Origin of the sequence: Undibacterium sp. Di27W, assembly GCF_049340345.1 — a bacterium.
Classification (GTDB): Bacteria; Pseudomonadota; Gammaproteobacteria; order Burkholderiales; family Burkholderiaceae_D; genus Undibacterium.
Genome location: NZ_JBMPOS010000002.1, coordinates 1 through 57,671 on the forward strand (window position 1 = coordinate 1; position 57,671 = coordinate 57,671).

At 51.2% G+C, this 57,671-nt stretch carries 45 protein-coding genes (1 of these 45 running past the window's edge); 25 read left to right on the plus strand and 20 right to left on the minus strand.

Translation table 11 applies throughout. The features are described 5' to 3' along the window. The first annotated feature begins 1,028 nt into the window (after positions 1 to 1,028). On the plus strand, positions 1,029 to 1,949 hold the full coding sequence (locus ACO0LF_RS04790) for a cation diffusion facilitator family transporter (protein ID WP_423012472.1): 921 nt from the start codon (positions 1,029 to 1,031) through the stop codon (positions 1,947 to 1,949). A 41-nt stretch (positions 1,950 to 1,990) separates the two neighbouring features. Here the strand turns inward: ACO0LF_RS04790 and ACO0LF_RS04795 are convergent, their stop codons facing one another. The 5 genes from ACO0LF_RS04795 to ACO0LF_RS04815 all read right to left on the minus strand — a co-directional run bounded on the left by ACO0LF_RS04795 (position 1,991) and on the right by ACO0LF_RS04815 (position 10,367). Next, positions 1,991 to 4,738, minus strand: coding sequence for a DUF1631 family protein (locus ACO0LF_RS04795; RefSeq protein ID WP_423012474.1), 2,748 nt, complete (start codon positions 4,736 to 4,738; stop codon positions 1,991 to 1,993). Between the two features lie 122 nt (positions 4,739 to 4,860). Then, the gene (locus tag ACO0LF_RS04800) at positions 4,861 to 7,455 is read right to left on the minus strand and encodes a DNA topoisomerase III (protein ID WP_423012476.1); all 2,595 of its coding nucleotides are present in this window, start codon (positions 7,453 to 7,455) and stop codon (positions 4,861 to 4,863) included. A gap of 167 nt (positions 7,456 to 7,622) precedes the next feature. After that, positions 7,623 to 8,087 carry a DUF494 family protein gene (locus ACO0LF_RS04805; protein WP_423012478.1) on the minus strand — a complete coding sequence of 155 codons (465 nt, stop codon included), beginning with the start codon at positions 8,085 to 8,087 and terminating at the stop codon, positions 7,623 to 7,625. 63 nt (positions 8,088 to 8,150) lie between these two features. After that, a complete protein-coding gene (gene dprA, locus ACO0LF_RS04810) occupies positions 8,151 to 9,248 on the minus strand; it encodes a DNA-processing protein DprA (protein WP_423012480.1) in 1,098 nt (365 codons plus the stop codon). Positions 9,249 to 9,269: 21 nt separating this feature from the next. Continuing rightward, positions 9,270 to 10,367, minus strand: a complete 1,098-nt coding sequence (locus ACO0LF_RS04815; RefSeq protein WP_423012482.1) for a LysM peptidoglycan-binding domain-containing protein — start codon at positions 10,365 to 10,367, stop codon at positions 9,270 to 9,272. A 161-nt stretch (positions 10,368 to 10,528) separates the two neighbouring features. On the opposite strand from ACO0LF_RS04815, the gene def reads away from it, so the two are divergent. From def to ACO0LF_RS04835, 4 genes are all read left to right on the plus strand, one after another. Then, the gene (gene def, locus ACO0LF_RS04820) at positions 10,529 to 11,053 is read left to right on the plus strand and encodes a peptide deformylase (protein WP_423012484.1); all 525 of its coding nucleotides are present in this window, start codon (positions 10,529 to 10,531) and stop codon (positions 11,051 to 11,053) included. Then, a complete protein-coding gene (gene fmt, locus ACO0LF_RS04825) occupies positions 11,053 to 12,009 on the plus strand; it encodes a methionyl-tRNA formyltransferase (protein ID WP_423012486.1) in 957 nt (318 codons plus the stop codon). Before def ends, fmt begins: the two co-directional genes overlap by 1 nt. Positions 12,010 to 12,227: 218 nt before the next feature. Further along, positions 12,228 to 12,905 (plus strand): hypothetical protein, encoded by a 678-nt coding sequence (locus tag ACO0LF_RS04830; protein WP_422999359.1) that lies wholly within the window; start codon positions 12,228 to 12,230, stop codon positions 12,903 to 12,905. Next, positions 12,905 to 13,477 carry a FlgO family outer membrane protein gene (locus tag ACO0LF_RS04835; RefSeq protein ID WP_422999361.1) on the plus strand — a complete coding sequence of 191 codons (573 nt, stop codon included), beginning with the start codon at positions 12,905 to 12,907 and terminating at the stop codon, positions 13,475 to 13,477. The genes ACO0LF_RS04830 and ACO0LF_RS04835 overlap by 1 nt, the downstream gene beginning before the upstream one ends. 107 nt (positions 13,478 to 13,584) lie before the next feature. On the opposite strand, the gene nhaR is transcribed toward ACO0LF_RS04835, so the two are convergent. Then, positions 13,585 to 14,496 carry a transcriptional activator NhaR gene (gene nhaR, locus ACO0LF_RS04840; RefSeq protein ID WP_423012488.1) on the minus strand — a complete coding sequence of 304 codons (912 nt, stop codon included), beginning with the start codon at positions 14,494 to 14,496 and terminating at the stop codon, positions 13,585 to 13,587. Positions 14,497 to 14,659: 163 nt separating this feature from the next. Between nhaR and ACO0LF_RS04845 the strand changes: the two genes are divergently transcribed. Together ACO0LF_RS04845 and ACO0LF_RS04850 are read left to right on the plus strand one after the other, a co-directional pair. Beyond that, positions 14,660 to 15,343, plus strand: a complete 684-nt coding sequence (locus tag ACO0LF_RS04845; RefSeq protein ID WP_423012490.1) for a Bax inhibitor-1/YccA family protein — start codon at positions 14,660 to 14,662, stop codon at positions 15,341 to 15,343. Between the two features lie 3 nt (positions 15,344 to 15,346). Next, positions 15,347 to 16,303, plus strand: coding sequence for a TerC family protein (locus ACO0LF_RS04850; protein ID WP_423012492.1), 957 nt, complete (start codon positions 15,347 to 15,349; stop codon positions 16,301 to 16,303). A 74-nt stretch (positions 16,304 to 16,377) separates the two neighbouring features. On the opposite strand, the gene ACO0LF_RS04855 is transcribed toward ACO0LF_RS04850, so the two are convergent. Continuing rightward, positions 16,378 to 18,717: a DUF4214 domain-containing protein gene (locus tag ACO0LF_RS04855; protein ID WP_423012494.1), complete on the minus strand. Its 2,340-nt coding sequence runs from the start codon at positions 18,715 to 18,717 to the stop codon at positions 16,378 to 16,380. 373 nt (positions 18,718 to 19,090) lie between these two features. Between ACO0LF_RS04855 and ACO0LF_RS04860 the strand changes: the two genes are divergently transcribed. Beyond that, a complete protein-coding gene (locus tag ACO0LF_RS04860) occupies positions 19,091 to 20,950 on the plus strand; it encodes a hybrid sensor histidine kinase/response regulator (RefSeq protein WP_423012496.1) in 1,860 nt (619 codons plus the stop codon). A gap of 12 nt (positions 20,951 to 20,962) precedes the next feature. On the opposite strand, the gene ACO0LF_RS04865 is transcribed toward ACO0LF_RS04860, so the two are convergent. Beyond that, positions 20,963 to 21,604, minus strand: a complete 642-nt coding sequence (locus ACO0LF_RS04865) for a response regulator (RefSeq protein ID WP_423012498.1) — start codon at positions 21,602 to 21,604, stop codon at positions 20,963 to 20,965. Between the two features lie 409 nt (positions 21,605 to 22,013). On the opposite strand from ACO0LF_RS04865, the gene metH reads away from it, so the two are divergent. Further along, complete coding sequence (gene metH, locus ACO0LF_RS04870) at positions 22,014 to 25,763, plus strand: methionine synthase (protein WP_423012500.1); 3,750 nt, start codon at positions 22,014 to 22,016, stop codon at positions 25,761 to 25,763. Positions 25,764 to 25,879: 116 nt separating this feature from the next. Here the strand turns inward: metH and ACO0LF_RS04875 are convergent, their stop codons facing one another. The 3 genes from ACO0LF_RS04875 to ACO0LF_RS04885 form a co-directional block, all read right to left on the minus strand. Further along, entirely contained in the window at positions 25,880 to 26,179 is a 300-nt protein-coding gene (locus tag ACO0LF_RS04875) for a hypothetical protein (protein WP_423012502.1), read from the minus strand. A 196-nt stretch (positions 26,180 to 26,375) separates the two neighbouring features. Continuing rightward, positions 26,376 to 26,969: a chalcone isomerase family protein gene (locus ACO0LF_RS04880; RefSeq protein WP_423012504.1), complete on the minus strand. Its 594-nt coding sequence runs from the start codon at positions 26,967 to 26,969 to the stop codon at positions 26,376 to 26,378. Positions 26,970 to 27,128: 159 nt separating this feature from the next. Next, positions 27,129 to 30,011 (minus strand): TonB-dependent receptor plug domain-containing protein, encoded by a 2,883-nt coding sequence (locus tag ACO0LF_RS04885; RefSeq protein ID WP_423012506.1) that lies wholly within the window; start codon positions 30,009 to 30,011, stop codon positions 27,129 to 27,131. Positions 30,012 to 30,275: 264 nt separating this feature from the next. Between ACO0LF_RS04885 and ACO0LF_RS04890 the strand changes: the two genes are divergently transcribed. From ACO0LF_RS04890 to ACO0LF_RS04915, 6 genes are all read left to right on the plus strand, one after another. Next, entirely contained in the window at positions 30,276 to 31,235 is a 960-nt protein-coding gene (locus ACO0LF_RS04890) for a LysR family transcriptional regulator (RefSeq protein WP_423012508.1), read from the plus strand. A 96-nt stretch (positions 31,236 to 31,331) separates the two neighbouring features. After that, positions 31,332 to 32,351 (plus strand): transporter, encoded by a 1,020-nt coding sequence (locus tag ACO0LF_RS04895; protein ID WP_423012510.1) that lies wholly within the window; start codon positions 31,332 to 31,334, stop codon positions 32,349 to 32,351. Between the two features lie 49 nt (positions 32,352 to 32,400). Then, entirely contained in the window at positions 32,401 to 33,090 is a 690-nt protein-coding gene (locus ACO0LF_RS04900; RefSeq protein WP_423012512.1) for a nitroreductase family protein, read from the plus strand. Between the two features lie 45 nt (positions 33,091 to 33,135). Continuing rightward, positions 33,136 to 33,600, plus strand: coding sequence for a YybH family protein (locus ACO0LF_RS04905; RefSeq protein WP_423012514.1), 465 nt, complete (start codon positions 33,136 to 33,138; stop codon positions 33,598 to 33,600). 228 nt (positions 33,601 to 33,828) lie between these two features. Continuing rightward, positions 33,829 to 35,112 (plus strand): HD-GYP domain-containing protein, encoded by a 1,284-nt coding sequence (locus tag ACO0LF_RS04910; RefSeq protein ID WP_423012516.1) that lies wholly within the window; start codon positions 33,829 to 33,831, stop codon positions 35,110 to 35,112. Next, complete coding sequence (locus ACO0LF_RS04915; RefSeq protein WP_423012518.1) at positions 35,109 to 37,505, plus strand: sensor domain-containing protein; 2,397 nt, start codon at positions 35,109 to 35,111, stop codon at positions 37,503 to 37,505. Before ACO0LF_RS04910 ends, ACO0LF_RS04915 begins: the two co-directional genes overlap by 4 nt. A 90-nt stretch (positions 37,506 to 37,595) precedes the next feature. On the opposite strand, the gene ACO0LF_RS04920 is transcribed toward ACO0LF_RS04915, so the two are convergent. Next, positions 37,596 to 38,357, minus strand: a complete 762-nt coding sequence (locus ACO0LF_RS04920) for a tetratricopeptide repeat protein (RefSeq protein ID WP_423012520.1) — start codon at positions 38,355 to 38,357, stop codon at positions 37,596 to 37,598. Positions 38,358 to 38,536: 179 nt separating this feature from the next. On the opposite strand from ACO0LF_RS04920, the gene ACO0LF_RS04925 reads away from it, so the two are divergent. Continuing rightward, positions 38,537 to 39,448 carry a methylglyoxal synthase gene (locus tag ACO0LF_RS04925; protein WP_423012522.1) on the plus strand — a complete coding sequence of 304 codons (912 nt, stop codon included), beginning with the start codon at positions 38,537 to 38,539 and terminating at the stop codon, positions 39,446 to 39,448. Here ACO0LF_RS04925 and ACO0LF_RS04930 read toward each other — a convergent pair. The 3 genes from ACO0LF_RS04930 to ACO0LF_RS04940 all read right to left on the minus strand — a co-directional run bounded on the left by ACO0LF_RS04930 (position 39,445) and on the right by ACO0LF_RS04940 (position 41,954). Continuing rightward, complete coding sequence (locus ACO0LF_RS04930) at positions 39,445 to 40,227, minus strand: hypothetical protein (RefSeq protein ID WP_423012524.1); 783 nt, start codon at positions 40,225 to 40,227, stop codon at positions 39,445 to 39,447. The genes ACO0LF_RS04925 and ACO0LF_RS04930 overlap by 4 nt on opposite strands. Before the next feature lie 70 nt (positions 40,228 to 40,297). Beyond that, entirely contained in the window at positions 40,298 to 41,110 is an 813-nt protein-coding gene (locus ACO0LF_RS04935) for a DUF2491 family protein (RefSeq protein WP_423012526.1), read from the minus strand. Positions 41,111 to 41,114: 4 nt separating this feature from the next. Continuing rightward, positions 41,115 to 41,954, minus strand: a complete 840-nt coding sequence (locus ACO0LF_RS04940; RefSeq protein ID WP_423012528.1) for a hypothetical protein — start codon at positions 41,952 to 41,954, stop codon at positions 41,115 to 41,117. A gap of 116 nt (positions 41,955 to 42,070) precedes the next feature. Here ACO0LF_RS04940 and ACO0LF_RS04945 point away from each other — a divergent pair, with 116 nt between their 5' ends. Further along, positions 42,071 to 42,562, plus strand: coding sequence for a phage regulatory CII family protein (locus ACO0LF_RS04945; protein ID WP_423012529.1), 492 nt, complete (start codon positions 42,071 to 42,073; stop codon positions 42,560 to 42,562). Between the two features lie 202 nt (positions 42,563 to 42,764). Here the strand turns inward: ACO0LF_RS04945 and ACO0LF_RS04950 are convergent, their stop codons facing one another. Continuing rightward, positions 42,765 to 43,586, minus strand: a complete 822-nt coding sequence (locus ACO0LF_RS04950; RefSeq protein WP_422999407.1) for a DUF2314 domain-containing protein — start codon at positions 43,584 to 43,586, stop codon at positions 42,765 to 42,767. 230 nt (positions 43,587 to 43,816) lie between these two features. On the opposite strand from ACO0LF_RS04950, the gene ACO0LF_RS04955 reads away from it, so the two are divergent. Both ACO0LF_RS04955 and ACO0LF_RS04960 read left to right on the plus strand, forming a co-directional pair. Then, positions 43,817 to 44,383, plus strand: coding sequence for a chromate transporter (locus tag ACO0LF_RS04955; RefSeq protein WP_423012531.1), 567 nt, complete (start codon positions 43,817 to 43,819; stop codon positions 44,381 to 44,383). Further along, the gene (locus tag ACO0LF_RS04960; RefSeq protein WP_423012533.1) at positions 44,383 to 44,979 is read left to right on the plus strand and encodes a chromate transporter; all 597 of its coding nucleotides are present in this window, start codon (positions 44,383 to 44,385) and stop codon (positions 44,977 to 44,979) included. Before ACO0LF_RS04955 ends, ACO0LF_RS04960 begins: the two co-directional genes overlap by 1 nt. Positions 44,980 to 44,986: 7 nt before the next feature. On the opposite strand, the gene ACO0LF_RS04965 is transcribed toward ACO0LF_RS04960, so the two are convergent. Both ACO0LF_RS04965 and ACO0LF_RS04970 read right to left on the minus strand, forming a co-directional pair. Next, a complete protein-coding gene (locus ACO0LF_RS04965) occupies positions 44,987 to 46,387 on the minus strand; it encodes a DUF1501 domain-containing protein (protein WP_423013461.1) in 1,401 nt (466 codons plus the stop codon). A gap of 50 nt (positions 46,388 to 46,437) precedes the next feature. Next, positions 46,438 to 48,198 (minus strand): DUF1800 domain-containing protein, encoded by a 1,761-nt coding sequence (locus ACO0LF_RS04970; protein WP_423012535.1) that lies wholly within the window; start codon positions 48,196 to 48,198, stop codon positions 46,438 to 46,440. Between the two features lie 298 nt (positions 48,199 to 48,496). Between ACO0LF_RS04970 and ACO0LF_RS04975 the strand changes: the two genes are divergently transcribed. Continuing rightward, positions 48,497 to 49,357 carry a hypothetical protein gene (locus ACO0LF_RS04975; RefSeq protein WP_423012537.1) on the plus strand — a complete coding sequence of 287 codons (861 nt, stop codon included), beginning with the start codon at positions 48,497 to 48,499 and terminating at the stop codon, positions 49,355 to 49,357. Between the two features lie 70 nt (positions 49,358 to 49,427). On the opposite strand, the gene ACO0LF_RS04980 is transcribed toward ACO0LF_RS04975, so the two are convergent. Next, the gene (locus ACO0LF_RS04980; RefSeq protein WP_423012539.1) at positions 49,428 to 49,739 is read right to left on the minus strand and encodes a hypothetical protein; all 312 of its coding nucleotides are present in this window, start codon (positions 49,737 to 49,739) and stop codon (positions 49,428 to 49,430) included. A 178-nt stretch (positions 49,740 to 49,917) separates the two neighbouring features. On the opposite strand from ACO0LF_RS04980, the gene ACO0LF_RS04985 reads away from it, so the two are divergent. Both ACO0LF_RS04985 and ACO0LF_RS04990 read left to right on the plus strand, forming a co-directional pair. Continuing rightward, entirely contained in the window at positions 49,918 to 51,375 is a 1,458-nt protein-coding gene (locus ACO0LF_RS04985; RefSeq protein ID WP_423012541.1) for a PLP-dependent aminotransferase family protein, read from the plus strand. Positions 51,376 to 51,521: 146 nt separating this feature from the next. Then, entirely contained in the window at positions 51,522 to 52,847 is a 1,326-nt protein-coding gene (locus ACO0LF_RS04990) for a dicarboxylate/amino acid:cation symporter (protein ID WP_423012543.1), read from the plus strand. 63 nt (positions 52,848 to 52,910) lie between these two features. On the opposite strand, the gene ACO0LF_RS04995 is transcribed toward ACO0LF_RS04990, so the two are convergent. After that, a complete protein-coding gene (locus ACO0LF_RS04995; protein ID WP_423012545.1) occupies positions 52,911 to 54,143 on the minus strand; it encodes a TCR/Tet family MFS transporter in 1,233 nt (410 codons plus the stop codon). Between the two features lie 78 nt (positions 54,144 to 54,221). Between ACO0LF_RS04995 and ACO0LF_RS05000 the strand changes: the two genes are divergently transcribed. The 3 genes from ACO0LF_RS05000 to ACO0LF_RS05010 all read left to right on the plus strand — a co-directional run. After that, complete coding sequence (locus ACO0LF_RS05000) at positions 54,222 to 55,535, plus strand: hemolysin family protein (protein ID WP_423012547.1); 1,314 nt, start codon at positions 54,222 to 54,224, stop codon at positions 55,533 to 55,535. A 128-nt stretch (positions 55,536 to 55,663) separates the two neighbouring features. After that, a complete protein-coding gene (locus ACO0LF_RS05005) occupies positions 55,664 to 56,938 on the plus strand; it encodes an Hsp70 family protein (RefSeq protein WP_423012549.1) in 1,275 nt (424 codons plus the stop codon). Between the two features lie 341 nt (positions 56,939 to 57,279). Then, a protein-coding gene (locus tag ACO0LF_RS05010; protein WP_423012551.1) for a bifunctional diguanylate cyclase/phosphodiesterase crosses the window boundary here: on the plus strand, positions 57,280 to 57,671 show its start. It continues 1,837 nt past the right edge of the window; 392 of the gene's 2,229 nt are visible here — the first part of the coding sequence; it begins with the start codon at positions 57,280 to 57,282; the stop codon falls past the right edge of the window.

The following is a 57,671-nucleotide window of genomic DNA, read 5'->3' on the forward strand; positions in this document are numbered from 1 at the left end:
GTAAGGCATGCCGCCAGCGTTCAATCTGAGCCAGGATCAAACTCTTCAGTTTAATCTCTGTTTTTCGACAATTTCTTGTCTATGTCACATACGTGACATGTCGCTCACTCAAAATACTGACAGTTCAGTGACTTATTTCTAAATCACCGTCTTGCTTTGTTATTTCTTGTGAACACTTGCTATATTATTTAAGCATTCCATTCAACCTAGATCGAATGGTGCGCTTCACCAAGTGCCCACATTTATTGACTGTTAATTGTTAAAGAACCGTATTCTTTTCTGCTCAACCGGACTACTTATTCATCCAGCTTTGCGTCGCAGCGTTGTGTGCGTCAGCAGCAGAGAAACGAGATTATGGAGCATTTCGCTTTTGCTGTCAACACCTTGATTTCACTTCGTTTTATTTCGCTCTTTCGAGCATATAAAACTGTTGTTCGGTGTTCACAGCTGCCCGTTTATTCCGCAATTTGTTCAATCGCTCATTTCTCGGGCCTGGCTACTTTTACTTCTCTTCTCGCCCGCCTTTCAGCGGGAGGCGAACTATAGCAAACTACTCGCCTTGTCCGCAAGGCTTTATCGGTAATTATTTACTCTGTTTGTTGAAAGGCACATAAAGAAAAGCAAAAGCAAAAACTAGAGGGTGCGCTGCGCGCACCCTTTGGCTTTTTGTTCTGTATATATGAGGGCTGGGATGGTGCGCGTGGCGCACCCTACTGTCTCGGGTATGTGTCGCATGATGCAGTAGCTTGCCGCACGGATTATCAACAGACGACACTGGGCTCCTGCCTGCGCAGGAGCGACGAATTTGAGGGCGACTATATTAATAGTATTTTTCGTTTATCGATTGAAACCCATCACAACGCCATGCCCACCCCGGCATTTCACTATGCTACATGCAAGTTGCTTAAGCACTTTTGAGTGTGACAGCTTTCTATACGACCTAACACCTGCTCCTATATAGAGTATCCATTTGATTATTTGCAGAGAAATCAAGTAAGGTTAGGTTTTTCTCACTTTCCATTATTTCCATGTCTGCGAATTCAGAAGGTTCTACCAAGGCGATTTTTTATGCGCTGGGTGCCAATGGTGGTATCGCTTTGGCCAAATTTGGCGCTGCCATTTTTACTGCTTCCGGTGCCATGCTGGCAGAAGCCATCCATTCCACTGCTGATTGTATTAATCAAATCTTTTTGCTGATAGGTTTAAAGGAAGCCAAGCGTGCGCCTGATGCGTCTCATCCTATGGGCTATGGAAGAGTGGTTTATTTCTGGGCCATGATGGTGGCCCTGTTGCTGTTTTTCCTGGGCGGTGCTTTTTCTGTCATGGAAGGTGTCGAACGTCTGAAACATCCTGAGCCTTTAAAGAACCCTATGGTGGCGCTGCTGGTACTGGGTATTTCTGTCGCCCTGGAAGCTTTTTCCTTGTATGGAGCGATGCAGGAGATACGCAAGATAGCCGGAGGCAAGTCTTTCTTTCGCTGGTTCCGCGAAACCCGTCAATCTGAATTAATGGTGGTGGCGGGTGAGGATATCGCTGCCCTGGCAGGTCTGGCGGTGGCTTTTGTTGCCGTGGTGTTGTCGGTAGTGACAGGTAACCCGGTCTGGGATGCAATAGGTTCCATCATCGTGGGCTGTCTGCTGATGGCGGTCGCATTTTTTGTCATCCGCGAAGTCAAGGCCATGATCACTGGTGAATCTGCAGCGCCGGAAGTCAATGAGGCGATACGTGCGCATATCGAAGGTCATCCGCAAGTCGAGCACGTCATCAATCTGATTACTTTGCAGTGGGGCGAGCAGTTAATGATAGCGGTACAGGCGAAAATGCGTCCGCAGGGGTCTGACCAGGCCTTGATTGCCGCCATCAATGAAGTCGAGGATGGCATACAGATCAATTGGCCACAGGCGAAATGGTGTTTCTTTGAACCGGATATTGATACGACTGATGATTAAGAAAGTATGCCGATAAGTTGGCTCATCTGTCAGGATACTTTTTAAACCCTGACATTGTCGACTTCATCGGCGGACTTGAGCAGGGTGTGGATGGCGCGCTCAAACAAGGGCTCGTCTTCTATGAAACGCAACTTGCCAAAGTCCAGCAGTTCATTGAGTACACGCATGCTGAGTACGGAGGGGTATTCTTCTCCCTTGATGCTCAGCACCACATGTTGCAAGTTAGGGTCTACCCAGCGCAGACAAGCCCGGGCTTTGATTTGCTCAGCCTTGATATCAACCAGCGCACCGCAGACTATGCGTTCAAGATAGGCGGGATTGAGTTCTGGTGCCGCCTTTGTTTCAGTGTGAATCGGGCTCTCTGTAGCGGTTAGCGGTTTGCGCACTTCTTTATCCAGCATCCTGGCTGGCAAACCCAGTTCAGCCAATACCGCAAGTTGATAATGCTCCCTGGCAAATTCATAGTGATGAATTTCGGAATGTTCTATGGTGTCAGCCTGATTGGTAAATTGCTCAAATCTTTCATGCATGGCAGGCAAGCTCAGTCCTTGCAGCTTTTTGCTATCTGCCGTCGGCCGCAGGGCTGTGGAATGGGCTTCTGCCAACCAGTTCAAGAGTTTCTGTTGCCTGGTCTTGTCTAATTCCATCAAATCCATACCATGGCGCAAAGTCCCTACCATGCCGGGCAACATGGATGACAACAGGGTTCTATCCTCGTTTTCAGTCTTGGGAAAGACACTCCAGAGCAAGTCCGGCACCAGCAGGCGATAACGGCGGGCGAGTATGGCATCTGTTCTTTCTGCCACTTCTATCGCCCTGACCCAATCTTTCCTGAGGAAGCTGCGGAAAGAGGCTTCCACATGCACTTTAGGCATGGCCTTATTGATGGCCACAGCGATACAGGCAAAGCGCATGAAGCGTATCTCAGCTTCATCCATGGCTTTCACGGTACGGCGTATGTGTTGGTCATTGGTGCGCAATTCACGGGCTATAAAGGTTTCAAACCTGTTTTGTATGCGCGAAAACAATTCTGGCACTTCGCTATCATGCCGCATGAGGGTCTTGATAATGCGGGCTATCTCTTCTGATACATGATTTTCCACATCGCCGATTTGCTCGGCGCTATAAGAGATAGAGCAAATCCGGTTCAACAAGAGACGAGCCGGGTGTTTGCCGTCGCTGAGCAGATTTTTATCTTTCAAGGCCAGTTGGAGTATCAGGAATTGCAAACGCCCCAGGTCTATGCGCGTCTTGAATGGCACCAGCTCGTCACAGAGCATGACTTCAAACAACATGGCGACCAGATCTATGCACATTTGCTCGTCAGTATCTGTGGCGAGGCTATACAGAGCGTCTTTGTGTTCACGTATCAGATTACGGATTTCGCCTTGCTCGTCTTTCATGGAAGCACTGTCCGGCACCATGACTTTGTGCATTTGACCCAGCACTTTGGCCAGGCCCATGCTCATTTCTGGAGGTAACTGCTGGGCTTCTGCCCTTTGTTTCAACTGGTTTTCTATATTCTGCAAATGCGAAGCAACCAGCGCCGCTGGCACTTGTATCAAATCGGCACTACTCTTGCCTACTGAACTTGGCAGACCGGTATGCGCAAACTGGCCAGTATTGACTTGATTGCCTGTGATGCCCGTTGGCGCAGGAGCACTCTCCCTGGCGGTAAAAGGGATGCTGCCTTCTACATGCTTATCTCTTTGTGGGCTGGCAGCAGTGGCAGTTTCACCAAAGGCCTGTCTTAATACGCCACCCAGCGCACTGGCACTGCTCAGCCAGGCTGGGCCGGCACTGGCTGGAGCAGCTGCAGGTGATGGCATGCCGGGATAAGACATGGCTGGCGCTGGCATATTGCCAGATGCTTGCGCCAGTACTGGTGTGGCAGGTGGCAGGCTCAATGGCTTGCCGCGCACAGTCTGGAATAATTGCTCCAGACGTACTCCAGGGCTGGCCATGGTGGTTTGTTGTGCAGCAGGAAATGCCCCGCCCTGCACCTGGCCTTGCCCCCCAGCTTGCCCACCGGGGAAAACTCCAGCCTGCATAGTGGAATACCCCTGAGAGCCTTGCCCGCCTTGCCCGCCAGAACCACCCTGAGGAGTAGTGGCCTGATTGCGGGGTGTTTGCGATTCTGGTGCCTTGCTGATCTTGAGTGAAAGATGGGCGCTGATGCCCTGTTTTTCCAGCGCTACATTGGCTTCCTGGTAAATGGCAGGCATGCTGCCAGCCAGGGTCTCGCCCAATTGTTCGATGAGGATGGCTTCTGTTTCGGCCTGCAATCGCTGCTCTTCTACGGCCAGGAACACGCAACGCGCCAGCAGATAAGGCCGGAAAGGGTTTTCCCTTTCGCGTATATCGTCTTGTCCGAACAGAATGGCAATGCGTATATTTAAATCCAGCAAAGCTTGCCCGGCCTTGTCGCGGAAATTTTGCGTCATCTCATTGAAACGCAAAGTGGTCTCAAAGGTAGATGAATCCAGCAAGCTAAGTTCGCTTGCCTTTGTCAGGGTCGAGGCAGGTCTGAATGTACTGTAAGCAGTGCTAATACTGCGGTCCAGTAACTGCACCAGATGCACTGGCATGGCACGGGATATGGCATCCCATTTTTCTGGCAAGAGGGCACGCGCGGCAACAATGCGGCTTTTTTCTGCCGATGAATTGCCATTGTAATTCGCCTTGGTCAGCAATGCTTCCATGGCCACAGGCAGAATGCCGGGTACTGCATGATTAAATGCATGAGTAAATTCAGCGCGAGCACTGGATAAGGACTCGTTTGCGACCATGTGTACCCTATATCTAGAAATTCATCCTTTAACAATACGCGAAAATGACACAGCTTGCAGGAAAAGTGGTGTTATACCTCCTCCCTGCTGCTGTTCTTTGCTAATTTGCATCAAAAACCCGATCAGGCAGCCTTCTTTTTCCTGACCACGGTCTTTTTAGCAGGCGCAGCCTTTGCAGTAGCTTTGGTTTCTTCCTCAGGTTCGGCTTTCGCTTTCGATTTTGCAGCAGCAGGAGCTTTTGCCTTGCGTTCTTCAAATTCAAAGCTCACCTTGCCATCCTTGCCACGCACCAGGAAAGCCTTGAACGGGCGACGGGTGCGTTGCGAGATAAAGCCAGGCAACAGGTCAGTTTTGCCATCATTCAACAATTTACCCATTTGCTCAGGCAGGATTTCTTGTTGCAGGATGATGCGACCACTGCGGAAATCACAAGCCTTGGGTTTGGCCATGGTTTTTTCGCAGACATAGGCCAGGCCCATTTCATACACGCCACTGCCACACTTGGGACAAGGTCCGAGTGAAGTTTGTTCTGAAAAATCGACGGCTTCGCCATCTTCGCCTTCATCCTGATTCTGGCCAAAGTCAAATTCCAGCTTCAGGTTATTGTGTTCAGTGTCTGGCACGATCTTCAGGATGGCGGCAAATGGCCGTCCCATCTTGGAACGGAAACCCTGCAAGGGGCCGATTTCACGTTTGGCCAGCAATTCTTCCACTTCAGCGACTTCAAACTGACGGCTACCTGGTGTTTTGCTCATGGAGAATTCACACTTGGTACAGGCAAATCTACGGTAATTCTCTTTAACGACACCGCCACAATGTGGGCAAGGTGTATGCAAGGTCGCATAGTCACCAGGTATAGTGTCATTATTGTATTCTTTGGCGCGTTTGACAATGATCTGGGTCATCTGGGCAATTTCGCGCATGAATTCTTCGCGGCTGATCTTGCCTTTTTCCATTTGTGAAAGCTTGTATTCCCACTCGCCCGTCAGTTCTGGCGAGGTCAATTCATCGACCCCCAGACCGCGCAACAAAGTCATCAACTGGAAGGCTTTGGCGGTAGGCATCATTTCACGGCCTTCGCGCAACAGGTATTTCTCGTTCAGCAAACCCTCGATGATGGCAGCACGGGTAGCTGGTGTGCCCAGACCCTTGCCTGCCATGGCTTCACGCAGGTCACCGTCATCGACCAGTTTGCCAGCACCTTCCATGGCAGACAACAGGGTCGCCTCGCTGTATCGCGCAGGTGGTTTGGTGACCAGGGCATTGGCGGTAATTTGCTCAGTCTGGACTTTCTCACCTTTGGCAACGGCAACCAGGGTGCCTTTGCTTTCGCCATCTTTTTCTTCCAGCGCATCCTTGCCATAAATCGCCAGCCAGCCCGCGCTGGTCATGACCTTGCCTTCAGTCTTGAACTGATGGCCGGATACTTCAGTAATACGGGTCGTCACCTGGAACTCTGCTGACGGGAAAAACACTGCCAGAAAGCGGCGTGTCACCAAGTCATACAGTTTTTGCTCAGGCTCAGATAAATTCTTTGGTGCCAGTCCAGTCGGGATGATGGCAAAGTGATCACTGATCTTGGTATTATCAAAAATACGCTTGTTCGGCTTGAGCCAGTTGTTTTTCAGGATTTGCGAAGCAAACTGGTGATAATTATTAGTCTCCGAGATAGTACTCAGAGTCTCTTTCACCGTAGGCAGATAATCTTCCGGTAAATGACGAGAGTCGGTACGCGGATAAGTCAGAACTTTGTGTTTTTCATACAGAGCCTGGGCCAGACCCAGGGTATTTTTGGCAGAAAAACCGAAACGGGCATTGGCCTCGCGCTGCAAACTGGTTAAGTCAAACAGGGGCGGCGCGATTTGCGTGGCTGGTTTGGATTCTTCAGTCACATTGCCCTGGCGATTACGGCAAGCGGCCACGATGGATTCGGCTGCTGCCTTGCTCCACAGGCGCTCAGCCTTTTTCTCAGGATCGTGTTCATCTTTTTTGAACTGATGATCTTGCCAGCGGCCTTCATAAATACCGGCGGCGCAAACAAATTCTGCCTTCACTTCCCAATAATCACGGGAAACGAATTTCTTGATCTTTTCTTCACGCTCAACCACGATAGACAGGGTAGGCGTTTGCACACGGCCTACCGTGGTCAGGTAAAAACCACCTTCTTTGGAATTGAAGGCAGTCATGGCGCGTGTACCATTGATACCAATCAGCCAGTCAGCCTCAGAACGGCAACGTGCTGCATCGGCCAGGGGCATCATTTCTGTATCGCTACGCAATTTCTGGAAGCCATCGCGTATCGCACCGGTCGTCATGGATTGCAGCCACAAGCGGCTGACCGGTTGCTTGGCTTTGGCGTGCTGGGCAATCAGACGGAAAATCAACTCACCTTCGCGGCCCGCGTCACATGCGTTAATCAGGCCGGTGACATCCTTGCGCTTGATCAGTTTATTCAACACCTTCAGGCGTGACTCGGTCTTGGCAATCGGGTTCAGGGCAAAATGCGGCGGTATCATCGGCAAATGGGTGAAACTCCATTTGCCGCGTTTCACATCGTATTCTTCAGGAACCGTGATTTCCAGCAAATGGCCTACTGCAGACGATAATACATAGTTGTCAGATTCAAAATAATCATCATGCTTGGTGAAGCCACCCAGCGCTTTCGCTATGTCATTAGCGACTGAGGGTTTTTCGGCAATGATGAGCGTTTTTGTCATTTCGGGGTTCTCGAATAGGGTAAAGCGTGGTCGCCAATGTCTAATAGGCAACATTTCGCAAAATAAGCGTAAGACTAACCTAAATTTGCGGGGAATGATAAACGCGATAGACGAAAAACCGCAATCTATGCGCGATTTTTGTCATAAAAATTCCATTTAGGAAATGATTAATGCAAAAGCCTGCCCGTGCTGTCGTCATCTGACAACAATAATTCATCAAACATGAGCATATCAGGCTCGGCACCCTGGCTCCATAGCATCATCAAGACAATAATGCGCAGTTTATCCAGGGGCAGGGGTGATTCATTGACAACTAATGCTCTTTCAATCACGATTTCGCGCTGATTGGCATTCAATAAACCGGCAGACTCCAGAAATTGTATGAAGCCCAGGGCTGGTGTACCCAGGGCGGCAATTTCCTGCTCTGCGTAAATCCTGAAACCCTGGGACATGGGGACAGCCGCTACCGGCTCGGCAGTATTAACCGCCAAACCTGTCAGCCAGTCCAGGGCTTCGGTAATTTCATCCTCGGGGAAACCGACTGCCGACAATTTTTTAGTCAAGGCTGCCGTGTCTGGACAGGCGTCCGGACGGTAATAAGTTTCGTAGAGGTAAACAAGAATATCAAACATGCTGCTACTGTAGCCTTTGCAGCGATTTCAAACAAGCCCCCAGGACTTGCCATATATTAACAATCAGGCAAGTCTGCGATAATAACCGCCTGGCAAAGACTCCAGTTGTCCGCCCAGTTCCAGCGTCAATAACTCTGTCGTCAGGCTGGCAATGCCTATGCCAGTGCGGCTCGCCAGCATATCCATGTGTACAGGATCAAAACTGATTTCTTTCAAGAGCGACGACTCTGAGACCTCAACAGACTCAGATTCTTGCTGCGTCTTTATCTGGGGAGAGTGTTTCTGCAATTGCAACTCTTCCAATATATCTTGAGCAGACTCCACTAGTTTGGCACCCTGGCGTATCAATTGATGGCAACCTTTGGACAAAGGGGAATGGATGGAGCCGGGGATGGCAAACACTTCCCTGCCCTGTTCCGCCGCCATCCGTGCCGTGATCAGGGAACCTGACTGCGCTGCCGCTTCCACCACCAGGACACCTTTGGCCAATCCAGAAATGATGCGGTTACGGCGCGGAAAATTAGGTGCCAACGCTGGTGTTCCCAGCGAATACTCGCTAACGATACAGCCAGCTTCAGCGATCTGGTGGGCCAGATGACGGTTACGCGCCGGATAAACGATATCGGCACCCGTGCCTATGACAGCAATCGTGGAACCTGGGCCACGCAAGGCACCTTGATGGGCTGCAGTATCGATGCCTGCCGCCTGACCAGAACTGATGCACAGACCTGCAAGGCTCAGCGCCTCGGAAAATTGTTCGGCATTGCGCACACCCTGTACCGTTGCATTCCTGCTGCCGACCACGGCCACCGTGGCAGCATCGAGCAAGCTGAGGCGGCCTTTGATATACAGCATCAGGGGTGGATCAGGAATTTCCAGCAAGGAGCGCGGATAAGCAGCATCCGCCAAAGTCAGGATTAAATTGCCCGGCTGTTCTTGCCAGGCCAGGGTTTTATCTACTTGCTGCTGGAAATCAGCTGGCATGGCCAATAAGGCATTGGCCAGCCTGGGAGTGACGACTTCACATAAGGCGGCATGACTGGCCGCAAAAATTTGCTCAGGCAAGCCGAATACGGATAACAAACGGCGTGCCGTTTCATTGCCCACGCCTGGCGTTTGCTCCAGCCTCAGCCAGGCGATTAAATCCGTCGACAATTCCACGCGCTTGCGGTCGTCAATAACTTATCTCGGCGATCTCGCCGCGTCACCGACCTTGACGATGTCCTTGACTTGCATGATGAGGCCGTAAGAGATATTGCTGAAAACACGGAAAATAAACAACTCACCGATAGGCTCATCTGGCAACTTGACTGAACGATTAGCGTCGGTTTTATCCTGTATCACTCTGCCATAGTTATACAAAGTCAATACTGTTCCCAAATTCAAGCCATCATTCTTGCCACGGTTGATGGTCACGATCTGATTTTGGCCAGCAGATGCCACGCCGCCATAGACTGACACTACACGAGCATCTACTTCATCGGCTGGCGGGTGTGGTACATAGCTCAGGATAGGTGAAGGTGGTATGGGCATTAACCTGTCGCCAACGGCCATTTCTTCTTTGGTCCTGACAACATTGAACGTATGCACATCGCTTTCGTCCGTGCCTTCGCGCTCAAGCTTGACTGTACCCAGGAAGACTGCCTCGTAAGCAATGATGGCCTTGGTTTCCGGATCACGTAAAGGCGTGCCAGGACGGAACACCTGGAAGGAAGTACCGCCTTCGAGCTCACCACGAACATAAGCTTGTTCATTCAGCCCCAGATGCACCCTGCCTTCTTTAGTAGCAATAATCCTGGGCGCAACGGCCAGGTCATTGTCTTCCAGAATCAAAGGCTGAGACAGGAAAGGTTCTATCACCGATGCCGGGATAGAGGGAATGGCATTCACCCCCAAACCCTGCACTCGTGAATGCGGGTTCAATTTGACGGTAGGTATGCCGCCGGGGTTGCCAAGGCGCAAACGACCATTGACGCGATCAAAATAGACGATCTGACCAGGATAAATCCAGTGCGGGTTCTTGATATCTTCTTGATTCATGCCCCACACTACTGGCCAGCACCATGGGTTTTTCAGGAACATGCTGGCAATACCCCAAAGCGTATCTCCTTTGACAACAACATGCTTGTCTGGTGCTTCCGGTAAGAAGTCGCACTTGGTTTTACTGGCAACTACTTGCGCCTGTGCGGTGGTGGCCTGTCCACCAGCAGCGAGCGCGCCTGAAGAAATCAGGGGAAGACTGACAGCGAAGATGGAAGCGATTGTGCTAAACTTTTTCATGAATAATATCCGATGCAAAATACTGCAATACCGCAAGTGAAGGCGCGCAGGCAGGCGCGAACTTGCAAAACTTGCCAAATTGAATCAAATTCTGCCCATAAATCCTTGAACTAGCAAGAAAAACTGCGCAATAAGCCTTAATGCTTGTTGTGAAATGTCTTATGACGATACTAAATATACTGCGCTATCCCGATGCGCGCCTCCATAAAGTGGCAAAACCGGTAACACAATTTGATGAACGCCTGAAAACCCTGGTGGCCGATATGGCAGCCACCATGTACGACGCACCCGGCGTCGGTCTGGCTGCTTCACAGGTTGATGTCCACGAGCAACTGGTGGTCATTGATGTCTCAGAAACCAATGACCAGTTACAAGTTTTCATCAACCCGGAGATACTCTGGGAGAGTGAAGAACGTAAAGTGTATGACGAGGGCTGCTTGTCCGTACCCGGCATTTATGACGGGGTGGAACGTCCGGCTGAAGTCAAGGTCCGTGCCCTGGACGCCGACGGCAAAGCCTTTGAAATCCATGCAACTGACTTGCTGGCCGTGTGCATACAACATGAAATGGACCACCTCAAGGGCAAGGTATTCGTAGAATACCTGTCCCCCATGAAGCGTAACCGCATCAAAACCAAGATGCTGAAAGAAGAACGCGAAGAACAACGCAGACGGGCTGAACGTTAATGCGCGTTATCTTCGCCGGCACTCCGGAATTTGCTGCTACCGCTCTGCAAGCCATCCATGCAGCAGGCTTTGAAGTCCCCCTGGTATTGACCCAGCCAGACCGCCCGGCAGGACGCGGCATGCAATTACACGCCTCTGCCGTCAAACAATTTGCATTGCAACATGGCATCACAGTAGCCCAGCCTCAGTCTTTACGTCTGGATGGTAAATATCCTGAGGTCGCCAGAGAAGCGCACGATTTACTCAATAACACAGCGCATGATGTCATGGTGGTGGCGGCCTATGGTCTGATCTTGCCGCTGTCTATCTTGAATATTCCGCGCCTGGGTTGTTTGAATATACATGGCTCTTTGCTGCCACGCTGGCGTGGCGCGGCCCCGATACACCGGGCGATAGAAGCAGGCGATACAGAAACCGGTATCACCATCATGCAAATGGAAGAGGGTCTCGATACTGGCCCTATGTTGCTCAAGCAAAGCGTGGCCATCACTGATCGCGATACCACCGGCAGTTTGCATGACAAGTTAGCCGCACTGGGTGGCGAAATGATTGTTGCAGCTTTACAACGCTTACAGAACGCTGATTTGCCTGCGACAGTCCAGCCAGAAGCTGGCGTCAACTATGCATCCAAAATCAGCAAGGATGAAGCTGGCCTGGACTTCCGCTTGCCAGCCGAGGTCCTGGCAAGAAAAATACGGGCCTTCAACCCCTTCCCCGCTACCCATGCGCAATATGCTGGCACCACCATTAAAATCTGGGGTGCAAAGCTGCTTGAAACAACTGGTAACTATAAACCTGGGCAAATACTATCGGCAAATCTGGAACAAGGTGTTATTGTTGCCTGTGGCCAAGGCTCGCTCAGCTTGACCGAATTGCAAAAACCCGGCGGTAAACGACTTTCAGCGACAGATTTCCTACAGGGCTTTGCTTTCAACGAGGGAGAATTTTTCAGTTAACAAGAAAAAACAGAAAGCGATGAAGCAAAAAAACTACAACTTTCTCTTGTAAAGTTGCTTCACGGTGTTATAAGTGCGGAAATAATCCATTTAATGCCTGGCTGCAAGCAAAATCTTTGTTGCTCGCCGCTACTTGTTGTATTCTCTTACACTGAATTATTGCCATTTTCGTTTTCGATAACAAAAACTCTGACTAAGACCTAAAAAAAGGTGAGCTCATGAAGAAATTTCTTCCCATTGCCCTGGCAGCAACGCTGTTGGCAGGTTGTACTACTCCATACAGTGAAACGCCTTTAGCAGGCAATTTTCCGACGACTACGCAAAATAAACTGCAAGCAGCGTCGCACTGGCTCGTCATCGCGAAAGATGTAGCAGAGCAAATCAAACTCGGAACCGACAAGATAGGCGCCCCGGTTTACGTCATGCCACCAGAAAAAGATAGCCAGTTCACACAGGCTTTCTATACCCAGATCATTACTTCCCTGGTCAATCAGGGCGTAGTTGTCAGGAAAATCAATGACGGCACTTCACAAGTCGTCAGTATAGAAACTCAGCTGGTACGCTTCTCCTATGATCGTCATCAAAACAAGCGCTTCACCAGCGTCACCGCTATCGGTGCTGGTATTGCTGCAGTGCATGGCCTGGGTATCCCGGTCAAGACAGATGCCGTCCTGGGAGTATTCGCCCTGACTGGTGCTTATGACTACACCAGCTGGATCAATCAGGAATATGCAAGAGGCCGTACGCCTCAGCACGAGTTGATCGTGACGACATCTTTGGTGAAAAACTCACAATTTATCGCCCGTCGCACCGATGCTTACTATATCTCGGACTGGGATTGGACACTTTACAATAAAGACACCGATTTTAACTTCCGTGTTGTTGGGGGCCAATAATGATGAAAAGCGCAGCTCTCGTAATTGCTTCTGCCATCGCACTCAGTGCCTGTGCCAATCTGGGCCTGGGCAACACACCGCCACCAGCGGCAGCATCCCCTGTGCCTACGTGGAAAGATGCGGAAGCCAATGAATTCATCCCGGCGAATCAACGTGCAGCAGCACTCTTGATCAGCAATGCAGGCTTGAAACTAGACCCTTCCCGTCCTTTGATTATTGCCACCTTGGCCAATATCAACTTCCTCGAAGAGTCTTCGACCTTTGGTCGCATTATCGCTGAACAAATTTCAGGTCAGTTCACCCGTCAAAACTACAAGATGGTGGAAATGAAATTCCGCGATAAAGTGTTCATGAAGCAAAATGTAGGTGAATTGCTGCTGACACGTGAAATCAAGGATGTCGCGCAAAATCATAGTGCCCAGGCGGTTATCGTTGGCACCTATGCCGAGAGTGACAAACTGGTGTTCGTCAACTTGAAGCTGGTCAGACCTAGCGACAATACCGTCATCAGCTCGGTTGATTACGCGATTCCCATGGATAAGAATGCCAAATCCCTGTTGGGACGTCGATAATTATCAAGTAGTGAATGAGCTTGCGCTCATTGTTACGGCAAGAAAACGACAGCTCAGGCTGTCGTTTTTTTTTGCCTGTTATCAAATGCAGGCTGTAGTGACAGGCATTACTTATCTTCCATGGCAAACAAATCACTGCGTGCCGCCTGGCTGATAGCCAATACTGCCGGATGTGTCAGCTTGCGCTGTACCGAGATGGCATAAAACTGCTCTTTGATTTCATCTGTCTGCCCCAGTAATTGCACATCATACTGGCGCATCACCATGTCTGCGATCACCGTAGGTGCGGCAAAAAAACCTGCCCCAGCCTGGCCAAAAGCGCTCATGAGCGCGCTATCATCAAACTCACCGGCAATACGCGGATGCAGGCCCTGATGGTCGAACCATTGTAATAAGCGGGCACGCAAAGCGGCATCTTCACCAGGCAATAAAAAAGGTGCGCCGTCCAGGCTTTGAGGGAAGGACTGAGGATATTGCTGCAGCAAAGCATTGGTGGCGAAGAAACTGATCCCGCATTCCCCCAGTTGATGGCTATATCCACGCACATTGGCGCTGACAGGCATGGGACTGTCTGATATGACAACATCAAGCTTATGGGTTGCCAGGTCCGCCAGCAAGACTTCCAGCTTGCCCTCACGGCAATTGATACGCAAGGTCTGCGGCAACTTCAGTGCTGGTTCCAGCAAGCGATATGCCAGGGTCTTGGGTAAGGCATCAAATACCCCCACTCTTAACTGCACGGTGCGTGCAGTCGGCCTATGATGCAAGACTTCTTCCAGTTCTTGCCCCAAGGCAAAAATATCATCCGCATAACTTAATACCAGACGGCCAGCCTCAGTCAATTCCAGATTACGCCCATTCTTGCGAAACAATTCCTCGCCCTGAATTTCTTCAAACAGGCTTAATTGCCCGCTGATGGTTTGTGGCGTCAGATGTAATTGCTCACTAGCGCGAGCAATGCTACCAGCCTTGGCTACCATCCAAAAATAATGCAAATGCTTGTAGTTGAGATGCGGCATATGAGTTTGCTTGCTTTAACAATACATCGGTTTTTACGAATATATATTCAATTATATTCGACTTTTCTTGTTTATCCTTAAGACCTACACTAGCTCTACCTTCTGTTGAGAAGGTGAAGCCATTTTGCAGTCATGCATGGTTTCAACATTTCAGGAGATAAGCATGAAAATCTTGAGTCGTTCTGCCACTGATGCGCAAACCGTTGCCTATAGAGACAGCAATATCAGCGCTGGCCATAAAGTCTTGCGCAACACTTATATGTTGCTGTCGATGACGCTGTTGTTTTCCGCAGTGACTGCGGGTGCGACAGTCGCCTTTAATATTCCCGGCCCCGGCTTCTTACTGACACTGGTTGGCTATTTTGGCCTGTTGTTTGCCACGACTAAACTGCAAAACAGTGGCTGGGGTATTGCCTCTGTATTCGCCCTGACCGGTTTCATGGGTTACACCTTGGGGCCTATGCTGACACGTTACCTGGGTATGCCTGGCGGCACTGGCATCGTCATGACAGCGATGGCCATGACAGGTTTGATCTTCATGGGCTTGTCTGCCTATGTACTGGTCAGCAAACGTGATTTCAGTTTCATGGCAGGCTTTTTGATGGTGGGTATGCTGGTCGCTTTCGTTGCCAGCCTGGGCGCGATTTTTTTCCAGATACCTGCGCTGTCGCTGACCATTTCTGCTGTCATGGTCTTGTTGATGTCGGGCATGATCCTGTTCGAGACCAGCAACATCATCCACGGTGGTGAAACCAATTACATCATGGCGACTGTCAGCCTGTATGTCACCATCTTCAATCTGTTTACCAGCCTCTTGCAATTGCTGGGCTTTATAGAGAAAGAATAAGAAATGATCCATTCCGTCGCTCAGCCCTGGATGTGGGCAGTATTTATAGGCTTTGTTTTACTCATGCTGGCAATTGACGTGTTGGCCCTGGGTGGCTCACGCGCCCATAAAGTCAGTGTCAGGGAAGCGGCGGCGTGGTCACTGGTCTGGGTCAGCCTGGCCCTGTTGTTTGATTTTGGTTTGTGGATATATTTGTCCGATACCGTGGGCCGTGAAGTGGCTACCGCCAAGGCCATGGAATTTTTGACTGGCTATGTCATAGAAAAATCCCTGTCGGTCGACAATGTGTTTGTCTTCCTGCTGATCTTCGGTCACTTCGCTGTTCCACCGCAGTATCAGCGCAAGGTCTTGCTGTACGGCGTACTGGGTGCCATCGTCATGCGCATCATCATGATATTGGCGGGCAGCTGGGTAGTTACGCAATTCTCATGGGTGCTGTATTTGTTCGGTATCTTCTTGCTGGTTACAGGTTTTCGCATGCTGGTGTCGGCAGACAAGGAGCCGGATCTGGAAGCCAACCCGGTCTTGCGCCTGGCAAAAAAACTGCTGCCTTTCACCAATGAGTTTCACAAAGAGAAATTCAGCATCAAGGAAAACGGCAAGCGCCTGTTTACCCCCTTGTTCCTGGTGCTGATACTGATAGAAATATCAGACGTGGTATTTGCAGTGGATTCTATACCGGCGATTTTTGCAGTGACGACGGACCCCTTCATCGTCTTCACTTCCAATATCTTTGCGATCATGGGCTTGCGTGCACTGTACTTCTTGCTGGCTGACATGGCAGACCGCTTCCATTTGCTGAAATTCGGCCTGGCTTTTGTACTGATGTTTGTCGGTATCAAGATGCTCATCGTGAAATGGATGCATGTACCGACCAGCATTTCACTGATCGTCATCGCCGTCCTGCTCGGCAGCTCGATTATTGCCAGCCTGCTGGTCAGTCGCAAAAAAACTACTTAAACACCAGCAGCTCTTCCATTTTGTACGATTCCCGTTGGCACATCACAGCAAGATCGTGATGTGCCTTTTTTACGTCAGAACAAAAGAACTTCAGCGCCTTGGTGAAAAGATGGCTGACCTAGGATTTCCACTGCTTCCGGGTGCGATTCCGGTGATATCTGTGCTTGTGACTGGCTCATGGTATTTGTGGCACTTGCCGAGGATACAGACGCGAAATTAGTCAGCAGATAAGGATTACCTTTGCTTTCAACGACTATTCCATTCTTGTCCAACATGGCAACAGAGACGATACCCCCAGCTTTCACAATTGCCTGCAGCTGCACAGTATCGGCGGTACCAAGATTAAAGTCGACCGTGGTGTCGTTAAAATCTATCGAGTCATCTATCGCAATAATTTCCCCATTAAGTTTCAGAAAGGCTTTCTGTCCAAAGTACTCGTTGCCATTAATTGTGGCCTTCACCATAAGATTGGTGTTTGAGCTATTGACGGTATTACCTGTCACATTTCCGCCAACCGGTATCAGGGTGATATTTGTCGCGGGCTTTCCATCCACATATTTGGATTCGTAACCTATTTGGAAATCAGTCAACTTGTTAGTGATTGAGTAACCAGATGCATCCGTCAAGACCAGGCTCAAATTTTTCTTATAATAAAAATCGTCATGGACTTGGCTGGCAAGTTTTGAATCAAACACAAAATCCAGCATTTTGTCACCTGCACCTATGTAAGGTATTTTTGCCAGTAAAACACCATTCTCCATCAAGGTTGCCGATCCCCCTGTATTATGACCTGCAACAATGAGGAACTGAATTTCGCCAACACCAACATTGAAGCTGGAAGTTACCGTCTTTACATATGAAGTGACAAATATAGCCGTGCTCGGCAAAGTCAGTGGTACTGCCGTTGAGCTCAATGTGGTGTGACTGCCAAACTGATTACTACCGAGTACAGGATTATTCGTACTCTCGATCACTCTACCATTCATATCCACCATGTCGACCGATACAACACCGCCAGCATTGATGAGATTTTGCATCTGCACACTATTGGCATTCAAGACTTCAAAATTCACCGTACGGTCGTTTGAAAAAATGAAATTGTCACTGGCGACAACCTGACCATTGATTTTCAAATATGCTTTACCAGTCAAATATTCCAGGCCATTGATATTTGCGGACACCGACAGGTAGGCATTTCCCCCGGAAGAAGAGATACTGATATTGGAGGCAGGCGTACCAGCCTTTTCATTCAGTGTGGGCGATATTTGATAATCTTTTAACCTGGTCGTTACGGTATTGCCAGCCTGATCGGTAAGGACCAAACTTAGATTACTGTTTTTATAGTAGTCGTTATAAACCTGCTTTGCTATTTGGGGGTCAATAAAGAAATCCAATGACGTCGCGCTGGCACTGATATTGGATATCTTTGCAACTACCGTACTGTTTTCTAAAATGGCAGCCGAGCCACCAGTCATTGACCCTGACATAATAGGGTAATGAATTTCACTCATGACATAATCGACTCCAACAGGGGATTGATTGACCCAGCTAGTCGAGTAAACACCTTTTACTGGCAACAGCGGTGCTGTGGTATCGAGCACTATCGATGTTCGTGCGCCAATACTTCCTGAATTTCCAAATATATCGGTTACCTTAATACCCAGAGATTTCGTACCATCTGCCCCCCAGTAAATACCACCTGGAATATGCAAGACTGCTTTTTGCGCTGCCACCTCTGCCGTCGTCAGAACATGCGTAACCGGGATAGAGAAAGAGCTATTCCCGTTCATCAATTCGAGTTTGTAGCCTGTGGATAACTGTACGCCTTTCAGATCAACCACCACATCCATGCCCTGCATTCTCTCCATATCACTAATGCCATTTGTCGCTTCTGCGATCTTGAGTGGCTGGCCTGGTACCAGGCTGGGTGGTGCCCCCGTTGCCGTGACACCAGACAAGATGCCGCGCATGACTTCAAAGGTATAGGCTGAACCGTATAGCGCGGCCTTTTCCGGTGTATTCAGGCTGGTAGTAAAGCCTGCAGCAAAATTGAGCTTGTTTTGTATCGTCAGACCATCCAGGCTTTGTGCCGGTGCGCCATTCACAATAGCCAGCGCCGCAGTACCCAGGTTAATTGCGCCACTACTTATCTGTGTGGACCAGTATTTCAAACCGTCTGCATCGGCAGTACGACCAAACAGATTTTGATACAGGGTAGTAATCACCTCTTCTATGGCCTTACCACCATAAGTCAATTTGTATTCCACTTGCTCACTGAAAGACTGTGCCAGGCCAGCCAGGGAAATCTTATTAGCATCAAGTTGCCCTTCCCAATAAGCCAGACCGGCCACATCGGCTGGACGGTTAAAGTAAGCGATATACAGTTTTTGTATGGTGCTGGCATTGATACCCATGAAAATTCCAATTAGATGAAAATGATTGATGCGCATTTGCCGCGCACATAAAAATTACTCTCGTCTGAATAAAACCAGGCAAGCTCTGCTCGATACAGGATTGGTAATAACTGAAATTCAAGAGAAGAGAAATTTGGCTGTCATATAAAAAGCACAAATCTTCCGTCATGCACGAAGTAGCAAAACTCAGTGATTCAATTCAGCATTATTTTTACATATTGTAACAATTTCTTATGCGCGCTGTCTAATACCAAGGTATGTAGTGCGATGAATTGACGTCCTTCCCTGTTTGCGTTCCAATGAACAGGGAATCAGCCAGTCAATCCAGTTCATCGTTTATCCAACTAAAGGGCGTACAGTCTCAGGCATGCAAATGGGAAAAAAACTTTCGGCGAGCCTGCGTAAAGACCTATGGGAAATACTGTTTCCTGATAAGGCTTATCTGGAGCGCAAGCGTGAAAATCACCGCCTCATGCTGGCCATGCTGCATACTGCCTGCGCCCTGTTTGGTTGCCTGATGTGGTTCTGGGATTATTTTATCGATCCCTCGGGTGCACAAAACACCCTGGGCTTGCGTCTCATGCATGTAGTTCTGTTTTTGAATGTCATCAATGCGCTATGGCGCACGCGCTTGTGGCTGGCACAGTTAACCGTACTCATCACAGGCTTGTTTGTCGAATGGCTATTCATGGAAATTTTGAACCGTCTGCATGGCGCCATGGAATATGGCATAGGCGGCTTCATGTTTTTCCTGCTCATGCCTCTGGTGCTATTCCAGGGCATGTCGCTCAGCTTTGGTATCGTGTATGCACTGTGTGCCACCCTCCTGCCACATTTGTTTGCCTGGCTGGGCTTATTACATGATTTCCCCCATGTGCAATACGCTATCTTGCTATGGCCAGCTTGCAGCTTATTCATTTTTACCAGCTGTGCTGCAGAATTGAATTACCTGCGTCGTTATCATTCTGAAAACCAGCACCGCAAGCGCAGTGAAGAAGTCTTGCAACAAAAAGAAATGCTGGAACAACAGCGTAGCGCTCTGGAACAAACTAACCAGGCGTTGACCCTCGCCTATCAATTGCAGGAACAACAGCAAAGCGAGTTGACGCGTTTTCTGGCTGTCGCCAGCCATGACTTGCGCCAGCCCATGCATGCGCTGAACCTGTACCTGGGTGCCTTATCAAATATAGATTTACCCACGCAGGCGCGCAGCCTGTTGAACAATGTCCGGCATTGCACCGATATCATGGATGATATGTTTTTGTCCTTGCTCGATGTTTCGCGGCTGGATGCGCACATAGTCACACCAGCCATACATCACTTTCCGATTGCTGCCGTACTCAGCAAGATTATCATAGAATTCACCCCGCAAGCGCAAAACAAGCATCTGGAGTTTTATGTCCACGCCAGCGATCTTTGGGTAAAAACCGATGCCAACCTGCTAGAGCAAATGTTGCGTAACCTGACTGCAAATGCGATACGCTATACCCATGCTGGTAGTGTCAAAATCACTTGCCAGGCAGAAGCCGACAAACTATGCCTCAGTGTGAATGACACAGGTATTGGTATTTCTGCTTATCAGCAAAAAACCGTCTTTGAAGAATTTTTCCAGGTTGGCAACCAGCATAAAGACAATAGCAAGGGCCTGGGTTTAGGGCTGGCCATCGTCAAGCGCTTGAGCAGCTTGCTGGATATCCCCGTCAGTCTGCAATCGAAACTCAATGAAGGCAGTTGTTTTTCCATCAAAATCCCCTTGGCTGAGCCTGAAAAAATCCCGCTGCAGGACAAGCTCGGTCCTAGCCAGTCCAGTGATGAATTACGTGACAGCTTGATTGTGGTCATTGATGATGAAAAAAGTATCTTACTGGCGACCCAGGCATTGCTGGAATTATGGGGTTGCCAGGTCATTGCCGCTGCCTCCGGGCCAGAAGCACTGAGCGCATTGAGTAGCCTGGATAAAAGGCCAGATGCCCTGATCTGCGATTATCGTTTGTCATCCAAAGAAAATGGCTGCGATGCCATCGCCGCCATACGCGAAGAATTCAACGACGACATACCGGCCTTGCTGGTGACGGGTGAAACCTCGGCAGAGCAAATCGGCACCCCGCAAACCCATGATTTCCAGATTTTGCACAAACCCATGCAAGCTGAGGCCCTGAAAACAGCCTTACTGGAATTATTGCGTCATAACCCTGGACTACCGGCTCTGGTATACGCTTCTGACTTTGACTAAGCCGAATACCTCTTAGTCGTGCTGATCGGGAGAATACAAGCCCAGACGTCGCGCCGCTAATACGGCCTGCGTGCGATTCACCACATTCAAGACCCGGAAGATGGAAGTCACATGCATTTTCACCGTGATTTCTGCCAATTCCAGGCGCAAGCCTATCTCCTTGTTGGACAAGCCCTGACATAACAAGGTCAGGGTTTCTTGCTGTCTGGGAGTCAGGGCCAGTAAGGGCTCTTCTTTATTGGCTTGTTTGCCCCGCAGGGTAATCCAGTTGGAATCCAGGCTCTCTTTGGCCAGTATCTTGCGCACGATCTCCGCCATGACATCGGTAGATACCGCCTTGGAAATAAAGGCCTTGGCACCAGCCCGCAGAGCGGCATCCACTTCGCGCCTGTCTTCTGATGCAGAAATAACCACAATCGCGACATCGGTATAGTTTTTGCGCAAGGAACTGATGGCTTCTACGCCGTTCATCCCTGGCAATCCCAGATCCAGCAAAATCAGGCGCAAGCCAGCATGCTGCCCGGCTTGTGCCAGTGCCTCTTCGGTAGAAGTCACTGCCGCCACCATACTGTCACCCAGCATGTGGCGCATGAATACCAGCAAGGCATCACGATAAATTGGGTGATCTTCAATAATGAGTGCAGAAATTTTCATCTGGACCTGAGAGTGAAAGGGCAAAAATGAGCAGCAGGCACAAGTACGACCTTTAATGGATAATAATTGATGGTATGTAGAATAGTGAAGCGGCTACTGCTTTCAGGCAAGCAAAAATTGCGAGTTTATACTTGTCAGGCAATTTATGCTCATTGCCAGCCTCTTCTGGCACAGTGGCAATGACAAAAGTGCCTTTGTTTTCTTTGCATGAGCAGTTTGGCAAGGCAAAAACCATACAGCACAATGCCCGCAACTATCCAAGCCCTTGATTTGACGTATAATTTATACTTTCTTGCGCCGATTTGAGATTCAGATTGCGGGCGCGTAATAAGTGCTGCTAAAAGGACGTCGCCCGATCCGCCTGCACACACAAGCTGATCGGGTTTTTGCATTTATGTGAGTAAACATCATGACTACGACCCAGCCTGTATCTGCCCTCGAAACCCGTTTGCGTGCCATTTTGCAAAAGCGCATCCTGATACTCGATGGTGCCATGGGTACCATGATACAGCGCTATAAACTGACGGAAGAAGATTATCGCGGCGAACGCTTCAAGGACTTTACTGGCCCTGAGACCGTGCGCGAACTTTTCGTCAAGGGCAATAATGAATTGCTGTCGCTGACACAGCCGCATGTAATTGCCGAGATTCATGAGCAATACCTGGCAGCCGGTGCCGACCTCATAGAAACCAATACCTTTGGTGCAACGACGGTCGCGCAAGATGATTACCATATGGCCCATCTGGCCTATGAGATGAATGTCGCCTCGGCCAAAATTGCGCGCGCTGCCTGCGACAAATATTCAACACCAGATAAGCCACGTTATGTGGCGGGGGCTCTGGGGCCTACGCCAAAGACAGCATCGATTTCACCCGATGTGAATGACCCGGCAGCGCGTAATGTCACTTTCGACCAACTGGTGGCAGCTTACCTTGAGCAAACCCGCGGCCTGGTTGAAGGCGGTGCCGATGTGCTGCTGGTAGAAACCATATTCGATACGCTGAACTGTAAAGCCGCGTTGTTTGCCATCGACCAGTTTTTTGAAGAAACCGGCACCCGCTTGCCCATCATGATTTCTGGCACGGTGACCGATGCATCTGGCCGTATTTTGTCGGGCCAGACCGTGCCAGCATTCTGGAATTCTGTACGTCATGCCAAACCGCTGACGGTAGGCCTGAACTGCGCCCTCGGTGCTGCTCTGATGCGCCCGTATGCAGAAGAACTGTCGAAGATTGCCGACACTTTCGTTTGTATTTACCCGAATGCCGGTTTGCCTAACCCCATGAGTGATACCGGCTTTGATGAATTGCCAGCCGATACCTCAGCCCTGCTGAAGGAATTTGCCGAAGCCGGCTTCATCAATATCGCCGGTGGCTGTTGCGGTACCACGCCTGACCATATCAAGGCGATTGCCGACATCCTGCAAACCCGCACGCCGCGTGACATCCCGACCGTACCGGCAGCCATGCGCCTGTCTGGCCTGGAGCCGTTCACGATTGATGAAAGCTCATTGTTCGTCAACGTTGGTGAACGTACCAATGTCACAGGCTCAAAAGCTTTTGCCCGCCTGATCCTCAACGAACAATACGATGAAGCGCTGGCAGTGGCACGCCAGCAGGTAGAAAACGGTGCGCAGGTCATCGACATCAATATGGATGAAGCGATGCTGGATTCACTGGCAGCGATGACACGCTTCCTGAACCTGATCGCTTCTGAACCGGATATCGCCCGCGTGCCTATCATGATCGATTCGTCGAAATGGACAGTCATCGAAGCGGGTCTGAAGTGCGTACAGGGCAAGGCCATCGTCAATTCGATTTCCATGAAAGAAGGCGAAGCAGAATTCCTGCGCCAGGCCACGCTGTGCAAGCGCTATGGTGCGGCGGTCATCGTCATGGCCTTTGATGAAAAAGGCCAGGCGGATACCTATGCGCGCAAGGTGGAAATTTGTGAACGCGCCTATCGCCTGCTGGTCGATAAACTGGATTTTGATCCACAAGACATTATCTTTGACCCGAATATTTTCGCGGTCGCGACAGGCATAGAAGAACACAATAATTACGCTGTCGACTTTATTGAAGCGACTGACTGGATACACAAGAACCTGCCCGGTGCCAAGATCAGCGGCGGTGTATCGAACGTGAGTTTCTCTTTCCGCGGCAATGACCCGGCACGTGAAGCGATACACACGGTATTCCTGTACCACGCCATCAAGGCGGGTATGACCATGGGCATCGTGAATGCCGGCATGGTCGGTGTCTACAGTGAACTCGATGCTGAATTGCGTGAACGCGTGGAAGACGTGGTGCTGAACCGCCGGGAAGACGCGACCGAGCGCATGATAGAAATTGCTGCCACGCTGAAAGCCGGCGGCAAGAAAGAAGAAGCTACGCTGGAATGGCGTAACGAACCGGTAGAAAAACGCCTGTCACATGCGATGGTACACGGCATCACCAACTGGATCGTCGAAGATACCGAAGAAGCCCGTGCTGCCATCATGGATGCTGGTGGCCGCCCTATCCAGGTTATTGAAGGTCCGTTGATGGCGGGTATGAATATCGTCGGTGACCTGTTTGGTCAGGGCAAGATGTTCTTGCCGCAAGTGGTCAAATCTGCCCGCGTCATGAAGCAGGCAGTGGCCCATCTTATCCCTTACATCGAAGAAGAGAAGAAGCGCAGCGGCGACAACAAACCCAAGGGCAAGATCGTCATCGCCACCGTCAAGGGTGATGTGCATGACATAGGCAAGAACATCGTCACCGTAGTCTTGCAGTGTAATAATTTTGAAGTGGTCAACATGGGCGTGATGGTGCCCTGTTCAGAAATCCTGGCCAAGGCCAAGGCAGAAAATGCCGACATCATAGGCCTGTCCGGCCTGATCACACCGTCTCTCGAAGAGATGGCTTACGTAGCGAAAGAAATGCAGCGCGACCCGCATTTCCGTATGCTCAAGATTCCGCTGCTGATCGGCGGTGCCACCACCAGCCGTGCCCATACTGCAGTGAAGATTGCGCCTAACTATGAAGGCCCGGTGGTGTATGTTGCCGATGCCTCACGCTCAGTGTCTGTTGCACAATCACTGCTGACGCCGGAAAGCCGCGACCAGTACATCGCTGATCTGGGTAGTGACTATGACCGCATCCGCACCCAGCATGCGAATAAAAAAGCCACGCCCATGGTCACGCTGGCGCAAGCCCGTGCGAATAAAATGAAAGTGGATTTCACTGGCAGCAATACGCCAGTCAAACCCAAATTCATCGGTCGCCGCCTGTTCAAGAATATTGATCTGGCGACGATCGCCAATTACATAGACTGGGGCCCGTTCTTCCAGACCTGGGACCTGGCTGGACCTTTCCCGGCGATACTGACTGATGAAGTCGTCGGCGAAGCAGCCACAAAAGTATTTGCCGAAGGCCAGGCCATGCTGAAGAAAATCATCGAAGGCCGCTGGCTGACGGCGAATGGCGTGGTATCCCTGCTGCCTGCCAATACCGTCAATGACGACGATATAGAAATCTATACCGACGACACCCGCAGCCAGGTGGCCCTGACTTACTATGGCACGCGTCAGCAAACCGAGAAACCCATCATCGATGGCGTGCAAAGACCCAATCAGTGCCTGTCAGATTTCATCGCGCCGAAAGACAGTGGCATCAAGGACTATATAGGCATGTTCGCGGTAACTGCTGGCCTGGGCATAGAAAAACATGAAAAGCGCTTTGAAGATGCGCACGATGACTACAGCAGCATCATGCTGAAGTCACTGGCCGACCGCCTGGCAGAAGCCTTTGCCGAATACCTGCATGAACGCGTGCGTAAAGACCTGTGGGGTTATGTCGCCGACGAAGCCCTGAGCAATGAAGACCTGATCAAGGAAAACTATAAAGGCATACGCCCTGCCCCTGGCTACCCGGCCTGCCCGGAACATACGGTCAAGACCGAGATGTTCAAGCAGATGCAGTGTGAAGAGATAGAGATGTACATCACCGAATCATGGGCCATGATACCAGGTGCAGCAGTATCAGGCTTTTACTTTGCCCATCCTGAATCGAAATATTTCAGCGTAGGTAAAATTGCGGATGATCAGGTCACCGATATGGCAGAACGCCGTGGTGTACCCAAGGATGAAGTGGAACGCTGGCTGGCGCCGAATTTATAGAACCAGCAGGTATTTGTAAAAAGCTGCACATGCTGAGGTATGTGCAGCTTTTTTTGGTTTGGCGATGTGCGGAATTATCCGCAAAACCTGCCCATCAGACCGGAATGAGGCTGGTATTAACCCAGTTCCTTAATCACCAGATTCGTCAATTCACTGGCGACTACCGCATCAAAACTTTCTTCCATCAAACGCCACTTGAAGCTATTGCCCAACTGGGCTTTTTTATACACATTCAGGCGACGGTCTTTTTTGAATTCAACCACTTTAAGAGCCAGCTGTTGCATGATTTTGTGGCGCTTTAATACGGTCTTGTCCTGCTTTTTCTTGGTAATTTCTACCGGCATTTCCTTGATGACAAACTCAGCAAGCTGCAGGCCAAATTCTTTTTCTTCTTTTGCATTAAACCAATTAAACATGGCGTTCTTTCTACTGGTATCAGGTATCTCAGCTAGTGATCGGTATGTCACATGTTTATCACTGAAATGATTTGCCCAAGGGTGGAGACGATAATTGCCACGATTATACTGAATCTTGACTTAGACTCCTACCCTCATCCATGTCGCAAGTTCCGTGTCCCTGGAAAAATTGCTGTCCTGATGGCCAGGCCAGTACTTACTTTACATCGGCTTTCTCTCCCAATAATTGCCGTTTCAGGCTATCTTGCGCAGTATTTTCTCCCAGCCATAATTTCAGCAAGGCGTTATAAAACAAAGGATCAGGCAAGCTGCTCATGGTTTTTTTACCATTGATCATGATCACCGTTCCCGTGTCCGGGAGCCAGTCTACTGTCAGCTTATCCCCCTTGCGAAACTCAGGCACTTTGGAAAACATTTCACCTAGTCGTATCATCTGGTCAATGATCTTGCTTTTTTGCTCCTTGCTGACATTTTGCTTCATGCCCTCCATGAAATTCTGACCAAATTTTTCTGCACTGATGTCGCGCAGCATCACTATCTGCATGCGCTTGGCCGCAGGTGTAGCCAGTATTTCAGCCGCCTGATTGCTTTTCTCGCTCAGATACAGGGCCGCCACAAAGACTTGAAAAATTGCCTTGCTGCGTACGCCAGCACCATTCAATTGCAGATCATGCTTATCCAGATGAATTTTATCTTCCAGCATAATGCCAGCGATTTCAGTGGCTCCCAGCCCAGGTGTGGTGAAGCTGACCAGCAGACCCAGTAATAGCATGCACAAGCTTTTCTTCATTTTATTGCCCTCTGACACGCGCAAATACGCAATCAATACACTAGTGTATTGAAAGAATTTTGTCAAATACATGGAGCAGAGCCGTGCTTGCCAAAAGGCCAAAAAAAACAGGGACCGCAGTCCCTGTTTTTTGGTGTGTTGCTTAAGTATTGCTAGTGATTACTTGAATACATAACCCAGGTTCAAACTGAATGCACGGCCATAAGCATTGTGCAGACTATCGTTGTAACCAGCTGTTGTGTAGCTGGAACTTGGATCGTAGGGCGCTTTGGAATCGAAAGCATTCAAGACTTTAAAGCCCAACGTCACATCCTTGAAACCTTTGTAGGTATAGCCCAGATCAACCGTGGTCCAGCTGGCAACTGCGCAATCTGGTACATAAGTCAGGTACTTGGCGACGCCGCCCAGTGAAACAGCCGACGCTGGCTGACCAGAGCCATAATGGCAATACGACACTGGATAGGTTTCTGCTGCATTGGTGTAACGCATCAGGGATACGCCGCCAACAAAGTTGATGGCACCGTTGACGGTATGCGCTTCTTTAGTCCAGGCAGAGGACAAAGTCGCACGCAAGCGTGGAATATCGGCAACACTGGTAGAGAAGTTGGAAACACTGCCACGTGTGCCGACCAGATTGGTTTCAGGATCACCCGGTTTTTCTGCACGACGGTATTCTATCGTGTAGGAAGTGCTCAGACGTGTATCCAGTTTGCCACTGGCACCCAGGTTATTACGCATAGCCAGTTCGATATCCAGACCGCTGACAACCGTACTACCCTGGTTGACATAGTTACGCAGCAGAGAAATCAATGGGCCGGAATTTGGTACGACATTACCGTTCTTGTCTTTGACAAAATTGACAGGATTGGTGTCACGTATCACTGTGCCTGGATACAGATCCGGGTTGTTCAGTATCAGTGTCGATGACAGGGCGGCCACTTCATCTTCCTTACGGATGTTGTAGTAGTCAACCAGGATGTCGAAATCACGTGTAGGTGACAAGATCATGCCCAGGGAGAAGCTTCTGGATGTTTCTGGCTTCAGCTTGGCATTTTGTTGTATCAGTGTAGAAATACTTCTGGTGCAATCTGTATTGTCGGCACCTGTCAGTGGCACTTTACCATCAGGGCAGCGTATAGGATCAGCCAGGTTGCTCAGGAAAGTCTGAGTTCCGCCTGCGGTGACTTGTACCAGTGCTGGTGCACGGAAACCTTGCGCATAAGTGGAGCGGAAAGCCAGGGAATCATTGACTGTCCATTTAGCGCCCACTTTCGGTACGAAATTGGTTTTGAAACTAGGGTATTTGTCGACACGGCCGGCAAAATCCATTTCAAAGTTTTTCAGGAAAGGCGTGCGTACTTCAAAGAAAGCCGAACTGACATTGCGCTGACCATTGATAAACTGGTTAGCCAGTCCCAGGACCTGGCCTGAGCTGGTCAGGTTATCTGGTGTCAAAGTCATTTTTTCCTGACGGAATTCAAACCCGGATGCGAAGCCTATGGCACCACCTGCCAGGTTACCGAATTCTGTGCTGGCCTTGAAATCAGCCTGGGCGATTTCTGCAACACCAACGCTCTTCAACTGGCGGCTCAGGTTAGGTTGTTTGGCAACTTCAGCCAGGGACATATTTTGGCTGATCAGCTTTTGAATTTCTGGTACCAGCAAGAAACCATTGGAAGTGTCCTTACGCTCGGAACGGTTCCACAGCAAACCTGTTTCCCAATCCCAGGTCTTGAAGCTGCCTTTCAGGCCAGATGCAAAACGCGTGGATTCATTGGTTGTCGAAGAGCCACCGGGAATGTCTTCAAAACGGTAAGCTACGGCCGCTCTGTCCTTAGGGAAAGGATTGTCAGGGTGGCCTACCGGCAAGATCGCCTGGAAGGATGTACCAGCACCAGACAAGGCAAATGCCGTAGCAGGAGTGCGACCATCAATAGTACGGGAAGCAGCAGTGTAATCGCGATCCGATTTGTTGTAGGCCAATTCAGCAAAGGCAGACAGGGTATCGTTGATCTGATAAATACCACGTGACATCAGGTTAACGTCTTGTCCTGCACCCTGTACTTCATTGTAGTCATTGGTGTTGTAGTTACAGAACTGACGACCATACAGAGCGCTGGTTGGCAGGATATTGTATTGGTCACTACCCGTTACCAGATGGGAAGGGTCGCAGTTAGTACGGTTAACGACGTTAGCATCATTGGCAGAGAAGAAGGTCTTGCTGCCTGGGCTACGTTCGCGATAGAAGAAAGGCTGGTTACTGATAAAGCTGGAGTAAGCAGACAAACGGCTATTAAGCACGGTATACAAGTCTTTTTCTACGTCGTTGGCATCCTTGATGGCAACGCGGTCACGCTTGGACACTTCAGCACTGACAGTGATGTTATAACCATCTTGCGCATAGTTACCAAAACCACCGAAACCACTGACGCTCTTTTTCTTGAACTGATTATTATCATTGGCACCCATGCTGGCATTCATCTGCAAGCCCTGGAAATCGCTCTTGGTGATGAAGTTGATCACACCAGCAATCGCATCAGAGCCATACACAGCAGAAGCGCCATCCTTGAATATCTCTACGCGTTCCAGCATGGACAAAGGAATGCTGTTGATATCGTACAGTGTGGATTGGCCTTGATTAGGATTGGCATAAGCCGATGGCGTCATACGACGGCCATTCAACAAAATCAGGGTAGAACTGGAACCCAGGCCACGCAGGGAAGCCGTTGCCGCGCCACGGGAAAAACCACCGTCAACCGCGTCAAATGCACCACCAGTGCCCAGAGCCGGAATAGTACGCAGCAATTCGGCAACCGTGGTCGCACCACTTTGGTTGATATCTTTTGCCGTCAAAGTCTGGATAGGAGAAGTACCTTCTTTGTCAGTACGCTTGATATGCGAACCAGTAACTTCAATTTTTTGAATTTTTTCTGCCGGATCACCAGCGACTGTCTGCGCCTGTGCGCTCATCATCATACTGCCGGATAACACTGCCAATGCCAGTTTGACGGCATAAGCACATTTCTTCTCTTGGTAAAACATCCAAACATCTCCTTGGTGAATCATAAACAGGTTCAAAAACGAAAAAAAGCAGATACGGCAAACTTAGTTGAACTGCGCTGCCTTATCGTGGTCGAACCAGAGCCTTGCATAAACAAAGATGCATGCCGCCTTGTTAAAAAATATATTTTTAACAACCTTATATATGCATGCGAGTTGTTACACTTTGTTTCATGCCTGTATGATCCCATTCCATTTTCATTACCGTCCAATGAGAATTTTAGGAAAACGTATATAATTATCGTTATGATTGATACCTTGCCCATAGAAAAGTACTTTGCTCGACAACTCAAGATCAAGCACTTGCGCTTGCTCGTGGAACTGGCTGACAAGCAGACAGTTGCTCAAGTTGCGGCGACTCTGCACGTCAGCCAGCCTGCCGTTTCCAAAATGCTGGGAGAGATGGAAGAAGGGATAGGTGTCAAATTATTTGAACGCGCTGGCCGTGGTATAAAACCAACACCTTCTGGCGAATGTCTGATCAGACATGCCAGGGAAGTCTTATTTAACTTGCAAAAAGCGCATCAAGAGATGCGTTCTCTGGCCACGGGTACGGTAGGCAAGGTCAGTGTCGGTATTTTGAGTGTGGTCTCGACCACCATCATTCCCAAGGCAGTCAAGATACTCAAAGCCAGTTGGCCCAATGTCACTTTGTGCATCATGGACGGTACGGTAGACCAGCAATTGCAGGATCTGCGCGAAGGCAAGATAGACCTCATCATAGGTCGGGTGTTTTCAGAACGCGCCGCCGAACATTTGCAAGAAGAAGTCTTGTATGACGACCCGCTGGTCATCGTCACTTCCAGCAAGAACCCTTTGGCACGCCGCGATAACCTGACCTGGAAAGATTTGAATAACCTGCCCTGGATCTTGTCAGTGGAAGAATCGCCGACTCACCAGCGCATGATCAATCTGCTGGCCAAGAATGGCCTGAGCAAACCCACCGATGTCATTGAGTCAGTTTCCAGGTCCGTCAATGTGCCTTTGCTGATGGAACCGCCGCGCCTGGGTTTATTATCACTTTCCGCTGCCCGCCAGCTGGTTGCCGAAGGGATCTTGCAAATTTTGCCGCTGAATCTGGGTCATTTGCCCAGCCCGGTCGGCATGATATGGAACAAGACCCGGCCTTTGTCACATGCAGCCATGACTTTCCAGGATTGCATACGCCAGGCATCCTTATCTTATAAAAACATGCTGATCAGCTGATTTTTGCGTGAATTTATATCGCTCACGCATGGAAAGCCAGGCATGAACCTGCTTGGCTGATTTACAATATGGCCAGTTTCTTCGCCTGGACATTCAATGCAAACAGATCACTTAGCGTATGGTTCAGATCAGTCAGGACTGATTTGTGGCTATGTTTTTGCACCCGACCAGCCAGGCAAGCCCCTGTACACCAGGGAAGCAGTGGAATGGCTGCAGTCCAGGCATAGTGCCAGAGACGATTCTTTCATCTGGCTGCATTTCAATTTATCCAATGTCACGGCAGAAAAATGGCTGCAGGAACATGCTGCCCTGCCTGAGGAATTTTTCGATACCCTGCATGAAGGCTCACGCTCCACCCGCATAGAACATGCCGACCATAGCCTGATCGCGGTGGTGAATGATGTCTTGCATGACTTTGCCTTTGAAGCTTCGGACATTGCCACGCTATGGCTGAATGTCAGCAGCAATGTCATGATCAGTGCCAGGCGCAAACCCCTGCAATCCGTCGACAGATTGCGCAATGCCGTCAACCAGGGTGAACATTTCAGTTCGCCGACCGAATTGCTGACCCATTTATTGCGTGACCAGGCCGATGTCTTGATAGGCATAGTGCGCAATGTCATCAAAAAGATTGATGATATTGAAGACAATCTGCTGGCGGACCGCCTGAATCATAAACGGGCCAACCTGGGTGAGCTGCGCCGGGTACTGGTACGCCTGCAAAGATTGCTGGCGCCTGAGCCTGCGGCCCTGTTCCGCCTGCTGCAAAGACCGCCAGTCTGGGTGGCCGAGCGTGATGTACAGGAACTGCGTCAATCGACAGAAGAATTTGCCGTGGTCCTGAGCGACATGGCTTCGCTGCAAGAGCGTATCAAGCTCTTGCAGGAAGAAATTGCCGCCAGCGTCAATGAACAAAATAATCGCTCACTCTTCGTGCTGACGATAGTGACCGTACTGGCCCTGCCCATCAATATCATCGCCGGTCTGCTGGGCATGAATGTGGGTGGCATTCCTTTGGCCCAGCATGAAAATGGTTTCTGGATCGTGGTCGCCATCGTCGCCAGCTTTACAGCGATTGCAGGCTGGCTGGCATTCAGGAAAAACCGCAATGATTGATCGTCATCAGGTATCGCCCCTTTCCCCTCCACCTTGTCAGGAATAAGCCATGAGCAAACTTTCATTCAATCAAGGATCACCGCAGTTCATCCCGCTATCTACTTACCAGGCCTACCCGGAAACCGAGATGCTGGAACGGGCGCAAAGCTTTTATCAGGACATGAAGCGCCGCAAGACCATCCGTGAATTCTCGGATCGCCCGGTCCCGCGTGCAGTCATAGAAACCTGCTTGCTGACAGCTGGTACAGCTCCCTCTGGTGCCAATCACCAGCCCTGGCATTTTGCCGTGGTCACTGACACCGCGCTGAAGCACAAGATACGCGTAGAAGCCGAGATAGAAGAGCGCGAATTTTATGACAGGCGCGCCCCGCAGGAATGGAAAGACGCGCTGGCACCACTGGGCACGGATGCTGACAAGCCTTTCCTGGAAGCTGCCCCTTACCTGATCGCCATCTTTGGACAAAAAGCCACGTTGATGGATGATGGCAGTGCCGTCAAAAATTACTATGTGCCCGAATCGGTATCCATAGCCACAGGCTTCCTGATCTCTGCCCTGCATCATGCTGGCCTGGCAACACTCACGCATACACCCAGCCCCATGGGTTTCCTGAACCAGTTGCTGCAAAGACCAGACAATGAAAAACCCTATATCCTGCTGGTAGTAGGGTATCCAGCCGAGCATTGCATGGTGCCCAATATACAGAAAAAGCCGCTGGACCAGATTGCCAGTTTTTTCTGAGCCTCCTCAGCCTAGCGTCCCCTTGATCACGTGAAGAGGTGTTTTATGCGTCAATTCTTATCGACTTTGCTGATCACCAGCAGTGCATTGTTGACTAGCCAGGTCCAGGCAGCGGATGAGCATGCTGAACTGGTCAGGCAAGTCATGCAAACTGAGGCCGCCTTTGCTAAAACCATGGAGGCACGCGACCATAAGGCCTTCACGGAATTCCTGGCCGAGGAAAGCATCTTTTTTTCCGGCACAAAAGCCTTGCATGGCAAACAGGAAGTGGCATCAGCCTGGAAACGCTTTTATGACAGCCCTGCGCCCCCTTTTTCCTGGGCACCAGAAACCGTGGAAGTCTTGAACTCTGGCAAGCTGGCCCTCAGCAGCGGGCCGGTGCGCAATCCCCAGGGCAGGCTGATTGCCACCTTTACTTCTATCTGGCGACAAGACAGCCCTGGTGTCTGGCATATCATTTTTGACAAAGGCAATGATGTCTGTGATTGCGCAAACCCTGAAATAAAGTAGCCTGAGCAGAAAAATGGGGGTTAATCACGACGATTGCCCCAGGATTACGCTAATTCAGGCAGAAATCTTATGTAAATAGGACGTAAACCCCACAGTCAGTCTGAATTCTGCCAGGACGGATGAAAAGCTGATGTAACATGGAATCAGATATGGCTTGTGGCCGGACGGCACACATACGCCAAGATTGCAGATTTTTGCTCAAAAGTCGCATTTCCGGAAACCGGTGTCATGACTGATCTTCATACACAGTTTATTGAGCTGAGCCAGCTACGCATAGGCATGTTCGTCTATCTTGACGTGGGCTGGATGGACCATCCCTTTCCGGTTTCCAATTTCAAGATCAGCAATGAGTCACAAATCGAGACCATACGCTCGCTGGGTCTCGAACGCATACGCTATGCGCCCGAGAAAAGCAGCCTGGAAGCCTCCCCTAAAACCAGTGAGACCCAGACTCCAGCTGAAAACAAAGCCACGGAGAGCCCGGGTGCTTTTGCTGCCAGGCAAAGGCGGGAATTACTCGCCAGCCAGCAAGCCAGTTTGCAAGTGTGCGAGCGACAATTCAGCCATGCCGCCCTGACCTTCAAGCAAGTCACAGAACTGGCCCATTCCCAACCAGCGCAGGCCAGGGAATTGACCGAACAGTTAATACAAGGCTTTCTTGGTCAGATCCTGGGTGAAGATGAAGCCGCAATACGCCTGCTATCAGAAAAAGCCGGTGAAAAAACCTCCTTGCACTCCATCAATGTGACTGTCATCTCACTCTTGCTGGGACGAGCCCTGCATCTCAGCAAGGCCGACATGCTGGATCTGGGTGTGGCCACCATGCTGCATGATATAGGCAAGATAGAATTACCCGACCGCCTGCGCTGGCAAGATGAGCATTTCAATCATGCCGAACGCCAGCTTTACCATGAGCATGTACTGCACAGTCTGGCGCTGGCACGCAAGATGGGCTTGTCGGCCAATGTCATGCTGGCCATCGCCCAGCATCATGAACATGCCGACGGGACCGGCTACCCCAGCCATGTGCAGGGCGACAAACTGAGTCCCATCAGCCGTATCATCGCCCTGGTCAATCATTACGACAATCTGTGCAATCCTGCCAATCCGGCTTTTGCCATTACCCCGCATGAAGCCTTGTCACAGATTTTTACCCAGCATAAGCCACGCTTTCATGGCCCCACCCTGACGGCCTTCATACGCATGATGGGGATTTATCCACCTGGCTCGGTGGTGCAACTGACTGACGAACGCTATGCCATGGTGGTTTCGGTGAATTCTGCCCGCCCCATCAAACCCAAGGTGGTCATCCACAATTCAGCCGTGCCACGCGAAGAAGCCATGGTCATCAATCTGGAGCATGAAAACACCCTGTGCATACACCGCAGTCTGAAACCGCTGCAATTACCCAAGGCAGCCTATGACTATCTGTCGCCACGCAAGCGCCTGTGCTATTTCTTTGAGCGCGGGCTGGAGGCCGAACAACGCCCTGACGATGGAGTCGCTGCATGAAGGCCCATCCCTGGCAATCGCTGATTGAGGGCTTGCTGGAAGCGGTCATCCTGGTTGATCCCATACAGCTGCGCATAGTCGCGGCCAACCAGGCTATCCATCATTTATTGCAAGTTTCCTCTGGCAGCCTGCTGGGCAAGGGCATCATCGATTTGGCAGCTGCGCCTGAAGACGTGTTTTTCTGGGAAGATGTTGCCGCTGGCTTGTCCGAGAATATCCATTCCGAAACCATGCTGAAACGTGCTGACGGCTGCATAGTCCAGGTGGAAAGACGGGTCACCCTGATCAGAGTAGGCCTGGATAGCTCGGTCTATGTGGTCGCCATCAATGACCACTCCAGCCAGAGACAAGTTGAAAATGAGCTGGAAAAACTGATCGCCGAGCTGCGGGCCACCCTGGAATCCACTGCCGATGGCATCCTGGTGACCGACCTCGATGGCGCTATCCGCAGCTATAACCACTTGTTTGCCGAGTTATGGGGCTTGCCGGATGATTTGCTGACCCAGCGTGATGACAGGGCGATTTATGCCTGGATGGACAAATGCATGCAGGATGCCCATCAATATGAAGAGCGCCTGGGCACCATCAGTCGTTCACCCTTGATGGAAGCCACTGATGTCTTGACGCTGCGCTCAGGCAAGACCCTGGAAAGAGTCACGCTGCCACAATATGCGCGTGGCCGCCCTATAGGCCGGGTGTATTCTTACCGTGATATTACCCAGCGCCTGGCGGACGAAGCCCGTCTGCGCCTGGCGGCCAAGGTATTTGAATCGAGTACAGATGCAATTTTCATTACCGATGCAGAGCAAAAGATAGTCACCACCAACCCCAGTTTCGAGCGACTCAGCAGTTATACCGAACATGAAATGCTGGGCAAGACACCGCGGGATTTTTTTTCAGAAGAAGGCAATACTGCCCAGGTGGAAAACCTCCTGAAAGAACTGGACAATCTGGGTTTCTGGGAAGGTGAGTTATGGAACAGACGCAAGAATGGCCACGCCTATCTGTGCATGATTTCCCTGGTCAAGGTGCAGGATGAATTTGGCGCAGCACTGAATTACATAGGTTTTTTCAAGGACAGGACAGAAACCCATACAGCCAAACAAAGAATTGAAGAACTGGCTTTCCTGGACGTGCTGACCGGTTTGCCCAACCGGCTGTTACTGGAAGAACGCATACGGCAAGCGATTACTTTTTCCAGCCGGAATAACTCCAGCTTTGCCCTGCTCTTCCTTGACCTCGATCATTTCAAGCAAATCAATGATTCCCTGGGCCACCCATTTGGTGACCGCGTCTTGCAGCAAGTGACCGAACGTTTGAAAAAATGCATACGTCAGGTCGATACGGCAGCACGCCTGGGCGGTGATGAATTTGTCTTGCTCTTGCACGAAGCCAATGCCGAAGGTGCAGAAATTTGTGCCAGGCGAGTGCTGGAAGAATTGTCTGCCCCCTTCTCACTTGATGGCATGCATTTCACCGTCACCGCCAGCATAGGCATAGCCCTGTATCCTGAAGACGGTAACAGTATGGCAGACCTCATCAAGAATGCCGACAGCGCCATGTACCATGTCAAGGAGAGAGGGCGTTCCGACTTCCGCTTTTACCAGCGCCAGATGAATATAGGTTTGCTGTCACGCATGAAGCTGGATCATGCCATGCGCCAGGCCCTGGAAAAGCAGTTATTCCGTTTGCATTATCAACCCCAGGTGGAACTGGCGAGCGGCAAATTGCTGGGAGTAGAAGCCCTGCTGCGCTGGACCGATAAAGACCTGGGTGAAGTCAGCCCCGTGCAATTCATCCCGGTGGCAGAAGAATCCGGCGTCATCGTCCCGATCGGTAACTGGGTCCTGCAAACCGCAATACAGCAAGCCGCTGCATGGAATCGCCATGGCAAGAGCATGCGGGTGGCCATCAATGTCTCGGCCCTGCAATTCCAGCAAGCCAATTTTGTCGACAGTATCGCAGCAGCCTTGCATGAGCATGACTTGCAGCCACACTGCATAGAACTGGAATTGACAGAATCCATACTCATCAAGGATGTCGAAGATACCTTGAAAAAACTGGAGTCGCTGGCAGCTCTGGGAGTCAAGCTGGCGATAGATGACTTTGGTACAGGTTATTCCAGCCTCAGCTACCTGAAACGCTTCCCCATCTACAAGCTCAAGATAGACCGTTCTTTTGTCGGCGACTTGCCTGGCGATGAAAGCGATGTCGCTATCGTCACTGCCATTATCCATCTGGCACACGCCCTGAAATTACGCGTCATTGCCGAAGGAGTGGAAACTGAAAAACAGCGCGAATTCCTGCGGCAGCAACAATGCGATGAAATCCAGGGCTATCTGTTTTCACCCGCCATGTCGGCGGAAGAATTTGAGCAACTGTATTTACGCTGAATTTACGCTGAATAAAAAAACGCCGCATTAAAAATGCGGCGCGAGGGGATGGTCCTTAGGGAGCCATCAATGAAGTCGTCTGTAACTATCTCAGAAATGCGTTCTCCAATAACGGGAGTCATCACGGATTTCGGCAATTTGTTCGCTGGTCAGCTCATTGCTGACTAATTCACGGCTATCCATGGCTTTGCTACCGACTTTGAGGCTGGCTTTGAGCAGGTAACGATAACCTGTCAACATATCATGCTCTACGCCGTCACCGTGCAGGTAGCGCAAACCCATTTGAAACTGTGCAGTAGACAAGCCCTGTTTGGCAGCCAGCATTTCCCAATGGGCGGCTTGCCCGGCATTTTTTTCTACTCCTGCCCCTTCCTGATAAGCCAGGGCCAGATGATGCTGGGCACTGGCATTGCCTTGTTGCGCAGCTTGTTGGTACCAGAATACGGCTTCTTCATGATTCGCTTCCACGCCCTTGCCGGTGGCATACATATAACCCAGGGCCAGTTGGGCCGAAGTCAGGCCCTGCAAGGCAGCGCGTCGGAACAATTTGAAAGCCTGGCTTTCATCGGTATCCACACCTTCACCAGTCAGATACAGTACACCCAGATTAGCCTGGGCACCTGCATGGCCAGAGTCAGCGGCCTGCTCCAGCCAGTACGCGGCTTCTTGCACATTTTGCAGATCTGCATCCGGTTCAAGATATAACAAACCCAGCATATTTTGCGCCTGGGTATCCCCTAGCAGAGCCCAGCGTCTGACTTGCATCTCATCATCAAAATCATCATCGCCCAGAGCCGAAGCGCAGGTCAGCATGATCATGAGCACCATCAACAGATGTCGCCATTTTTTCATTATTATCCTCAGCTGTTTTACTGCATATGCCAGATGTCCTGCATGCCAGGAATGCTACGCCTAATGCATGGCCTGTGTGTGTCGCGACTGTTGGATTAGGTAACAAAATGTAGCCCTCCGGCTGCCCTTGCAGGCAGTCTGGGAGTAAACTACAGAGACAAACAATTTCCCCACCAGCCATGAAAGTGCATGCCGTGACCCCTGCCTCAAAGCTACGCATAGGATTAATTGCCAACCGTTCTCACCAGGATGCACCCAATTCTGCACTGGTGCAGTTATTACATGGTGGCGGGCCAGCACTCCAGCATTTACAGGCTGAAATGGTCATCGTGGGGCGCACTCTGGATGCGATTATTTCACATGGTCTGGTAGAAAACTGCCCCACAGTGGAACGCTTTCCCTATGGTCGCGAGGGTGGCTTGATGAAACTGGTATCAAGAGTCGTCGATAAAGACCCGGCCAGAGCAGTCGATGCGGTGATCTATCTCATCGATCCGGTCGACCCTTCTTCCGTCTTCCCTGAAGCCCAGGCACTCAAGCGTCAGTGCGTGATACACCGCAAACCCTTTTTGGCGACACTGGCCAGCGCCAGGGAATGGCTGGAACTGGAAGCTACAGCCTGCGGTGCAGCGTTAGACCATAAACTGGACCCCAGTTTTGAACTCAGCAAGGAAGGCATCGCCCTGATCGCCCACGATGCGATGAAGGACAGCATGCTGGCCATGGCCGAAAAACATTTCGCCCTGCTCGACAGTTTTGGCCGTCGCTATGCTACTGGTACTACCGGTGGTTTGCTGAACCGGCTGGCGCAAAAAATCAAGGGAGAAGAAGCCGGCAAGAACTGGGTAACACCCTATCTTTCCGGCCCTCTGGGTGGTGATGCACAACTGGCGGAACTGGTACTCGACCGACAGATACGCCGCATCCTGTTCCTGGAAGATCCGCACGTGGCGCGCCAGCATGAAGCCGACATACAATTGCTCGAAAGAGCGGCCCGCACCGTCTGTGACTATGCACAAGTCATCAGTGAAGTCACCGGTGCAGACCGCTGGTTGACCCTGCTGACGCAGAGAGTCAGCAGGCAGGTTTAGGCCGCTGTTGCAGTTGCTGCTGCGGTCTGGCCTGACAAACGTTTCAACCTTTCCAGCGTGCTCTCGCCTGCGGTATCTGCCTGCGCCACAGATTTGCGGATAGCATCAATCTCGGCAGCCTGGTCCAGCGGTTTTTGGGCTATGTCGGCAACGATGCGCAAACCCGCCGCTTCATTGCTGACTGTCTGTGCCCGGCGTGTCAGGGCATTCAAGGCGCTTGAATGGCTGGCCATGCTGGACAGACTGCTGAGTTGCTCCTGGCGGTCCATGCGCAGTTGCTGCAAGTCTTTTTGTGCCTTGGCCGCGGCCAGGCTTTGCAGAGCTTTTTTCGCAGCGGCATCAAAGTCGGCCAATTGTTTGGAGAAGGCATCGACGATCTTCTGCAATTCATCCATGTATTCTCTGGCGTCTGCCTCTTCCTGTACTTCCAGTGGCAGGCGCGCCTTGTTGGCTTCAAGCTCATCGCAAAACAGGCTGACCGTTGCCTCAGAAATCTTGCCACTGACCAGGCGCTCTGCCAGCGTTGCCGAGGCTTTTTCATCATTGGCTATCAGTTCACGCAAGCGCACCACATCATTATGCTCTTTGTCGAAAGAGGCACGGGCAGAAGCCAGTTTTTGTGCAGTGTCGCGCAGGGCTGCAGCCAATCTGTCACGATCGGCTTCGGTCGCTGTTTCAGGATCAAAATTGGCGATCGCTTCGGATATCTTGTCGCCGAGAGCGCCAAAGTGTTTGGAAATCAAACGTGCGGTCAAGCCCCAGCCATTCATATTGCTCATGGTATTTCCTTTCAGTGTGTGACGCAGTAAATATCAAATACAGTGTTATGGGAACTACATCAAGACGGTGCTATTGCACCAACAGCCTTTCCGCTTCCAGGGGTAGGGCTATCATAAAATCGACATGGATGTCGCGCCTGCTGCCACCATCCTTGCTACGTAAAATCTCTGTACTGATGAGTAATAATTCAAACTGATCAGCTGCTTCATTCAAACTCCTGCGATACGGCATGAAGACCACATCCTGTTGCAAGCCCTGCTTGCCTGAGGCATCGTCAATGCGGGTTTCCACACCTTTGTAAGGCGCGACAAATTCCTGAGCCGGGTCACCGGCGTCGCGCGCATATTGCAGGCTATCGGCATCGGCAAAAACGCTGTCCAGACTGGCGTCATCCCAACCTATGCCCGCCAGTTGTTCACGCCACAAACTGTAATTGCGATCGCCCAGGCCAGCGCCGTTTTCACCCAGGAAAGCTTGCTGGTCTTCCACGGTTTCAGGTATCAGGCGCGTCAGGTGGCTGCAATATAAAAGCTCTTGCAATTCACCACTGGCATCGCAATACAACTGCAAAAATTTCTCACCGCCATTGGCATCGCGATTCAGGTAATAGCGATACATCTTGCCACTGATAGCCAGTTGCACACGGCTGATGGCGATGATGCGAGTTTCGGCTTCATCCGGCATGGTGATCAACGAACCCTGACTAATGGCGCGTATCAAGGGTGTCTTTTGCAAATTGACGACACTGCCTATACGCGCTCCCAGTGGCAGGCCAGCATCTTGCCTGCCCTTGTCTGCATGCATCTCATCTGCAGTGAGTTCATCCTTGTTCTGCTTGTTAAACAATTTGCCTACGTACTGATATGCATCTTTCCAGGCCATGGTATTAATTTCCTCCTAAACTGTAATGAACTGCACTGTCTTGCCTGTTGCGCCGACTGCGCAGGAATTGCCAGCCTGCCCAGGCCAGGGTAGCGAATAGCAAGAGGACGAGGGCAGTACGCATTACTTTAAAACCACTGCCTTCCTTCGCTGCTATCGTTGTTGCCGCTGCTGCCGTGCTCTCTGCGGTTGCATTGTTCAACACCACCGTCTTGTCATCTGCCGCTTTTGCATCACTATCAGTAGCTGCATCCTTGCTATTGCCCCCCTCTTTATTGCTGAGAGGTTCCAGCTGTTGGGGCCGGTGGTTTTCTGCTGCCTGGGTATGGCTCATCACACTACCCAGGATGACGCCACCGACTACAGCAGGCAAAATGCCACTGCCTCGCTGCGTCACCTGCGGTTGCATCATTGGCGGTGCTGATTGCGTCACAGGCGGCGGCGTAAGTACGGACTGGTTTGCAGCCTGATTATTGATGCCATTGCCAGTATTGCTGCTTCCAAAACCTTTATCCTGGATACGCTGGCCAGGCTGAGCCGCTTGCTGGCGTGCATCCATGCTCTTTTGCGCATTCGCCTGTGCCTGGTTTTTTTCCAGGTCGCGGTTCAAGGCCGAGTCAGATTTCTTGCCCACATTCGCGGACTTGCTGGTATTAAAACTACCAAATCCGGTATTCGATGGCTGGGCTGGAGCAGGTTTGCTGACATTTTTTTGTGAAGAGAAACCACCGCGAAAGCCGCCCGAAGAGCCGGATGGACGCCCACCGGCATGCGCCAGGCCTGTCGATAGCGGCAAGACCAGCGCCAACACTATGGCTATTAATTTGCTATTAAAACTGTTCATGGTTCTCGTCTATAGAAATATGGTTAAGCTATCTGTACAATCCCTCAACGCTTGATGGATGTCATCATAGTGAGCAAAAAGTTAAAGATCATCGGTAATAAATGAGGGAATTCACCATGACACGCAAATATTCGGACATGAACCAGCACGACGCCTTGTACAAGATTGCGCGCGCCTATCCTGGTGGCCTGGAGGCATTGGCTGGCCGTATGGAAGTCTCGGTGAACGTCTTGCGCAATAAGCTGGCACCGGGCATAGAATCACATTACCCCTCGTTTGAAGAACTCTCGCTGATCGTCGAGCTTTGTCATGACGCTGGCGTCAAGGATGCCCACATGCCTTTGCATGCGCTGTTAAGCCGTCATGGCATGGCGGCGTTTGTGATACCTGAACCTGACCAAGTCAGTGAAGATGATTTGTCGCAAACAGTTTGCCGCGTCATGAGCCGGGTCGGCGATGTCGCCGAGGCAGTCTCCACTGCCCTCATCGATGGCGTGATTACCGATGCCGAAGCCGACTTGATAGAAAAAGAATTTCAGAGTGCACTGACGGTGCTGGGTGAGTGGCGCGCACGCATACGCGCGCACCATAAACAAAGGGAGTCCTGAATTTCTTGCGACTGTTCGCCCACCAGGGCTTGCTTACATCTACGTGCATAAGGCGAGCGTAGTCCTGTAGAAGCGGCTTCAGCCGCGATTATCTGCTACAAACCGAAGACCGACACGGCCAGATGTTCGCGGCTAAAGCCGGTCCTGCGAAATGAAGAAAAGTGTATTGCTGGCACTTGCTTAACTCTTAATCAGAGCCTGTTTAGTGCAATCTCTTTTCCAGGAAAGCGACTATCCTCGGCCAGCCCATCTTGCGTGCCAGATCCAGTGCTGTTTCACCTTTGGGATTGAGCGCACCAGGATCGGCACCATGTTTGACCAATAAAGTAACTTGCGCGAGATTGCCAGCCAGCGCATCCCTCTGCAGCAGGGTCCAGCCAGCTTCATCGACGCTGCGGGTAAAAGCAGGCTCATCCTGCAAACCCTTATCCATAGGCTCTGCCATGTTTTCACTTGCGGGGTGTTCTGGCAAGTCGTCTATGTTGTTTAAGACGGACTTTTCTGTCGTATCAAACAGACTGGATAAGAATCCCTGTTTTTCTTTTGCAGGTTCCAGTACGACGGAGATTTTTCCTGGCTTGCCAAAATCCAAATCCCAGGCCCTGTCATGATCGTCACGCTCTGTTTTTGACATACCGCTACGTATCACGTCAATGCTGTAACCACCATATACCTTGCCATCAATAGCATACATCCAGTCATCAATTTCCTCCAGCGACACGCTCACCGGGTCACCTGCTGCGATGCTGTCAAACCATTGTGGGTTATTCAGCAAAATACCGGTAATGGTATCTCCATCAAACTGTATTTCATTGATCCACATATGTTCAACTTCAGGCACGTCCCCGCTTGAACCTGTAGGAAAAGCTATTTTCACAGCGGCCAAATCCAGGGCAGGTATGATACGTCTACGCTCCCATGACAATTCGCGCCAGAAGTATTTAAACGTCTTGCGAGCCTGTTCAGCAGCCACCTGCATCGCCGGGCTGGCACCTTCAAACATGACTATTTTGTCTTCACTCATGATCTTGGCCGATAAAATAAAAACAATATACTGCAAGCAGACTGACAATTACGCAAGTACAGCACTTCGTTTCAATTGATACAAGCCTTTACTTATTAATCGCAATGCGCGCAGTCGGCACAGCTATGCTTTGGGAAATTTGAATAGATGAAATATTTGCCCAGCAGCATTTTCACTCCTGCTTTACAATACAAGCCTGCCCTATGCCAAGCCACCAGGCTGCCATCATCATGTCCACAGAAGCTCCTAGCCAGCACCCCAAGTCTCTTGCGGACTTGTATATCTCGTTTACTCTGCTGGCATTGCAAGGATTTGGTGGCGTGCTGGCCATAGTCCAGCGTGAGCTGGTAGAAAAAAAACGCTGGATGACGATGGAAGAATTCGTCGAAGACTGGGCTGTCGCACAGATTTTGCCAGGGCCAAATGTGGTGAACTTATCCCTCATGATAGGTCATCGCCATTTTGGTTTTGCCGGTGCCATGGCAGCACTGGCTGGTATGTTGTCTGTGCCCTTGTTGATCGTGCTGGTGCTGGCCGTGGTGTATGCGCAGTTTGCCCAGCATCCTGAAGTGGTCGGTGCCTTGCGCGGCATGAGTGCCGTCACTGCCGGACTGATCATTGCCACCGGTCTCAAACTGATCCCGGCACTGAACAATAACCCGCTGGGAAGAACCCTGGCGCTGCTGTTCAGCGCCTTGTGCTTTATTGGCATCGCCTACTTCCGCCTGCCTCTGGCTTACGTCTTGTTCAGCCTTGGTGCCATCACTTGCATCATCGCCTACCGGAGGCTCAAATAATGCCGGATACCCTGCCCAATGTTTTGCTCATCAGCATGAACTGGAATGACTGGCTGCAATTATTTTTGCACTACATGATGCTCTCCCTGCTGTCCATAGGCGGGGCGATTTCTACCCTGCCGGACATGCATCGCTATCTGGTGGCACAACAGGGCTGGCTGACAGATGCGCAATTCAATGCCTCGGTATCGATCGCCCAGGCAGCGCCAGGCCCGAATGTCTTGTTCATTGCCCTGATGGGCTGGAATGTGGGCATGAATGCCGGTGGCATGTGGACAGGCTTGCTGGGTGTCTTCATCACCATGACAGGTATCTTATTACCCAGCACTACCCTGACATATGTGGCGGCCAGCTGGGGACATGCCAACCGTGAACTGCGTAGTGTGCGCGCCTTCAAGCTGGGCATGGCGCCCATCGTCATAGGTCTGTTGCTGGCCACCGGCTGGATCATGGCAGCCTCGCATAACCAGGCCAGTAAAGACTGGCCTTTGTGGCTGATGACGGTAGTCTGCACCGTCGTCGTCTGGCGCACCCGCCTGCATTTGCTGTGGCTGCTGGCGGGTGGCGCAATATTAGGATGCTTAGGCTGGATTTAAGAAAAGCTCAAACGAAACCCAGGTAACGCTGGCTGGCGTTGTAATACTGCAAATTGGGCAGCAAGGCCAGCATATCACTGTCAGATACTCCCAGCCATTTACCCAGAGTAGCCGCATATTGATCGACCGAGGTGGTTGGCAATAAACGGCCCTGCCCTACATCATCATCACTGTCAGTCGCCACCAGTGGCGCAGTGCCATAGTAGCGCTTGCCATTGACGGCACCACCCAGCATGAAATGCATACTGCCCCAGCCATGATCAGAACCATCATTATTGCCACTTAAAGTACGGCCGAAGTCAGAAGCCGTAAAGCTGGTGACCTTGCTGTCGACTTTCAATTCCTTGGTGGCTGCATAAAAAGCAGCCATGGCTTCTGCCACACTGGCCAGCAAACCTGGGTGGGTGGATACCAGGCCATCATGGGTATCAAAGCCTCCCATGGAAACAAAAAACACCTGACGTTTCGCCCCCAGCGTACCCGCACAGGAAATCATGCGCGCCACCATCTTCAACTGCATGGCCAGATTATTCTCTTCATTAAAGGGTGTAGAGATGGCCGGTGCACCCGCCAGTGCCGCAGTCAGTACACCATTGGCATCAATGGAGCGCTTGCTGACGCGGGTATATTCATTTTCAAACAAATGTGGCCGTGCTTGTGTGATCAGGTTTTGCAAGGCCGTGGAACAAGCCGCTGAGCCAAATAGCGGTGCCTGTAAACCCGTCAGCGGCACCGAGCCATTGGTCGATACCTGATATTGCACGGCGGTGTTACCGGACAGGTAAACCGCATTGCCCGAAACATTTACGCAGGTAAAAGTGGCATTGCCATTACCTGCCTGGAACAGGTCACCCATGCGCCCGCCCCAACCTGAGGTTGCCCCCTCTGGCGCAGAAGATTGCCATACCGATTGCTGGTCATTATGCGAAAACAATTTGGGGGGCAGCATCGCTGTTTTATTCGTGTATTCCAGCTTGGTGGTTGGCCGTATCAGTGTACCGACGTTCAACAATACTCCCATCTTGCCTGCATCGAAAATCGGCAGCAACGGTGCCAGTTCCGGTGCCAGTGCATATTGATGGCTGACGCCGCGGCGATCCAGCGGCACATTCACACTCTGCAGCACGGTGCCACTGAGTTTATCGCGTGCATATGCCAGGGTGGGACGCAACTGGTTATAGGCATTGTAATTGGCCGTATCATAGGGCACCAGGGTGTTGGCGTAATCATTACCGCCGTATAAGAATACACAGACGATGGCCTTGTAGTCGTCCGCATTGGCGGCCGAAGCTTCGGCCATGGCGGCCAGGTTGAGTGCCCATGGGGTGGCGACACCGGCAATCGAGAGTGCCGAGGCACGTTGCAAGAATGCGCGGCGTGAGGCATTCATGGTAGTAGAATTTTTCATCATGCTTTCCTGTCATCATTGCTGTAAATTATTTAAGCAGTATCCCGAACTTATTTGAGAACGATAAATTCTGGTGCAGCCAGCACCAGCGTCAGCGCCGCGTAAATTCTTTGTTTGCGGCGGTTATCGCTCCCCCTGGGCATGCTGTCGACAGCATTGCTGAGATTGAGCAAAGTAGCGGCGCTCAATTGACCTGCAGCCAGTACCAGATTGATTTCATCGAGCAGGGCTGGCGCTGTTTCTGCCAGCGGCATCAGGCTGCTGTAGTCCGCGGTCACATCACTGATGCCGCTGCTGACTGCGTGCTGCATATAATTTACATAGCCAACCACCGAGGATTCATTGGTGATCTGGAATTCAGGTGCGACCAGGGCAGCCGTGGCAATCGCGGTATTCGGTGGCACATAGCCGGGACGGAAATAATTGAATACCGATGGTGAGCGCAGAGGGCTTTGTCCCAGCCTGGTAGCGGGGTCACTGGTATTGCCGAGATTCCAGGTATCGTTCGTCGCCGTGGCATTGTAGGCACGTGCCCAGGCCAGGAAGCGCAGCATGGGTTCACGCAATTTGCCAAACTGTGGATTGCTGATATTGGCTGGCTTGCGTGCCTCATCATCCAGCAAGATGGCTTTCAGCACTGCCTTCAGGTTGCCCCTGCTGCTGGCACTGCCGCTGCCATCATTGCCAAACACTGCAGCCACCCTGGTGACATAGGCGGGACTAGGATTGCTGGTCACCAGTCTTTGTATCAATTGGCGGCTGATGAAGGGGGCGACATTGGCGTGGGCAAAGATGATGTCCAGTGCTGCTTTCAAGGCGTCTGCACCATTCAGGCCCGCTGGCACAGTCTTGCCCAGGAAGCTGGAAGCGCCGGTTTCATGTCTGCTGGCGACTTGTATCATGGGCCTGTGCATGAAGTCCGGAGTATCGGCCTTGCCACCAGCCAGATCAAAATCCCAGCCAGTAAAAATGCGGGCCAAACCGGTAATATCATCGAGGCCATAGGTTTCTTTGGTCTTGCCCGCGTCCTGGCGTGGACTGCCATCGGGATTAAGCTCCAGCAAACCTATACTGAAGAGTTGCATGAGTTCGCGTGCATAATTTTCATCCGGCAAGGCACCAGTCTGGGGATTGAACTTGATATTGCCGCGAAAGGTCAGGAAGGTGCCCATCGCTGGGCTGGTCGACACCAGTTGCAAGAGATCGCGATAATTGCCAAAACAATTCGCTTCCAGCATGTCCAGCCAGGCTGCTGCGGCAAAGGCTTTCCAGCCGCCACCGATCAAGCCATCAATCGCCACCACGATGATTTCAGACAAGGCCAGGGTAAAACGCTGGCGCAGGGTATCGGGTGAACTGATCAGCTTGCGCCAGGCAGTGGCATCAAAACCGCTCTCACTATTGCGAAAGCTGAAATCAGTAAGGCCCTTGGATACCAGCCAGTCCCAGCGGCTGCCATTGCCTGGCAGGCTGAATTGCTCATCCAGCCAGCCTGCATAACCCAGGCTTTGTACTCTGGTGATCTGGGCCCGGCTGGCTCCCAGACTGGCCTGCGCCAGAAAGCGGGCGGCTTCACTGGCCGTGATAGCGGTACTGACAGATTCAGGAGCTGGCGCTGGTGGTGGCATCGTGCTGGCAGCGGGATTGACTGTATTGCTATCGACCGTGCCAGTGGCTCCGCCGCATGCCGCCAGCAAGGCAGCAGACGCTACCAGCGCAGCCCGCTTTAATTCCTCTTGTTGTTTGAACAAATTCTTGTCTATGCTGTCAATATGCTCAACAGTCTCTACGCCAGCCAGTTGCTCTTCCATGTTTTTCCCCTCTTGTTTGTATGAAGATCGCTGGCTTCCACAATAGGCTAGCTATGTAAATTTTCTATGACCTATTTGTAAGCAGTTGTCAGGGGATATGCAGGTTTTGTACATAGTTCGTTACTTGATGGGCGGAAATAGAGCTGGATGCATGGAGCATGCTCGGATCATTTGTTACACTTTCGTCTTGTCAGGATGACAGGCCAGGAAATCGCGCCTCCAGACAATCTTTGTTACAGGAACAGGCATAGTTTGAGGTATGCTTGCCACCTTGAAATTCTGCACCGGTTCATAGTCCATGAAGTTGAGCATAGAAGCGCCTGAAGATGAAATTGCCCTGCCGGGTGAAGTTCATTTGCACATCCGGTTTCGCCCTGCGAATATGTTCGGCATTGTGCTGGCTTTGCTGGTGCATGGGCTGTTGCTGTATTTCCTGCTGAATATGAGCGTGCTGAAAAAAAAGCTGGAGAAAGCAGGCGAGAGTGAGCCTATCGTCTTGCTCATGAATAAGGAAAAGGTGGTGCCAGCGCCCAAGCAGGCGACTGCGCCACAAAAGCAAAAAACCCAGTCCAAGCCTGTGCGCGTCCCACCTTCCAAAAACGCCATTACCCAGCCCAAGGCGCCACCACAGCCGACTACGGACTCACCAGTCCCGCAACCGCCACCACCGCAAGCCAAGGAAACACCGCCAGAAATGGATATGATGGCCCTGGCGAATGCAGCACGTGAGCGCCGTCGCGCCGCCGAAGAAGCGGCAGCCCAGGAAAACGAAGGTGCCCGCCAGGCTGGCCGCGGCATGACACCACAGGAAGTAGCAGAAGCCAATGTGCGCCGTAGCATGCAGCAAGCCAATGGGCGTGGCGGCAGTGGCGTGTTTCAGCTCATTGATGTCAGCACCCGGGTGGGCCGGTTCTCTTTCCATGGCTGGAATACCCGTGCCATCGCTTCGGGAAGAAAACAGTTCTTTGAAGTAGATGCCGGTCTGGGCGGTGATGTTCGCATGGCCATCGTGCGCCGCATGATAGAAATCATACGCATGGAATACAAGGGCGATTTCAACTGGGAATCCAGACGCCTGGGCACGGTAAGGCGCATGTCTGCACGGATAGAAGATACGGCTGAGCTGGAAAGTTTCTTGATGAAAGAATTTTTCCCTTAGTGCCTGTTGACGATCTTGGATTTTCGTAGCACTCGCCAGGCCGGGCCAGTCAGGCGATAAGTCTGACATCTCAGACCGGCTGGCCTGACATCCTGGCAGCTTTCCCTCGCCACAACTGCAGCAGACCCTGCCACCAGCTGACAGACTCCACTTGCTGTATCAGCAAGTCACAAGTCTCCAGCGCCCGCAACTCTACCCAGCCATCGCGCTCCGCCGAGAATAATGCACCAGCACTGAGCATCGTATCCACTTGCCAGGCCACGCCTTCCAGGAATTGTGGCGCAGACACAATTTGCAAACACCCCTTATGCAAATGCAGTTTGCTATCTGTCATTAACAGAACATGCAGGCGTTGACCCGCTTTGATCGTATGTATATCCATGAAATGCTCCTGAAAGTGGTGATGCATGTGTTTCAGGATAAGTCTTGCCAGAGATTTAGCACAGACACAGAGAACGCCTATCTGTATCGCATCAGACAGTTAATTCATAATCTGTTATTGTATCGTTAGTCCTGAACTGTATCCGTGCAGGTCCTGAGCATCTTTACACTGTCAAGCTATGCAAACCCTACCCCTCTACAGGCAACTGGCCGACCATTATCTGAATGCTATCCGTTGTGGCACACTCAAGCTGGGTGACCGCATGCCTTCGGTGCGCAAACTCATGCATGTGCATGGCGTCAGCCTGTCTACCGCCTTGCAGCTCTGTCGCCAGCTGGAAACCGAAGGCTGGCTGGAAGCCCGCCCGCGTTCTGGCTATTTTGTGCGACAGCCACGTCGGGTGCGCCTGATACCGGCGCAGGAACCCACCATAGGCAAGATCATCGACCCGGCGCAGTTTGTCGGCATCCATGAACTGGTGTCAGAAATCATTGCCCAGGGTCAGCGCCAGGTGAAATGCAATCTGGCACGGGCCACCGGTGGCCCTGCCCTATACCCACACCAGCAATTGCGCAGCCTGACTGTCAGTACCTTGCGCCGCTATCCTGAATTGCTGACCAAGGCGATATCCCCGGGTGGCAACCGCGAACTCAAGGCAGCGCTGGCCAAACGCGCACTCGATTCGGGCATCAGTACTTCCGCAGAACAAATCATTATCACCAATGGCTGTATCGAAGCCCTTAACCTGGCTTTGCGTGCGGTCGCGCAGGCGGGTGATGTCATCGCGGTGGAGTCGCCGACTTTTTATGGCCTCTTGCAAGTGCTGGAAAGCCTGGGAATGAAGGCGCTGGAAATACCCACCAGCCCCAGCACCGGCATTTCTGTCGAAGCACTGGAACTGGCGATGCGCACCTATGACAATATCAAGGCAGTCGTCGTCGTGCCGCATCTGCAAAATCCTCTGGGTAGCATGATGCCCGACCAGCACAAGCAAAAACTGGTAGCCCTGTGTGAAGCACAAGGCATACCGCTGATAGAAGATGACTCTTACAGTGCCCTCGCCGATGGCGACAAAATCCCCACTGCATTAAAGCAATGGGACCACAGCGGCAATGTGATTTACTGCGCCTCCGTGCACAAGATACTCGCACCCGGCATGCGGGTGGGCTGGATACTGGCAGGTCGCTGGCAAGAACGGGTCAACATGCTGAAGTATGCTCACACGCGTTACAACGAAGAATTGTCACAGATAGTCACAGCGACTTTTTTACTGTCGTCAGCTTACGACAGACATCTGCGGAAACTACGTAGTAGCCTGGCCGTGCAAAGAGAAAAAATGGCCGAAGCGATTGCCACTTATTTTCCTGAAGGCACGCGCGTGACCATGCCAGCCGGTGGTGTTTCGCTGTGGGTGGAAATGCCGACCGGCACGTCTTCCCGCGCGGTTTTTGATGCGGCTCTAGAGGAGAGTATCCTGGTTTCTCCAGGTTTGATGTATTCCAATTCAAATCGTTTTGATCATTTTCTGCGGCTCAATTGTGGCATGCCGTATACCCAGGACCTGGACGATGCAATGCGTTTGCTGGGCCGCATCATCCAGCATCAGGCTTCTTCAAAGCAACACATCGCTGCATAATTTTTGAGCACTGTGGAAAGCCACAATTGTGGCTGTTCCGCGCATTTTCCATAATGGCTGCACTGACGGAGAAAAATATTCCGCAACGTGCTCGCCATTATGACCTCATGCAGGCGAGACTTTCTACCATCCAATGGAGACCCAGGATGAAAGCTCAAGCCTTCTACAAATCCCTGTATTTTCAAGTGATCACCGCCATCGTTCTGGGTGTGATGCTTGGCCATTTTTATCCTGAATCCGGCGCTGCCATGAAACCTCTCGGCGACGGCTTCATCAAGCTCATCAAGATGATGATAGCCCCGATTATTTTCTGTACCGTCGTGGTTGGCATCGCCGGCATGGAAGACATGAAAAAAGTCGGCAAGACTGGTGGCATGGCACTACTGTATTTTGAAGTGGTCAGTACCCTGGCACTGATCATCGGCCTCATCATCGTCAATGTGGTGCAACCTGGCGCGGGCATGCATATCGATGTGCATACGCTCGATACCAAGGGCATCGCCGCCTTTGCTGGTCCTGGCAAAATGCAGACCACGACAGAGTTCCTGATGGCCATTATCCCTACTACATTTACCGATGCGTTTGCCAAGGGTGAAATATTGCAGGTCCTGCTGATCTCCATCTTCTTTGGTTTTGCTCTGCATCGTTTTGGTGGCCGTGGCACTCTGATATTTGATCTGGTAGAAAAATTCTCCCATGTGTTGTTTGTCATCGTTGGCTACATCATGAAAGTAGCTCCCATCGGCGCCTTTGGTGCGATGGCTTTCACGATAGGTAAATATGGTGTCGGCTCACTGGTGCAACTCGGCTTCCTGATGGCGACTTTCTATGCAACTTGCCTGATCTTCATTTTCGTTGTACTTGGCGCTATCGCTAAAGCGCATGGTTTCAGCATCTGGAAATTCATCAAGTACATCAAGGAAGAATTACTCATCGTGCTAGGCACTTCTTCTTCAGAATCAGTACTGCCACGCATGATGGCCAAGCTGGAAAACCTGGGCGTGAAAAAATCCGTGGTAGGCCTGGTGATTCCTACCGGTTACTCGTTTAACCTGGATGGCACTTCCATTTATCTGACCATGGCCGCAGTGTTCATTGCCCAGGCAACGGATACACCGATGACCCTGATGCAGCAAATCACTTTGCTGGCAGTCTTGCTGCTGACATCCAAGGGCGCAGCAGGTATCACAGGGAGTGGTTTCATCGTGCTGGCAGCAACATTGTCTGCGGTCGGCGGCGTGCCAGTCGCTGGCCTGGCCCTGATACTGGGCATAGACCGTTTCATGTCAGAAGCACGCGCCCTGACCAATCTCATCGGCAATGGTGTTGCCACTATCGTGGTAGGTAAATGGGGCAATGATGTGGACATCGTCAAGATGCAAAGACGCCTGAATAATGAGAGCGTGGAAGAAGCTGAAGACCCGGAAGTTTTGATGGACACTGCATCCATGCACACAGCGGTACGTCACTAAATAAAGTCATTGAATGTATGAAAAAGCGGACTTGAAAGTCCGCTTTTTTTATCCCTGCAAGCTTCAACTACGTTTTCGCAAATGTCGTAGCGCCAGGGTCAGGGCCATCAATTGTATGGTCGCCGCCAGGAAGAAAGGTGCACCCAGCAAGAGACTGCCTTGGGGAAAATGACTGACCTGGCCGACGATAGAAGTGCCTATCAGCGTGGCAAACACACTCATGATACTGGCCAGCGCCGTCAATGAACCCATGGCCATGCCTTGTGAACGTGCATCAACGGCACGCGAAAAAAAACCTTGCAGGGCTGGCCCGGCAGCAAAAGCCAGCACATTACACAGGATCAGTACATACATCATCCAGCCCTGGCTGGCCAGACCGTAACAACTGAGTGCCACGGTCGATGACGCCAGGCCAATCAGGACTGCATTGGCGTCCCCTACCCGCTTGATATAAGACCCCAGAAATACACCCTGCATGAGTACGCTGGAAATACCGACCATGAATAATGAAAAACCATTTTGCATGGGGGTCCAGCCAAAACGCAATTCTGTCGACAGGACCCAGGTAGTTTGCAAGGTGAACTGGGCAAACATGGTCAGCGCATACACCCACACCAGCGCGCCGACGCCACGCAAATGCGCTAGGCCACGCAGGCCAGCAAAGGGATTGGCAGCAGCGAGGCGAAAGGCTTTGCGATGATCTGCAGACAGCGATTCTGGCAGCGAAAAATAACCATATACGACATTGCCAAGCGACACCGCCGCCGCCAGGTAAAACGGATAATGGATATGCGCCTCACCCAGCATACCGCCAATGACAGGGCCACAGATAAAACCCAGGCCAAACATGGCGCCTATCTTGCCCAGCGCCTTGGCGCGGTTTTCCGGTGTCGATACATCGGCGATATAGGCATTGGCAACGGATAGATTACCAGCCGTGATACCCCCTATGGCACGTACCAGCAACATCCAGTAGATATTCGTCACCTGGGTCAGCATGAAGAAATTCAAGCCCAGGCCGAGTACACAAGTCAACAAGACCGGGCGGCGGCCATAGCGGTCACTGAGTGCGCCTATCATGGGCGCAAAGATGAATTGCATGACACCGTAGATGGCAACAATAGCGCCATACCAGTATGCCTGGCTATCTGCCTGCAAGGTATAACTGGCCACCAGCCTTGGCAAGACCGGGATGATGAGACCTATGCCGAGGATGTCGAGGAATACCGTGATCAATACAAAACGTACATTGGTCGGCAAGGCTGGGGCGATACCAGCCTGTTCAGAACTAGTCATACCAGACATCCTTTAAGCGGAATGTTCAAAGCACAATAGTATATGATTACTGCAAGATAGATTTGTAGAGAGGGCAATATGGCTTTGTTTGATCATTTTCTTGTTATTGCCTTGCTGGTCGCCATCAGCGCATTTTTCTCCATGTCAGAAATTTCGCTGGCGGCTGCGCGCAAGGTCAAGCTGCAGATACTGTATGCCGAGGGCGAGCAACGTGCGGGCAAGGTGCTGGCGCTGCAACAAGAGCCTGGGCATTTTTTCACGGTGGTACAAATCGCCCTGAATGCAGTGGCCATATTAGGCGGTATCCTGGGTGAACAAGCCTTGACGCCGTATATCCTGAAAGCCTTGATGGCTGTGTTTGGCATGACCAGCTGGATAGAGACTGTCAGCTTTGTCACCTCGTTTTTGTTCGTGACCTCGATTTTCATTTTGTTTGCGGACCTGATGCCCAAGAAGATCGCCATGATTTCGCCAGAAACCGTGGCCATGCTGGTGGTCAGCCCCATACTCTTGTGCGTGCGCCTGTTCAAGCCCCTGGTCTGGGTCTTCAATGGCCTGGCCAACCTGCTCTTGCGTCTGTTCAATTTACCAACAACGCGCAACGAGCAAATCACCTCCGATGAAATTTATGCCATGTTTGATGCCGGTGCCGAAGCCGGGGTCGTGCTCGAAAGCGAGCACCATATGATAGGCAATGTGTTCGAGCTGGAAAGCCGCACCGTGCCATCAGCCATGTCGCAGCGCGACAGCATTGTCTACTTCACCCTGCAAGACAGTGACACGGTCATACGCCAAAAAATTGCCGAACATCCGCATACCAAGTTCCTGGTTTGTGATGGCAATATTGACAATGTCGTTGGCTATGTAGAATCCAAAGATATCTTGAAGCGTGTCCTGACCAACCAGGCGTTTACCAAGGTACAGGAATTATCGATACGCACGGCCCTGGCCGTGCCTGACTCGCTGACCCTGTCTGAAATGCTGGAACAATTCAAGGGCACGCGCGAAGACTTTGCTGTCATCCTCAATGAATATGCCCTGGTCGTTGGTGTGATTACCCTCAATGATGTGCTGAGTACCCTGATGGGCAACCTGGTTCATCCCTTCCTGGAAGACCAGATCGTCAAGCGAGACGCCAATTCCTGGCTCATTGACGGTGCGACAACAATCGAGGATGTCTGCCGCGCTCTCGACATAGATGGCTTGCCTGAGCAGGGAAGCTATGAGACCATTGCCGGTTTCATGATGACGATGCTGAAAAGAATACCCAAGCGCACGGACTTTGTCATGCTGGGGTCTTACAAGTTTGAAGTCGTCGATATTGATCATTACCGTATTGATCAATTGCTGGTAGTCAAGCTCGATGGCGCAGATAGCAGCGCATCATCCTGATCAAGACCTTAAGATTTTAATATCTCGCTTTTTCTTTGTTTTTTCTTTGTTTTTTTTCATCGCTTTTTCATTGCTGACAGCAGCCGGACAATAAAGCTGCTGGCTTAGCCGTTTTTATCAGGATTTTCATGTTGCACGCTTGTGGAGTAGATTTTGGCACCTCGAATTCAACCGTTGGCTGGCACAGGCCAGGCCAACCTGCGCTCCTGGCGCTGGAAGAGGGCAAAGTCACGCTGCCATCGGTGGTGTTCTTTGATGTAGAAGATGACCAGGTCAGTTATGGCCGCGCCGCACTGGGTAACTACCTGGCGGGCTATGAAGGCCGTTTGATGCGCTCCATGAAGAGCTTGCTGGGCACCAGCCTGATGGATGGGCAAACCGAAGTACAGGGCAAGGCCGTGCCTTTTCGCCATTTGCTGGCGCAATTCATACGTGAACTCAAAGCGCGCGCAGAGAAGTCAGCCGGTACGCATTTCACCCAGGCGGTGCTGGGTCGCCCCGTGCATTTCATCGATGATGACAGCAAGGCCGACAAGCTGGCACAAGACACCCTGGAGCAAATCGCCCGCGCTGCTGGTTACAAGGAAGTGCAATTCCAGTACGAACCCATCGCTGCCGCCTTTGATTATGAATCGCGCATCAGCAAGGAAGAACTGGTATTGATCGCCGACATAGGCGGTGGTACTTCAGATTTTTCGCTGGTACGTCTGGCCCCGGAACGCGCTCACAGGATAGACAGAAAAGACGATATCCTGGCCAATGCCGGTGTGCACATCGGTGGCACCGACTTTGACAAATACCTGAGCCTGAACCATGTCATGCCCCTGCTGGGTCTGGGTGGCCGCCTGGGTAGCCAGATCGACGTGCCGTCCAGTTATTATTTCAACCTGGCGACCTGGCACACCATCAACCTGACTTATACCCAGAAAGTCTGGCGTGAATTGCAAGAAGTCTATCGCGATATCAATACCCCGGAATTGCGCCTGCGTTTTGAACGTTTGCTGAACCTGGTCGAAGAACGCGATGGTCACTGGCTGGCTATCAAGTCGGAAGAAGCCAAGATATTACTATCAGATCAACAAACCATAGACCTGCCGCTGGAACGTTTGCGCAGCAAACTGCCAGCCCCGGCCTGCCATCTGGCTCTGGATCAGGCTGGCTTGCAAACCTCGATCGCCCACCTGACCAGCAATATCGGCGAAACCGTCAACACCGTGCTCAACATGGCGAACCTGAAGCCTGAGCAAGTCGATACTGTGTTTTTCACTGGCGGCTCCAGCGGTGTGCGCGGCTTGCGCCAGCAAATCGCCAGCATAGTCCCGACCGCCACCAAGGTAGAAGGTGATTTGTTTGGCAGCATAGGCGCAGGCCTGGGCCTGGATGCAGCCCGACGTTTTGCCTGAAAATGCCGTCTCTGACTGCAACTTAGACTAACAGGACTTACGCAAAATTGTCCCAGCAAGGCTATCGCAATAGAAAACCTCCCTTGCAAGGGAGCTTCGTTACGTTGGCAGGCAACATGTTGCCTGAAACCCCAACCACACCGTAGCGACGAAGACAGTACTTTAGTACCGAATCTTGCTAAATGCGGGAGCTGCAACACAGCTGGGGCGGTTTTGCGTAAGTCCTGACTAATATATTTCACCTAAAGTCACATTATCTTCCTGCACACCCTCACGCCTGAAGTCAAAACTTAAACTATACTTGTGGCATCAATTAGCAGGCTTTTCTACTCGGAGAAGGCATGTCGAATGAACAAGACGATGATGAGCTGTTCATAGTTGAAGATGCGGAAGACGAAGCCGCAACTCAACAAGCGGGCCGTAGCTGGAAAATCGCCATCGTTGATGATGACGAGGATGTTCATCGCACTACCTGCTTTGCTCTGCAATATGTGCAGATACTGAACCGCCCGCTGGAATTTATCCATACTTACTCCAAAGACGAAACCCGCCGGGTTTTCGCCAGCGAGAGTGACATCGCCGTGATCTTGCTGGATGTGGTCATGGAAACCGAGCATGCAGGCCTGGAGCTGGTCAGCTTCATCCGCGATGAGCTGGGCTGGACTGATACCCGTATCATCCTGCGTACCGGGCAACCCGGTTATGCGCCAGAAGAAGAAGCCATACGCGACTA

Bases quoted from the DNA above. Each gene is read 5' to 3' on its own strand.
- ACO0LF_RS04905 (WP_423012514.1), top strand. From the start codon at position 33,136: ATGCGTCAATTCTTATCGACTTTGCTGATCACCAGCAGTGCATTGTTG.
- ACO0LF_RS04910 (WP_423012516.1), top strand. From the start codon at position 33,829: ATGACTGATCTTCATACACAGTTTATTGAGCTGAGCCAGCTACGCATA.
- ACO0LF_RS04940 (WP_423012528.1), bottom strand. From the start codon at position 41,954: ATGAACAGTTTTAATAGCAAATTAATAGCCATAGTGTTGGCGCTGGTC.
- ACO0LF_RS04975 (WP_423012537.1), top strand. From the start codon at position 48,497: ATGAAGTTGAGCATAGAAGCGCCTGAAGATGAAATTGCCCTGCCGGGT.
- ACO0LF_RS04930 (WP_423012524.1), bottom strand. From the start codon at position 40,227: ATGAGCAATATGAATGGCTGGGGCTTGACCGCACGTTTGATTTCCAAA.
- ACO0LF_RS04865 (WP_423012498.1), bottom strand. From the start codon at position 21,604: ATGAAAATTTCTGCACTCATTATTGAAGATCACCCAATTTATCGTGAT.
- ACO0LF_RS04845 (WP_423012490.1), top strand. From the start codon at position 14,660: ATGAAAATCTTGAGTCGTTCTGCCACTGATGCGCAAACCGTTGCCTAT.
- ACO0LF_RS04955 (WP_423012531.1), top strand. From the start codon at position 43,817: ATGTCCACAGAAGCTCCTAGCCAGCACCCCAAGTCTCTTGCGGACTTG.
- ACO0LF_RS04875 (WP_423012502.1), bottom strand. From the start codon at position 26,179: ATGTTTAATTGGTTTAATGCAAAAGAAGAAAAAGAATTTGGCCTGCAG.
- ACO0LF_RS04965 (WP_423013461.1), bottom strand. From the start codon at position 46,387: ATGAAAAATTCTACTACCATGAATGCCTCACGCCGCGCATTCTTGCAA.
- ACO0LF_RS04815 (WP_423012482.1), bottom strand. From the start codon at position 10,367: ATGAAAAAGTTTAGCACAATCGCTTCCATCTTCGCTGTCAGTCTTCCC.
- ACO0LF_RS04935 (WP_423012526.1), bottom strand. From the start codon at position 41,110: ATGGCCTGGAAAGATGCATATCAGTACGTAGGCAAATTGTTTAACAAG.
- ACO0LF_RS04895 (WP_423012510.1), top strand. From the start codon at position 31,332: ATGCAAACAGATCACTTAGCGTATGGTTCAGATCAGTCAGGACTGATT.
- ACO0LF_RS04950 (WP_422999407.1), bottom strand. From the start codon at position 43,586: ATGAGTGAAGACAAAATAGTCATGTTTGAAGGTGCCAGCCCGGCGATG.
- ACO0LF_RS04990 (WP_423012543.1), top strand. From the start codon at position 51,522: ATGAAAGCTCAAGCCTTCTACAAATCCCTGTATTTTCAAGTGATCACC.
- ACO0LF_RS04995 (WP_423012545.1), bottom strand. From the start codon at position 54,143: ATGACTAGTTCTGAACAGGCTGGTATCGCCCCAGCCTTGCCGACCAAT.
- ACO0LF_RS05005 (WP_423012549.1), top strand. From the start codon at position 55,664: ATGTTGCACGCTTGTGGAGTAGATTTTGGCACCTCGAATTCAACCGTT.
- ACO0LF_RS04835 (WP_422999361.1), top strand. From the start codon at position 12,905: ATGATGAAAAGCGCAGCTCTCGTAATTGCTTCTGCCATCGCACTCAGT.
- ACO0LF_RS04920 (WP_423012520.1), bottom strand. From the start codon at position 38,357: ATGAAAAAATGGCGACATCTGTTGATGGTGCTCATGATCATGCTGACC.
- metH (WP_423012500.1), top strand. From the start codon at position 22,014: ATGACTACGACCCAGCCTGTATCTGCCCTCGAAACCCGTTTGCGTGCC.
- ACO0LF_RS04970 (WP_423012535.1), bottom strand. From the start codon at position 48,198: ATGGAAGAGCAACTGGCTGGCGTAGAGACTGTTGAGCATATTGACAGC.
- ACO0LF_RS04800 (WP_423012476.1), bottom strand. From the start codon at position 7,455: ATGACAAAAACGCTCATCATTGCCGAAAAACCCTCAGTCGCTAATGAC.
- ACO0LF_RS04830 (WP_422999359.1), top strand. From the start codon at position 12,228: ATGAAGAAATTTCTTCCCATTGCCCTGGCAGCAACGCTGTTGGCAGGT.
- def (WP_423012484.1), top strand. From the start codon at position 10,529: ATGACGATACTAAATATACTGCGCTATCCCGATGCGCGCCTCCATAAA.
- ACO0LF_RS04900 (WP_423012512.1), top strand. From the start codon at position 32,401: ATGAGCAAACTTTCATTCAATCAAGGATCACCGCAGTTCATCCCGCTA.
- ACO0LF_RS04860 (WP_423012496.1), top strand. From the start codon at position 19,091: ATGGGAAAAAAACTTTCGGCGAGCCTGCGTAAAGACCTATGGGAAATA.
- ACO0LF_RS04880 (WP_423012504.1), bottom strand. From the start codon at position 26,969: ATGAAGAAAAGCTTGTGCATGCTATTACTGGGTCTGCTGGTCAGCTTC.
- ACO0LF_RS04885 (WP_423012506.1), bottom strand. From the start codon at position 30,011: ATGTTTTACCAAGAGAAGAAATGTGCTTATGCCGTCAAACTGGCATTG.
- ACO0LF_RS04790 (WP_423012472.1), top strand. From the start codon at position 1,029: ATGTCTGCGAATTCAGAAGGTTCTACCAAGGCGATTTTTTATGCGCTG.
- ACO0LF_RS04985 (WP_423012541.1), top strand. From the start codon at position 49,918: ATGCAAACCCTACCCCTCTACAGGCAACTGGCCGACCATTATCTGAAT.
- ACO0LF_RS04945 (WP_423012529.1), top strand. From the start codon at position 42,071: ATGACACGCAAATATTCGGACATGAACCAGCACGACGCCTTGTACAAG.
- ACO0LF_RS04805 (WP_423012478.1), bottom strand. From the start codon at position 8,087: ATGTTTGATATTCTTGTTTACCTCTACGAAACTTATTACCGTCCGGAC.
- ACO0LF_RS04960 (WP_423012533.1), top strand. From the start codon at position 44,383: ATGCCGGATACCCTGCCCAATGTTTTGCTCATCAGCATGAACTGGAAT.
- ACO0LF_RS04980 (WP_423012539.1), bottom strand. From the start codon at position 49,739: ATGGATATACATACGATCAAAGCGGGTCAACGCCTGCATGTTCTGTTA.
- ACO0LF_RS04925 (WP_423012522.1), top strand. From the start codon at position 38,537: ATGAAAGTGCATGCCGTGACCCCTGCCTCAAAGCTACGCATAGGATTA.
- ACO0LF_RS04850 (WP_423012492.1), top strand. From the start codon at position 15,347: ATGATCCATTCCGTCGCTCAGCCCTGGATGTGGGCAGTATTTATAGGC.
- ACO0LF_RS04890 (WP_423012508.1), top strand. From the start codon at position 30,276: ATGATTGATACCTTGCCCATAGAAAAGTACTTTGCTCGACAACTCAAG.
- ACO0LF_RS04915 (WP_423012518.1), top strand. From the start codon at position 35,109: ATGAAGGCCCATCCCTGGCAATCGCTGATTGAGGGCTTGCTGGAAGCG.
- ACO0LF_RS04855 (WP_423012494.1), bottom strand. From the start codon at position 18,717: ATGGGTATCAATGCCAGCACCATACAAAAACTGTATATCGCTTACTTT.
- ACO0LF_RS04795 (WP_423012474.1), bottom strand. From the start codon at position 4,738: ATGGTCGCAAACGAGTCCTTATCCAGTGCTCGCGCTGAATTTACTCAT.
- nhaR (WP_423012488.1), bottom strand. From the start codon at position 14,496: ATGCCGCATCTCAACTACAAGCATTTGCATTATTTTTGGATGGTAGCC.
- ACO0LF_RS05000 (WP_423012547.1), top strand. From the start codon at position 54,222: ATGGCTTTGTTTGATCATTTTCTTGTTATTGCCTTGCTGGTCGCCATC.
- fmt (WP_423012486.1), top strand. From the start codon at position 11,053: ATGCGCGTTATCTTCGCCGGCACTCCGGAATTTGCTGCTACCGCTCTG.